General features: G+C 65.1%; 50 protein-coding genes and 1 tRNA gene (2 of these 51 running past the window's edge). 43 read left to right on the top strand and 8 right to left on the bottom strand.

Going from position 1 to position 56376, the window contains the following annotated elements; genetic code table 11:
* The 3 genes in view from hscA to tsaD are tightly spaced (at most 27 nt apart) and all read left to right on the top strand, a layout consistent with a single transcriptional unit that may run on beyond the window.
* Positions 1-1224, top strand: the 3' portion of a protein-coding gene (gene hscA, locus AC1Q6P_RS12635) for a Fe-S protein assembly chaperone HscA (protein ID WP_492664145.1). The gene continues 633 nt to the left of window position 1, outside the view; only the last 1224 of its 1857 coding nucleotides appear in the window; the start codon falls outside the window, past its left edge; it ends in the stop codon at positions 1222-1224.
* Positions 1225-1251: 27 nt separating this feature from the next.
* The gene (gene fdx / locus AC1Q6P_RS12630; protein ID WP_102770312.1) at positions 1252-1590 is read left to right on the top strand and encodes an ISC system 2Fe-2S type ferredoxin; all 339 of its coding nucleotides are present in this window, start codon (positions 1252-1254) and stop codon (positions 1588-1590) included.
* Positions 1591-1598: 8 nt separating this feature from the next.
* Entirely contained in the window at positions 1599-2630 is a 1032-nt protein-coding gene (tsaD, locus tag AC1Q6P_RS12625; protein ID WP_492664144.1) for a tRNA (adenosine(37)-N6)-threonylcarbamoyltransferase complex transferase subunit TsaD, read from the top strand.
* Between the two features lie 30 nt (positions 2631-2660).
* On the opposite strand, the gene AC1Q6P_RS12620 is transcribed toward tsaD, so the two are convergent.
* Positions 2661-3101 carry an Hsp20/alpha crystallin family protein gene (locus AC1Q6P_RS12620; RefSeq protein ID WP_492664143.1) on the bottom strand — a complete coding sequence of 147 codons (441 nt, stop codon included), beginning with the start codon at positions 3099-3101 and terminating at the stop codon, positions 2661-2663.
* Positions 3102-3620: 519 nt separating this feature from the next.
* Here AC1Q6P_RS12620 and rpsO point away from each other — a divergent pair.
* From rpsO to AC1Q6P_RS12495, 25 genes are all read left to right on the top strand, one after another.
* Positions 3621-3890, top strand: a complete 270-nt coding sequence (gene rpsO / locus AC1Q6P_RS12615; protein WP_102770315.1) for a 30S ribosomal protein S15 — start codon at positions 3621-3623, stop codon at positions 3888-3890.
* 260 nt (positions 3891-4150) lie between these two features.
* A complete protein-coding gene (gene pnp, locus AC1Q6P_RS12610; protein ID WP_492664142.1) occupies positions 4151-6283 on the top strand; it encodes a polyribonucleotide nucleotidyltransferase in 2133 nt (710 codons plus the stop codon).
* Between the two features lie 9 nt (positions 6284-6292).
* Positions 6293-7279 carry an NAD(P)H-quinone oxidoreductase gene (locus tag AC1Q6P_RS12605; protein WP_492664141.1) on the top strand — a complete coding sequence of 329 codons (987 nt, stop codon included), beginning with the start codon at positions 6293-6295 and terminating at the stop codon, positions 7277-7279.
* Positions 7280-7332: 53 nt separating this feature from the next.
* Complete coding sequence (gene tpiA / locus AC1Q6P_RS12600; protein WP_492664140.1) at positions 7333-8073, top strand: triose-phosphate isomerase; 741 nt, start codon at positions 7333-7335, stop codon at positions 8071-8073.
* Between the two features lie 79 nt (positions 8074-8152).
* A complete protein-coding gene (gene secG, locus AC1Q6P_RS12595; protein WP_492664139.1) occupies positions 8153-8533 on the top strand; it encodes a preprotein translocase subunit SecG in 381 nt (126 codons plus the stop codon).
* A gap of 279 nt (positions 8534-8812) precedes the next feature.
* Positions 8813-8897, top strand: a tRNA-Leu gene (locus tag AC1Q6P_RS12590).
* Positions 8898-9125: 228 nt separating this feature from the next.
* Entirely contained in the window at positions 9126-9485 is a 360-nt protein-coding gene (locus AC1Q6P_RS12585; RefSeq protein ID WP_102770319.1) for an NADH-quinone oxidoreductase subunit A, read from the top strand.
* Between the two features lie 152 nt (positions 9486-9637).
* On the top strand, positions 9638-10114 hold the full coding sequence (locus AC1Q6P_RS12580) for a NuoB/complex I 20 kDa subunit family protein (protein ID WP_047484384.1): 477 nt from the start codon (positions 9638-9640) through the stop codon (positions 10112-10114).
* A 14-nt stretch (positions 10115-10128) separates the two neighbouring features.
* Positions 10129-10722, top strand: a complete 594-nt coding sequence (locus AC1Q6P_RS12575; RefSeq protein ID WP_171826249.1) for an NADH-quinone oxidoreductase subunit C — start codon at positions 10129-10131, stop codon at positions 10720-10722.
* Between the two features lie 3 nt (positions 10723-10725).
* Positions 10726-11979 carry an NADH-quinone oxidoreductase subunit D gene (locus AC1Q6P_RS12570; protein WP_492664138.1) on the top strand — a complete coding sequence of 418 codons (1254 nt, stop codon included), beginning with the start codon at positions 10726-10728 and terminating at the stop codon, positions 11977-11979.
* Positions 11980-11994: 15 nt separating this feature from the next.
* Entirely contained in the window at positions 11995-12528 is a 534-nt protein-coding gene (locus AC1Q6P_RS12565) for an NADH-quinone oxidoreductase subunit NuoE family protein (RefSeq protein WP_492664137.1), read from the top strand.
* Positions 12529-12543: 15 nt separating this feature from the next.
* Entirely contained in the window at positions 12544-13896 is a 1353-nt protein-coding gene (gene nuoF, locus AC1Q6P_RS12560) for an NADH-quinone oxidoreductase subunit NuoF (protein ID WP_102770322.1), read from the top strand.
* A gap of 18 nt (positions 13897-13914) precedes the next feature.
* On the top strand, positions 13915-16260 hold the full coding sequence (nuoG, locus tag AC1Q6P_RS12555) for an NADH-quinone oxidoreductase subunit NuoG (protein WP_492664136.1): 2346 nt from the start codon (positions 13915-13917) through the stop codon (positions 16258-16260).
* A 13-nt stretch (positions 16261-16273) separates the two neighbouring features.
* Positions 16274-17332: an NADH-quinone oxidoreductase subunit NuoH gene (gene nuoH, locus AC1Q6P_RS12550; protein ID WP_492664135.1), complete on the top strand. Its 1059-nt coding sequence runs from the start codon at positions 16274-16276 to the stop codon at positions 17330-17332.
* Between the two features lie 14 nt (positions 17333-17346).
* Positions 17347-17832: an NADH-quinone oxidoreductase subunit NuoI gene (nuoI, locus tag AC1Q6P_RS12545; RefSeq protein ID WP_102770325.1), complete on the top strand. Its 486-nt coding sequence runs from the start codon at positions 17347-17349 to the stop codon at positions 17830-17832.
* Between the two features lie 156 nt (positions 17833-17988).
* Positions 17989-18639, top strand: a complete 651-nt coding sequence (locus AC1Q6P_RS12540) for an NADH-quinone oxidoreductase subunit J (protein ID WP_102770326.1) — start codon at positions 17989-17991, stop codon at positions 18637-18639.
* Positions 18639-18947, top strand: a complete 309-nt coding sequence (gene nuoK / locus AC1Q6P_RS12535) for an NADH-quinone oxidoreductase subunit NuoK (RefSeq protein WP_102770459.1) — start codon at positions 18639-18641, stop codon at positions 18945-18947. The genes AC1Q6P_RS12540 and nuoK overlap by 1 nt, the downstream gene beginning before the upstream one ends.
* Positions 18948-18953: 6 nt before the next feature.
* The gene (nuoL, locus tag AC1Q6P_RS12530; protein ID WP_492664134.1) at positions 18954-21005 is read left to right on the top strand and encodes an NADH-quinone oxidoreductase subunit L; all 2052 of its coding nucleotides are present in this window, start codon (positions 18954-18956) and stop codon (positions 21003-21005) included.
* A gap of 19 nt (positions 21006-21024) precedes the next feature.
* On the top strand, positions 21025-22503 hold the full coding sequence (locus AC1Q6P_RS12525) for an NADH-quinone oxidoreductase subunit M (RefSeq protein WP_492664133.1): 1479 nt from the start codon (positions 21025-21027) through the stop codon (positions 22501-22503).
* Between the two features lie 19 nt (positions 22504-22522).
* Positions 22523-24004, top strand: a complete 1482-nt coding sequence (gene nuoN, locus AC1Q6P_RS12520; protein ID WP_171826255.1) for an NADH-quinone oxidoreductase subunit NuoN — start codon at positions 22523-22525, stop codon at positions 24002-24004.
* A gap of 24 nt (positions 24005-24028) precedes the next feature.
* Entirely contained in the window at positions 24029-24337 is a 309-nt protein-coding gene (locus AC1Q6P_RS12515; RefSeq protein ID WP_492664132.1) for a DUF2818 family protein, read from the top strand.
* Positions 24327-24950, top strand: a complete 624-nt coding sequence (locus tag AC1Q6P_RS12510) for an NUDIX domain-containing protein (protein WP_492664131.1) — start codon at positions 24327-24329, stop codon at positions 24948-24950. Before AC1Q6P_RS12515 ends, AC1Q6P_RS12510 begins: the two co-directional genes overlap by 11 nt.
* 46 nt (positions 24951-24996) lie before the next feature.
* Positions 24997-25527 (top strand): DUF1178 family protein, encoded by a 531-nt coding sequence (locus tag AC1Q6P_RS12505; RefSeq protein ID WP_492664130.1) that lies wholly within the window; start codon positions 24997-24999, stop codon positions 25525-25527.
* 319 nt (positions 25528-25846) lie between these two features.
* On the top strand, positions 25847-27019 hold the full coding sequence (locus AC1Q6P_RS12500; protein ID WP_171826257.1) for an efflux RND transporter periplasmic adaptor subunit: 1173 nt from the start codon (positions 25847-25849) through the stop codon (positions 27017-27019).
* Positions 27020-27024: 5 nt separating this feature from the next.
* On the top strand, positions 27025-30243 hold the full coding sequence (locus AC1Q6P_RS12495; protein ID WP_492664129.1) for an efflux RND transporter permease subunit: 3219 nt from the start codon (positions 27025-27027) through the stop codon (positions 30241-30243).
* Between the two features lie 94 nt (positions 30244-30337).
* On the opposite strand, the gene AC1Q6P_RS12490 is transcribed toward AC1Q6P_RS12495, so the two are convergent.
* Together AC1Q6P_RS12490 and AC1Q6P_RS12485 are read right to left on the bottom strand one after the other, a co-directional pair.
* Positions 30338-31771 (bottom strand): FAD-binding oxidoreductase, encoded by a 1434-nt coding sequence (locus tag AC1Q6P_RS12490; RefSeq protein ID WP_492664128.1) that lies wholly within the window; start codon positions 31769-31771, stop codon positions 30338-30340.
* 60 nt (positions 31772-31831) lie between these two features.
* Positions 31832-32404 carry a DUF2069 domain-containing protein gene (locus AC1Q6P_RS12485; RefSeq protein WP_492664127.1) on the bottom strand — a complete coding sequence of 191 codons (573 nt, stop codon included), beginning with the start codon at positions 32402-32404 and terminating at the stop codon, positions 31832-31834.
* 18 nt (positions 32405-32422) lie between these two features.
* Here AC1Q6P_RS12485 and AC1Q6P_RS12480 point away from each other — a divergent pair, with 18 nt between their 5' ends.
* A complete protein-coding gene (locus tag AC1Q6P_RS12480; protein ID WP_492664126.1) occupies positions 32423-33667 on the top strand; it encodes a YihY family inner membrane protein in 1245 nt (414 codons plus the stop codon).
* Between the two features lie 6 nt (positions 33668-33673).
* Here AC1Q6P_RS12480 and AC1Q6P_RS12475 read toward each other — a convergent pair whose 3' ends face one another.
* Positions 33674-34270 (bottom strand): helix-turn-helix domain-containing protein, encoded by a 597-nt coding sequence (locus AC1Q6P_RS12475; protein ID WP_171826262.1) that lies wholly within the window; start codon positions 34268-34270, stop codon positions 33674-33676.
* Positions 34271-34411: 141 nt separating this feature from the next.
* On the opposite strand from AC1Q6P_RS12475, the gene kbl reads away from it, so the two are divergent.
* The 6 genes from kbl (at position 34412) to AC1Q6P_RS12445 (ending at position 40919) form a co-directional block, all read left to right on the top strand.
* Entirely contained in the window at positions 34412-35617 is a 1206-nt protein-coding gene (gene kbl / locus AC1Q6P_RS12470; protein ID WP_102770339.1) for a glycine C-acetyltransferase, read from the top strand.
* Between the two features lie 36 nt (positions 35618-35653).
* Complete coding sequence (locus AC1Q6P_RS12465) at positions 35654-36604, top strand: NAD-dependent epimerase/dehydratase family protein (protein ID WP_171826264.1); 951 nt, start codon at positions 35654-35656, stop codon at positions 36602-36604.
* A 223-nt stretch (positions 36605-36827) separates the two neighbouring features.
* Positions 36828-37616: a MipA/OmpV family protein gene (locus AC1Q6P_RS12460; RefSeq protein WP_165794751.1), complete on the top strand. Its 789-nt coding sequence runs from the start codon at positions 36828-36830 to the stop codon at positions 37614-37616.
* Between the two features lie 20 nt (positions 37617-37636).
* Positions 37637-38929 (top strand): efflux RND transporter periplasmic adaptor subunit, encoded by a 1293-nt coding sequence (locus AC1Q6P_RS12455; RefSeq protein ID WP_492664125.1) that lies wholly within the window; start codon positions 37637-37639, stop codon positions 38927-38929.
* 21 nt (positions 38930-38950) lie between these two features.
* Entirely contained in the window at positions 38951-40225 is a 1275-nt protein-coding gene (locus AC1Q6P_RS12450; RefSeq protein ID WP_102770343.1) for an ABC transporter permease, read from the top strand.
* 28 nt (positions 40226-40253) lie between these two features.
* Positions 40254-40919 carry an ABC transporter ATP-binding protein gene (locus tag AC1Q6P_RS12445; protein WP_102770460.1) on the top strand — a complete coding sequence of 222 codons (666 nt, stop codon included), beginning with the start codon at positions 40254-40256 and terminating at the stop codon, positions 40917-40919.
* 9 nt (positions 40920-40928) lie between these two features.
* Here the strand turns inward: AC1Q6P_RS12445 and AC1Q6P_RS12440 are convergent, their stop codons facing one another.
* Positions 40929-41747, bottom strand: coding sequence for an alpha/beta fold hydrolase (locus AC1Q6P_RS12440; RefSeq protein WP_492664124.1), 819 nt, complete (start codon positions 41745-41747; stop codon positions 40929-40931).
* A gap of 24 nt (positions 41748-41771) precedes the next feature.
* Complete coding sequence (locus AC1Q6P_RS12435) at positions 41772-43082, bottom strand: O-acetylhomoserine aminocarboxypropyltransferase (protein WP_492664123.1); 1311 nt, start codon at positions 43080-43082, stop codon at positions 41772-41774.
* Between the two features lie 140 nt (positions 43083-43222).
* Between AC1Q6P_RS12435 and AC1Q6P_RS12430 the strand changes: the two genes are divergently transcribed.
* Both AC1Q6P_RS12430 and AC1Q6P_RS12425 read left to right on the top strand, forming a co-directional pair.
* On the top strand, positions 43223-43693 hold the full coding sequence (locus AC1Q6P_RS12430; RefSeq protein WP_102770346.1) for a CBS domain-containing protein: 471 nt from the start codon (positions 43223-43225) through the stop codon (positions 43691-43693).
* Between the two features lie 166 nt (positions 43694-43859).
* On the top strand, positions 43860-44357 hold the full coding sequence (locus AC1Q6P_RS12425) for a DinB family protein (protein WP_492664122.1): 498 nt from the start codon (positions 43860-43862) through the stop codon (positions 44355-44357).
* Positions 44358-44416: 59 nt separating this feature from the next.
* Here the strand turns inward: AC1Q6P_RS12425 and AC1Q6P_RS12420 are convergent, their stop codons facing one another.
* Complete coding sequence (locus AC1Q6P_RS12420; RefSeq protein WP_492664121.1) at positions 44417-45775, bottom strand: APC family permease; 1359 nt, start codon at positions 45773-45775, stop codon at positions 44417-44419.
* Between the two features lie 38 nt (positions 45776-45813).
* Positions 45814-46728: an acetamidase/formamidase family protein gene (locus tag AC1Q6P_RS12415; protein WP_492664120.1), complete on the bottom strand. Its 915-nt coding sequence runs from the start codon at positions 46726-46728 to the stop codon at positions 45814-45816.
* A gap of 342 nt (positions 46729-47070) precedes the next feature.
* Here AC1Q6P_RS12415 and AC1Q6P_RS12410 point away from each other — a divergent pair, with 342 nt between their 5' ends.
* The 6 genes from AC1Q6P_RS12410 to AC1Q6P_RS12385 form a co-directional block, all read left to right on the top strand.
* On the top strand, positions 47071-48957 hold the full coding sequence (locus AC1Q6P_RS12410) for a PPC domain-containing protein (RefSeq protein ID WP_492664119.1): 1887 nt from the start codon (positions 47071-47073) through the stop codon (positions 48955-48957).
* A 102-nt stretch (positions 48958-49059) separates the two neighbouring features.
* Positions 49060-50187, top strand: a complete 1128-nt coding sequence (gene aroC, locus AC1Q6P_RS12405; protein WP_492664118.1) for a chorismate synthase — start codon at positions 49060-49062, stop codon at positions 50185-50187.
* The gene (locus AC1Q6P_RS12400) at positions 50184-51431 is read left to right on the top strand and encodes an MFS transporter (protein WP_492664117.1); all 1248 of its coding nucleotides are present in this window, start codon (positions 50184-50186) and stop codon (positions 51429-51431) included. Before aroC ends, AC1Q6P_RS12400 begins: the two co-directional genes overlap by 4 nt.
* Before the next feature lie 152 nt (positions 51432-51583).
* The gene (locus AC1Q6P_RS12395) at positions 51584-52735 is read left to right on the top strand and encodes an efflux RND transporter periplasmic adaptor subunit (protein ID WP_102770352.1); all 1152 of its coding nucleotides are present in this window, start codon (positions 51584-51586) and stop codon (positions 52733-52735) included.
* 15 nt (positions 52736-52750) lie between these two features.
* The gene (locus AC1Q6P_RS12390) at positions 52751-55984 is read left to right on the top strand and encodes an efflux RND transporter permease subunit (RefSeq protein WP_492664116.1); all 3234 of its coding nucleotides are present in this window, start codon (positions 52751-52753) and stop codon (positions 55982-55984) included.
* 259 nt (positions 55985-56243) lie between these two features.
* Positions 56244-56376, top strand: partial view of a substrate-binding periplasmic protein gene (locus tag AC1Q6P_RS12385; protein WP_271009403.1) — the start only. Its footprint extends 590 nt past the window's final position; the window shows 133 of its 723 coding nt (coding positions 1-133); its start codon is at positions 56244-56246; its stop codon lies off the right edge, out of view.

Below are 56376 nucleotides of genomic sequence, written 5' to 3'. Positions count from 1 at the left end.
TTCGACATCTCCTTGCTGCGCCTGAGTCGCGGTGTGTTCGAGGTGGTGGCCACCGGCGGCGATGCAGCGCTGGGTGGTGATGATTTCGACCGCGTCCTCGCCGATTGGGCGCTGGCGCAGAGCGGCCTGCAGCTGAGCTCGGCCCATGACAAGCGTGCGGTTCTGGTGGCGGCGCGTGCTGCCAAGGAGCAGCTTTCCGGTGTCGACAGCGTGCTGCTGCGGGCGTCTTTGGATGCCGGAGCGCTGGAAGTGCGCGTGTCTCGCAGCCAATTCGAAACCCTTGCCCAGCCGCTGCTGGCCCGCACACTGAGCGCCGTCAAGCGCGTGCTGCGCGATGCCAAGGTGCGGGCCGACGAGGTGCAGGGCACCGTCATGGTGGGTGGCTCCACCCGCATGCCTTGCGTGCGCGAGGCGGTGAGTGCCTTGTTCGGCCGCGAGGTGCTGACGAATCTGAACCCCGATGAGGTCGTGGCCCAGGGCGCCGCCATTCAGGCCAACCAGCTGGCTGGCAATGCGGCCGATGGCGACATCCTCTTGCTGGACGTGATCCCGCTTTCGCTGGGCCTGGAAACCATGGGTGGCCTGGTCGAGCGCATCATCGAGCGCAACGCCACCATCCCCGTCGCCCAGGCGCAGGACTTCACCACTTTCAAAGACGGCCAAACTGCCATGGCCCTGCATGTGCTGCAGGGTGAGCGCGAGCTGGTCAGCGAATGCCGTTCGCTGGCGCGCTTCGAGCTGCGCGGCATCCCGCCCATGGTGGCTGGCGCGGCGCGCATCCGCGTGACCTTCCAGGTCGATGCCGATGGCCTGCTCAGCGTCGCTGCCAAGGAACTGGGCTCGGGCGTGGAGGCCACCATCCAGGTCAAGCCCAGCTACGGCCTCAGCGACGATCAGATCGCCGGCATGCTCAAGGACGGCTTTGCCAGTGCGGAGTCCGATATGGCAGCGCGCAAGCTGCGCGAGGCGCGTGTCGAGGCCGAGCGCATGCGCCTGGCCACGCTGTCCGCCCAGGCCGCCGATGGCGATCTGCTTTCCGAAGCCGAGCAGGCCGACATTGCCGGCCTCTTGCAGGCACTGGCGCAGGCGGCCGATGGCGAGGATGCCGATGCCATCACTGCCGCCGTCGAAGCCCTGGCCAAGGGTACCGAAGCCTTTGCCGCCGCGCGCATGAACCGCGGCATTCACAAGGCCTTGACCGGCCGCAGCGTCGACCAGATCTGAGCCGGCGCGCCGCGCCAGGAGAGCCCCATGCCTGTCATCAAGATTCTTCCCCACGCCGAGTACTGCCCTGAGGGCAAGACGGTCAACGCACCGGCCGGCACCTCGATCTGCGAGGCGCTGCTGGACAACCAGATCGCCATCGAGCATGCCTGTGACATGGTCTGCGCCTGCACCACCTGCCACGTGATCGTGCGCGAAGGCATGGCCTCCCTGTCCGAGATGGAGGAGGGCGAGGAGGACATGCTGGATCGCGCCTGGGGCTTGGAGCCCGATTCGCGCCTGAGCTGCCAGGCCATCCTGGGTCAGAAGGATGTCACCATCGAGATTCCCAAGTACTCGATCAACCACGCCAAAGAAGGCCACTGAGCGCGGCCATGCTGGTTCTGGGATTCGAATCGTCCTGCGACGAGACCGGGGTGGCGCTGGTCGAGGTGCCGGCTGCCGGCGCGCCCCAGCTGCGCGCCCAGGCCCTGCACAGCCAGATCCGCATGCACCAGGCCTATGGCGGCGTGGTGCCAGAGCTGGCTTCGCGGGACCACATCCGACGCGTGCTGCCGTTGACGCGCGAGGTGCTGTCGCAGGCCCAGGTGGCTTTGAGCGACATCGATGTCATTGCCTACACCCAGGGCCCGGGCCTCGCTGGCGCCTTGCTGGTGGGCGCCGGTGTGGCCGTGGCCATGGCGGCGGCGCTGGACAAGCCCACCGTGGGCGTTCATCACCTCGAGGGGCATTTGCTCTCGCCCTTCCTGTCGGTAGATCCGCCGGAGTTTCCTTTTGTGGCCTTGCTGGTGTCCGGCGGGCACACCCAGCTGATGCGGGTGGACGATGTCGGTCGGTACCAGATGCTGGGCGAGACCATCGACGACGCCGCCGGCGAAGCCTTTGACAAGAGCGCCAAGCTGCTGGGCCTGCCCTATCCGGGCGGCCCGCATCTGGCCCAGCTGGCCGAACAGGGCGACCCGATGGCCTTTGATCTGCCGCGGCCCATGCTCAAGAGCGGCAAGCCGGATTTCAGCTTTGCCGGCCTGAAAACGGCGGTGCTGACCCAGGTGAGGCGCCTGGGCGAGGTGCCGACCGAGCAGCAGAAAGCCGATCTGGCCGCCAGCACGCAGGCGGCCATCGTCGAGCTGCTGCTGCGCAAGTCCTTGCTGGCCTTGAAAGAGACAGGGCTCAAGCGCTTGGTGGTGGCTGGCGGTGTCGGCGCCAACCGGCATCTGCGTGAGCAGCTCAATGCCGCCTGCGCCAAGCGCCAGATTCGGGTGCATTACCCGGAGCTGAGCTTGTGCACCGACAACGGCGCCATGATCGCCATGGCCGCTGCGATGCGCTTGCAGCGTGGCATGGCCAGCTTGCGCCCAGGCGCGGGCTTTGAGGTGCGGCCACGCTGGACGCTGGGTGCGGCTTGAGCGCCGCGCGCCTGCTCACCCGGCTTGGCCTCAGCTGACGATCAGCTGGGTCGGGCCGTTGGCCTGCAGCTTGCTCAGCTTCAGTGTCAGCACGCCGTTTTCCAGCTTGGCGCTGCATTCGTTCTGGTTCAGCTCCTGCGGCAGCTGCAGGCTGCGCGAGAAGCGTGTGGCGGCCCGTTCGCGGTGCAGCAGCTTTTCACCTTCGGCCAGTTCCGGGTCGCGGGTTTGTTCGGCGTCGATGCTGACGCGGCGGCCCTCGATGCTGATCTTCACAGCGTCCTTGCTCACGCCCGGCAGATCCAGTAGCACGGTGTAGCCGCTTGCGCTTTCGCTGACATCGAGCGCCGGGCTGCGCAAGGCCAGGGCCTGAGGATCCTGGGTGAACAGGCGCTCAATCTGGCCGCCGACACGGTGGCGCTCCAATTGGCGGGACAGTTCGGCGGCATGGCGGGCGACGGGAATCACAAACATGGCAGTCTCCTGAGCTTGGCTCCGAGCGGCGCTCGGCGGTATTGGGTTTCGATCCATTTCGGCGGGCCTGGCGGCGCGCCGAACTCCTTGGGGGTGGGGCGAGTCAGCCGTCTTGCGCTGGGTCTCGCATCCCCTTGCAGCTTCAATTGCGCCTGGGTTTTTGCCTTTCAAGGGGCTGAAAAAATTCTCCGCCGGCCCTCTTGCTGACCTAGGCGTTGGCGCCATATGTCGACGTTTGGCCGCAAGCTTGGAGCCGCGGGCGACTGGGGCTCTGAGGTGGCCTTGTAACTCTGGGCTATAATCCGAGAGTTTTGTCTCTTCCGGCTTTGAATCTGGGTGGGGCAAAGCCGCTGGAGTGGCGCAACAAGACCGTGGCAACACGGGCTTGCAGGCCGCAGCAGCGAAGCACGGCCCGGGTCGGTTTCACCCGGGACCGCAAGTGAAACCATGGAAACCGTCTGTGTCTGGCTCAAGCCTGTTCTTGAGTCGCCGGCGGCTTCCGACAACAGGAACGCGCACATGTCAGTCGCCGATATCAACAAAGCAGAAATCGTTCAATCGAACGCCCGCAGCGCCAACGACACCGGCTCGCCGGAAGTCCAAGTGGCCCTGCTCACAGCCCGTATCAACGCGCTGACCCCCCACTTCAAGGCCAATATGAAGGACCACCACGGTCGTCGCGGCCTGCTGAAGATGGTCAACACCCGCAAGAGCCTGCTGGCCTACCTGAAGGCCAAGGACGCAACGCGCTACACCGCGCTGATCCAGAAGCTGGGCCTGCGCAAGTAATTTGCCGCTGAGATCAAAGAGCCTGTCTGGGTTGTTCGTCCAGTACAGGCTCTTTGTCTTTTGGTATTGCATGGAGTTGAGCTGAAGTGGCGCTGCTGTGTCATTCCAAGGCCTCTGCCGACAGTCGTGTCGATCTTGCAGATTCTCTGGAATGGCATCCCGCCAAACCCAGTCTCACTCTCGGTTCTGAAGTGGCACCGCAAGCCGCTATGACTGCGTTGTCGGGCCGTGTGGCCTGAGCGCATACAAGGAGAGAGACCATGAGTTTGTTCAATAAAGTCACCAAGACCTTCCAGTGGGGCAACCACACCGTCGTGATGGAAACCGGCGAGATTGCCCGCCAATCCACCGGCGCCGTGCTGGTCAATATCGAAGGCACCGTGGTGCTGGCCACCGTGGTGGCCAAGACCGAAGCCAAGGCCGGCCAGGACTTCTTCCCGCTGACTGTGGACTACATCGAGAAGACCTATGCCGCCGGCAAGATCCCGGGCAGCTTCTTCAAGCGTGAAGGCCGCCCCAGCGAGCTGGAGACCCTGACCAGCCGCCTGATCGATCGCCCGATTCGCCCGCTGTTCCCGGAAGGCTTCTACAACGAAGTCCAGGTTGTCGTGCATGTGCTGTCGCTGAACCCCGAAGTTCAGGCCGACATCGCCGCTTTGATCGCGTCCAGTGCTGCGCTGGCCGTGTCCGGCATTCCGTTCAATGGCCCGATCGGCGCTGCGCGCGTGGGCTATGTCAACGGTGAGTACATCCTGAACCCGGGCAAGACCGAGCTGATCAACAGCAAGATGGACCTGGTCGTTGCCGGCACGCAAGCTGCCGTGCTGATGGTGGAGTCGGAAGCCGACGGCCTGAGCGAAGAGATCATGCTGGGCGCCGTGGTCTACGGTCACGAGCAAGGCAATATCGCCATCGCCGCCATCGACGAGCTGGTGCGTGACGCCGGCAAGCCGGCCTGGGACTGGAAGGCTCCGGCCAAGAATGAGCCGCTGATCGCCAAGGTTGGCGCCCTGGCCGACGAAGCCCTGGCTGCCGCTTACCAGATCCGCAACAAGCAAGCCCGCACCCAGGCTTGCCGTGCAGTGACGGCGAACGTGTTCAAGGCGCTGACCGACGAAGGCGTGGCGTTCGACAAGGTCGAGGTGGAAAGCCTGCTGTTTGAGATCGAAGCCCGCATCGTGCGTGGTCAGATCCTGGCGGGTGAGCCCCGCATCGATGGTCGCGACACCCGCACCGTGCGCCCGATCGAGATCAGCAACAGCATCCTGCCGCGCACCCACGGTTCGGCCCTGTTCACCCGCGGTGAAACGCAGGCACTGGTGGTGGCAACGCTCGGTACCGATCGTGACGCCCAGCGCATCGACGCCTTGGCCGGCGAGTTCGAAGACCGCTTCATGCTGCACTACAACATGCCTCCGTTCGCCACCGGCGAAACTGGCCGCGTGGGCAGCCCGAAGCGCCGCGAAATCGGCCACGGCCGCCTGGCCAAGCGCGCGCTGATCGCCGCTTTGCCGAGCAAGGAAGACTTCCCCTACACCATGCGTGTGGTGTCGGAAATCACGGAAAGCAATGGCTCCTCGTCGATGGCTTCGGTCTGCGGCGGTTGCCTGGCCCTGATGGACGCAGGCGTGCCGATGAAGGCCCATGTGGCCGGCATCGCCATGGGTCTGATCAAGGACGGCAACCGCTTCGCCGTGCTGACCGACATCCTGGGTGACGAAGATCACCTGGGTGACATGGACTTCAAGGTGGCTGGCACCACCGGTGGCATCACCGCCCTGCAGATGGACATCAAGATCCAGGGCATCACCAAGGAAATCATGCAGGTCGCCCTGGCGCAAGCCAAGGAAGCCCGCCTGCACATCCTGGGCAAGATGGTCGAAGCCATGGGCACGGCCAACACCGAGGTGTCGCAGTTCGCGCCGCGCCTGTACACCATGAAGATCAACCCGGAAAAGATCCGTGACGTGATCGGCAAGGGCGGCGCCACCATCCGTGCGCTGACCGAAGAAACCGGCACCACCATCGACATCGGCGAAGACGGCACCATCACCATCGCCTCGACCGACGCCGAGAAGGCCGAATACGCCAAGAAGCGCATCGAGGAGATCACGGCTGAAGTTGAAATCGGCAAGGTCTACGAAGGCCCGATCACCAAGATCCTGGACTTCGGTGCCCTGGTGAACTTGCTGCCTGGCAAAGATGGTCTGCTGCACATCAGCCAGATCGCCCACCAGCGCGTCGAGAAGGTGACCGACTTCCTCAAGGAAGGTCAGATCGTCAAGGTCAAGGTCATGGAAACCGACGAAAAGGGTCGCATCAAGCTGTCCATGAAGGCCCTGATCGAGCGCGACGCCGCGCCCGCTCAAGCGCCGGCTGAAGCCGCTGAGTAAGACCTGTCCATGAAGGCGATCGCCATCACCCGCCCCGGCGGGCCCGAGGTGTTGCAGTTGATTGAGCGCCCTGATCCCGTCGCCGGGATCGGGGAGTGCTTGATCGCGGTGGAGGCCTATGGCATCAACCGTCCCGATGTTCTGCAGCGCAAGGGCGCCTATCCACCTCCGGCGGGTGCCAGCGATCTGCCGGGCCTGGAGGTGGCGGGTCGCATCGTCGCCGGTGATGCCGAGGCCCTGGCGGCCTCGGGTTTCAAGCTGGGTGATGCGGTCTGTGCCTTGGTGGCGGGCGGTGGCTATGCCGAGTTGTGCGTGGCGCCGATTGGCCAGTGCCTGCCAATGCCTGTCGGCTGGAGCATGGCGGAGGCGGCCAGTCTGCCGGAAACCTGCTTCACGGTCTGGTCCAACGTGTTCGCGCGTGCCGCTCTGCAGCCGGGTGAGAGCCTGCTGGTGCATGGCGGCAGCAGCGGCATCGGTGTCACCGCCATCCAGATGGCCAAGGCGCTGGGTTCGCGTGTGCTGGTGACGGTGGGCTCGGCAGCCAAAGCCGAGGCCTGCTTGAATCTGGGTGCCGATGTCGCCATCAACTACCGCGAACAGGATTTCGTTGCGGAAGTGAAGGCGGCGACGGCAGGGCGGGGCGTCGACGTCATTCTGGACATGGTGGCTGGTTCCTATGTCGAGCGTGGCGTGCAATGCCTGGCCGATGATGGTCGCATGGTCATCATTGCGGTGCAGGGTGGTGTTGAGGCTCGCTTTGATGCGGGCGCGGTCTTGCGTCGTCGTCTGACGATCAGTGGCTCGACCCTGCGGCCGCGTTCGCTGGCCTTCAAGGCGGGTGTTGCGGAGACCCTGCGTGAGCGTGTGTGGCCTTTGCTGGCCGCGCGAGAGATTTCGCCAGTGCTGTACCGTCAGATGCCTGCGGCTCAGGCGGCCGAAGCGCATGCGCTGATGGAATCGGGCGAGCACATCGGCAAGATTGTTTTGACTTGGTGAGCGGCAGTCCTCAGTGGGCCTCGATTGGGCTTGCTGGGAGTTTGGAGAACGAGATGCGCAAGAAATTGGTCGTTGGCAACTGGAAGATGCATGGCAGCCGTGCGGCCAACGCGGCCCTGTTGTCGGGCCTGAAGGAGCTGGGGCCCTGGTCGGCCGATGTGGCGGTCTGTGTGCCATTCCCCTACCTGGCCGAAACGGCTTTGGCCTTGACGGGGCAGGCTGTCGGTCTGGGTGCGCAAGATTGCTCTGCTTTCGAGCAAGGCGCCTACACCGGCGAGGTCTCTTCGGCCATGCTGGCCGATTTGGGTTGTCGTTATGTGATCGTTGGTCACTCCGAGCGTCGTGCCTATCATCACGAAAGTGATCAGATGGTGGCCGACAAAGCCAAGGCGGCACTGGCGCACGGCGTGACGCCCATCGTCTGCGTGGGTGAGACCCTGGCAGAACGCGAGGCTGGCCAGACCGAAGTGGTCGTCAAGCGTCAGCTGGCTGCGGTCATCCACACCCTGACCCATTGCATCGGTGAAATCGTGCTGGCCTATGAGCCGGTGTGGGCCATCGGTACGGGTTTGACTGCCACGCCGGAGCAGGCGCAAGCGGTGCACGCGGTCCTGCGCAAGCAGTTGCATGCGGCCACGCAAAAGTCGGATGCCATGCGAATCCTGTACGGCGGCAGCGTCAAGCCCGACAACGCGCTGCAGTTGTTTGCACAGCCCGATATCGATGGTGGCTTGATTGGTGGCGCGGCCTTGAAGGCCGCGGACTTCGCGGCCATCTGCCGTGCAGCGCACTGAAAGTTGGCTTGAAATCCTGGGTGGATTGCCTGATCGGCAATCGGCCCTTTGAAAAGAACGATTGACTGGAGAGTTAGAGATGCAGGTCTTGATGAATTTGGTTCTGGTGGTGCAGTTGCTGAGCGCGCTGGCCATGATTGGCTTGGTGCTGGTGCAGCAAGGCAAGGGTGCCGATATGGGTGCCAGCTTCGGCAGTGGTGCTTCGGGCAGCTTGTTCGGCGCCACCGGCAGCGCCAACTTCCTGTCGCGCAGCACGGCTGTGTGCGCGACCTTGTTCTTTGCCTGCACTTTGGCTCTGGCCTATCTGTCCAATCACCGCAGCGGTGGTGCTGCCGCTGAAACGGTTCTGGATCGCGCGGCTCCGGCAGCCGTCGCTGCGTCGGGTGCTGCAGCCATTCCAGGTGCTGCGCCCGCGGTGGCACCCGTGGTGGCTCCGACCGCCTCTGCTGCTTCGAACTGATCGCTTGATGCGAAAGCCTGCGCACGCGCTGTGGTTCCGGCGGGCGTGCGCAGCGCCAGGCGCTTGAGTCACTTGCGATCGCGGCTGCTTGCAGCCCGCTTGCAGGCTTGGTGCTTGGGGTGGACGATGTTCGGATGAGCTCGCCGCAGATATTTTGAGTGCTTCGATCTGAAATGATCAAAAGTGCGAAATTTTCGGTATAGAATTCAAGGCTGTCTGGGAAGCAATCCCTCTCGCTGATGAAGATCGGCGCCAGACAGAGTTGAGAAGTGAAATTCAGCCGTCGTGGTGAAATTGGTAGACACGCTATCTTGAGGGGGTAGTGGCGAAAGCTGTGCGAGTTCGAGTCTCGCCGACGGCACCAAATGTTCGGTTAATATCCAAAGGTTGGAGCCTGCGGAATATTGGTCGTAGCGCCTCTGTTGCAAGGGTGTGAGCAAACGAAGTTTGTCGCATTTTTGCGGGGGACATGGCGGGCGCAGTCCGTGAGCGATACATTCGCTGGCGGCGCGCCCGTTGCTTTTGTTAAATCACTGCATAAAACTCGGCCGGGGCCTGGAGGCGTACGGCGGTTTTTCAAAGAGCGTCACCTATGAACTTGGATCAGTACCTCCCCGTCATCCTCTTCATCCTGGTCGGCGCAGGCGTCGGTGTGGCGCCCCAAGTGCTCGGCTTTCTGCTGGGCCCCAATCGGCCGGATCAGGCCAAAAACTCCCCCTACGAATGCGGCTTCGAGGCCTTTGAAGACGCGCGCATGAAATTCGATGTGCGCTATTACCTCGTGGCCATTTTGTTTATCTTGTTTGACCTGGAAATTGCTTTCCTGTTTCCCTGGGCGGTTTCGCTCCGTGAGATTGGTGCGGCTGGTTTCTGGTCGATGATGATTTTCCTGGGCATTCTGGTCGTTGGTTTCGCCTACGAATGGAAAAAGGGCGCCCTGGACTGGGAGTGATTGTTAGCCCCTCGCCCGGCGCGCTGCGCTGGTCGGTCCCCCGAGGGGACGCCCATCCGTCGATGGATGGGCATGGCGGGCTCGCTCGGCAGCAATGCTGGGTCAGGGCTCGGCGCTCGGCTCGCAAGGGCCTGAACGAATGAAAGCTTGCAATGGGTATTGAAGGCGTATTGAAAGAAGGCTTTGTCACCACTTCGGTCGACACGCTGATCAACTGGTCCAAGACCGGTTCCCTCTGGCCCATGACCTTCGGTCTGGCCTGCTGTGCGGTGGAAATGATGCACGCGGGCGCGGCCCGTTATGACATCGACCGTTTCGGCATGTTGTTCCGCCCCAGTCCGCGCCAGAGCGATCTGATGATCGTGGCCGGCACGCTGTGCAACAAGATGGCGCCGGCCCTGCGCAAGGTCTACGACCAGATGGCCGAGCCACGCTGGGTGCTCTCCATGGGTTCCTGTGCCAACGGTGGCGGCTACTACCACTACAGCTACTCCGTCGTGCGCGGCTGCGATCGCATCGTGCCGGTTGATGTGTATGTGCCGGGCTGTCCGCCGACGGCCGAGGCCTTGCTGTACGGCATCCTGCAATTGCAGGCCAAGATTCGCCGTGAAAACACGATCGCGCGCTGAAGGATCAAGCACCGATGAGCAAACTTGACACCCTCAAGACCGCGCTGGAGGCTGCCCTCGGCGAGCGCATCCAGAGTCTGAAGACCGAATTTGGCGAAGTCACCCTGCAAGTGCGTGCGGCCGACTACCTCGGCGTCGCCAAGACCCTGCGCGATCACTCCGAGCTGCGCTTCGAGCAGCTGATTGACCTCTGCGGCATCGACTACAGCAGCTACAAGGACGGTGCCTACGACGGCCCGCGTTACGCTGTGGCATCGCATCTGCTGTCGGTCAACAAGAACTGGCGTCTGCGCCTCAAGGTGTACTGCCCGGATGACGATTTCCCGTCGGTGGCAGCCATCACTCCGATCTGGAACTCGGCCAACTGGTTCGAGCGCGAAGCTTTCGATCTCTACGGCATCATTTTTGATGGCCACGAAGACCTGCGTCGCATCCTGACCGATTACGGCTTCATCGGCCACCCGATGCGCAAGGACTTCCCGACCTCGGGTCATGTGGAAATGCGCTACGACGCCGAGCAAAAGCGCGTGGTCTACCAACCGGTGACCATCGAGCCGCGTGAAATCACGCCGCGCATCATTCGCGAAGACAATTACGGTGGACTTTGATTCATGGCTGAAATCAAGAACTACACCCTGAATTTCGGTCCCCAGCATCCCGCCGCTCACGGCGTGTTGCGCCTGGTGCTGGAGCTGGATGGCGAAGTCATCCAGCGCGCCGATCCGCACATCGGCCTGCTGCACCGCGCCACCGAAAAGCTGGCTGAGAGCAAGACCTATATCCAGTCGCTGCCCTATATGGACCGTCTGGACTATGTGTCCATGATGGCCAACGAGCAGGCTTACTGCCTGGCGATCGAAAAGATGCTGGGCATCGAAGTGCCCGAGCGTGCGCAGTACATCCGCGTGATGTTTGCCGAAATCACCCGCCTGCTGAACCACCTGATGTGGTTGGGTGCGCACGGTCTCGATTGCGGCGCGATGAACGTGCTGATCTACGCCTTCCGCGAGCGCGAAGACCTGTTTGACATGTACGAGGCCGTGTCGGGCGCTCGCATGCACGCGGCCTATTTCCGCCCGGGCGGTGTCTACCGCGATCTGCCGGACACCATGCCGCAGTACCGCGTGTCCAAGATCAAGAACGCCAAGACCCTGGCCAAGATGAATGAGAATCGCAGCGGCTCGCTGCTGGACTTCATTGAGGACTTCTGCAATCGCTTCCCCAAGAACGTCGACGACTACGAAACCCTGTTGACCGACAACCGGATCTGGAAGCAGCGCACCGTGGGCATTGGCGTGGTGTCGCCTGAACGCGCACTGAACATGGGCTTCACCGGCCCGATGCTGCGTGGTTGTGGCATCCCCTGGGACCTGCGCAAGACCCAGCCTTACGACGCCTACGCCAAGCTGGACTTCGACATCCCGGTCGGCACCAACGGCGACACCTACGATCGCTACGTCGTTCGCGTCGAGGAAATGCGTCAGTCCAATCGCATCATTCAGCAATGCGTGAACTGGTTGCGTGCCAACCCGGGCCCTGTCATTACCGACAATCACAAGGTGGCGCCGCCTTCGCGTGTGGACATGAAGTCGAACATGGAGGAGTTGATCCACCATTTCAAGCTGTTCACCGAAGGTTTCCGCGTGCCGGAAGGCGAGGCCTACGCGGCCGTCGAACATCCCAAGGGTGAGTTCGGCATCTACATCGTCAGCGATGGCGCCAACAAGCCTTACCGTTTGAAGATCCGTGCCCCGGGCTTTGCCCACTTGGCTGCGCTGGATGAGATGGCCCGTGGCCACATGCTGGCCGACGCGGTGGCCATCATCGGCACGATGGACATCGTGTTCGGCGAAATCGATCGTTGAGTGATGAGCAGAACGATGACAACGAACAACGAAACCTATGTGCTGAGCGAGGCCACGGCAGCCCGCTTTGCGCGTGAAGTGGCCAAGTACCCGGTGGATCAGAAGCAATCGGCCGTGATGGCCTGCCTGTCCATCGTGCAGCAGGAAATCGGTTATGTGTCGCGCGCCAGCGAAGACGCGATCGCCGCTTACCTGGGCATGCCGCCGATCGCCGTCTACGAAGTGACGACCTTCTACAACATGTACAACCAGCGCAAGCTGGGTCAGTTCAAGTTGAATGTCTGCACCAATCTGCCCTGCCAGCTGCGCGACGGCCAGAAGGCGCTGAACCACCTCTGCGAAAAGCTGGGCGTGGAGGAGGGCGGTACCACGGCCGATGGCCTGTTCACCGTGCAAAAGAGCGAGTGCCTGGGTGCTTGCGCGGACTCGCCGGTCATGCTGGTCAACGACCGCCAGATGTGCAGTTTCATGAGCAACCAGCGCCTCGATGAGCTGGTGGACGTGCTCAAGGCCCATGCTGCGGCCGAAGCCGCTGCGGCCAAGAACTGAGGAACGGGAAGAAGCATGCTGGATCTATCCAAGTTTCAGAGTCAGGGCGTCGAGACCTGTTTCCATGACCGCCACATTGGCGCGCAGATTTACGCCGGTCTGGACGGCAAGAACTGGGGCCTGAAGGACTATGTGGCACGTGGCGGTTATGCCGCGCTGCGCAAGATCCTGAAAGGCGAGGGCGCTCCGGAAGGCACGCCGCTGACCCAGGATCAGGTCATCGCCGAGGTCAAGGCTTCGGGTCTGCGTGGCCGTGGCGGCGCCGGCTTCCCCACCGGCCTGAAGTGGAGCTTCATGCCGCGCCAGTTCCCGGGCGCCAAGTACCTGGTCTGCAATTCGGACGAGGGCGAGCCGGGCACCTGCAAGGACCGCGACATCCTGATGTTCAACCCGCACATCGTGATCGAAGGCATGGCCATCGCTGCTTTCGCCATGGGCATCAAGACGGGCTACAACTACATCCACGGCGAGATTTTCGAGGTCTACGAGCGCTTCGAAGCGGCCCTGGAAGAAGCCCGTGCAGCCGGTTTCCTGGGTGACAACATCCTCGGCTCCGACTTCAGCTTCCAGCTGCATGCTTTCCACGGTTTCGGCGCCTACATCTGCGGCGAAGAAACTGCGCTGCTCGAGTCGCTGGAAGGCAAAAAGGGTCAGCCGCGTTTCAAGCCGCCGTTCCCGGCCAGCTTCGGCCTCTACGGCCGCCCGACCACCATCAACAACACCGAGACCTTTGCGGCCGTCCCCTGGATCATCCGCAACGGCGGCCAGCCCTATCTGGAAATCGGCAAGCCCAACAACGGCGGCACCAAGATCTTCTCGGTCTCGGGTGACGTGGAGCGCCCGGGCAATTACGAGATCCCGCTGGGCACGCCGTTCTCCAAACTGCTGGAACTGGCCGGTGGCGTGCGCAAGGGTCGCACGCTCAAGGCCGTGATTCCTGGCGGCTCGTCCTCGCCGGTGCTGACCGCCGAGGTCATGATGAACTGCACCATGGACTATGACTCCATCGCCAAGGCCGGCTCCATGCTGGGCTCGGGTGCGGTCATCGTCATGGACGACAGCCGTTGCATGGTCAAGAGCCTGCTGCGCCTGTCCTACTTCTATGCCCACGAGTCTTGCGGCCAGTGCACGCCTTGCCGCGAAGGCACGGGCTGGATGCACCGGGTGGTCGAGCGCATCGCCAACGGCCAGGGCAAGCCTGAAGACATCGATCTGCTGAACTCGGTGGCCGACAACATCCAGGGTCGCACGATCTGCGCGCTCGGCGATGCCGCGGCCATGCCGGTGCGCGCCATGATCAAGAACTTCAAACACGAGTTCGTTCATCTGATCGAACACAAAACGGCTCTGGTGCCGGCCTCGGTTTGAGGCAGGACAGGACACGACATGATTGAAATCGAACTCGACGGCCAGAAGGTAGAGGTCCAGGAAGGCAGCATGGTCATGCATGCTGCCGAAAAGGCCGGCACCTACATCCCGCATTTCTGCTATCACAAGAAGCTCTCCATCGCCGCCAACTGCCGCATGTGCCTGGTGGATGTGGAAAAGGCGCCCAAGCCCATGCCGGCCTGCGCCACGCCCGTGACCCAGGGCATGATCGTTCGCACCAAGAGCGAGAAGGCCGTGAAGGCGCAGCAGGGTGTGATGGAGTTCCTGCTGATCAACCACCCGCTGGATTGCCCGATCTGCGACCAGGGTGGCGAGTGCCAGCTGCAAGACCTGGCCGTGGGCTACGGTGGCAGCAAATCGCGCTACACCGAAGAAAAGCGCGTGGTCTTCCACAAGAACGTCGGCCCGCTGATTTCCATGCAGGAAATGAGCCGTTGCATCCATTGCACCCGCTGCGTGCGCTTCGGCCAAGAGATCGCCGGCGTGATGGAGTTGGGCATGGCTCACCGTGGTGAGCATGCTGAGATCCAGACCTTTGTCGGCCGCTCGGTGGACTCCGAGTTGTCGGGCAATATGATCGACATCTGCCCGGTCGGCGCCCTGACCAGCAAGCCCTTCCGCTACAGCGCCCGCACCTGGGAGTTGTCGCGCCGCAAGAGCGTCAGCCCGCATGATTCGACCGGCGCCAATCTGATCGTCCAGGTCAAGAACAACCAGGTGATGCGCGTCGTTCCGCTCGAGAACGAAGCCGTCAACGAATGCTGGATCGCTGACCGTGATCGCTTCTCCTACGAAGCGCTGAACAGCGACCAGCGCATCAGCCAGCCCATGATCAAGCAAGGCGGCGCCTGGAAGACCGTCGACTGGACCACGGCGCTGGAATACGTGGCCAACGGCCTCAAGCTGGTCAAGGCCGAACACGGCCCGGCGGCCATCGGTGCCCTGGGCTCGGCCCACAGCACGGTGGAAGAGCTGCATCTGCTGGCCAAGTTGGTGCGCGGTCTTGGCAGCCAGAACGTCGACCACCGCCTGCGCCACGCCGATTTCAGCAACACCGCCGAAGCCGGCAAGGCCCACTGGCTGGGTGGCTCGATCGCCGCGCTGAGCGAACTGGATCGTGCCCTGGTCGTGGGCAGCTTCCTGCGCAAGGATCATCCGCTGTTTGCGCAGCGCCTGCGTCAGGCCGCCCGTCACGGCGCCCAGATCAGCGTGATCCACGGCAGCGAAGACGACTGGCTCCTGCCCATCGCTGCACGCATCACCGCGGCGCCGAGCGCCTGGCTGCAGTCGCTGGCCGCTGTTGCACAAGTCGTGGCCCAGGCCAAGGGCGTGAGCGCACCGGTGAGCGCTGAAGTGACCCCGGCTGCGAACGCCATCGCCGAATCGCTGCTGAGCGGCGAGCGCAAGGCGGTCCTGCTGGGCAATGCCGCTGCACAACATCCGCAAGCCGCGGCCTTGCTGAGCCTGGCCAACTGGATCGCTGCCCAGGTGGGCGCTCAAGTCGGCTACCTGACCGAAGCCGCCAACACTGTAGGCGCGCAACTGGTCGGCGCTGTGCCGCAAGGCAATGGTTTGAATGCCGCCCAGATGCTGGGTGCGCAAGCCGGCGGCGCGTCGCTCAAGGCTGTGATCCTGCTGAACACCGACCCGGTGCTGGAGAGCGCCAACGCGGCCGCCGCTGCGAAGAGCCTGGCCGCGGCCGAAATGGTCGTGGTGCTGAGCCCCTTCAAGACCGGCATCGAGTACGCGGATGTGATCCTGCCGACCTCGCCCTTTACCGAGACTTCGGGCTCTTTCGTGAACGCGGAAGGTCGCCTGCAGAGCTTTGTGGGCGTGGCCAAGGCCCTGGGCGAAACGCGCCCGGGCTGGAAGATCCTGCGCGTGCTGGGCAATCTGTTGGCTCTGGATGGTTTCGGCCAAGACAGCTCCGAGCAGGTGCGCAACGAAGCGCTGGGTGTGGATGCTGATTTGAGCAGCCGCCTGAGCAATGCCAGCCAGGCGCCGGTGCAGCTGCAAGCGGCAGCGGGCGGTCTGGAGCGCCTGGCCGAAGTGCCGATCTATGCCACCGACGCCCTGGTTCGTCACTCGACCTCGCTGCAGCTGACCACCGACGCCCGCCAGGCGGCCGTGGCCCGTCTGCCGCAGGCGCTGTGGGATCAGCTGGGCTTGGCCGAGGTGCAGGGCGCTTCGGTGCGCATCAGCCAGGAAGGCGCCGGCACCGTGCAACTGCCGGCCCAACTCGATGCCAAGCTGCCCGCGAATGTGGTGCGCGTGCCCGTCGGGCTCCCGGAAACTGCGGCCCTGGGCGCGGCCTTCGGTTCGCTGAACGTGTCCAAGGTGTGAGGCGAGAACAGCAATGATTGACACCCTCTACCAATCTGGCGCCAGCCTGCTGGGCGGTGCCTGGCCCGTGGTCTGGAACCTGATCAAGATCATCGTGCTGGTGGCCCCGCTGATGATTTGCGTGGCCTACCTGACCTTGTGGGAGCGCAAGGCCATCGGCTGGACCCAGATCCGTCCGGGCCCGAACCGTGTCGGCCCCTACGGTCTGCTGACCCCCATCGCTGATGCGGTCAAGCTGATCTTCAAGGAAATCATCGTCCCGACGGCGGCCAACAAGGGCCTGTTCTTCCTCGGCCCCATCATGACCATCATGCCGGCCCTGGCCGCCTGGGTCGTGATCCCCTTCGGCCCGGAAGTCGCGCTGTCCAATATCAACGCCGGCCTGCTGTTCCTGATGGCCATCACCTCGCTCGAGGTTTACGGCGTGATCATTGCCGGGTGGGCCTCGAACTCCAAGTACGCTTTTCTGGGTGCGCTGCGCGCGTCCGCTCAGATGGTCAGCTACGAAATCCCCCTGGGCTTTGCCCTGGTGATCGTGCTGATGGTCAGCGGCAGCTTGAACATGAGCGACATCGTCATGAGCCAGTCGCGCGGTCAGTTCGCCGACATGGGCCTGAACCTGCTGTCCTGGAACTGGCTGCCTCTGCTGCCGATCTTTGGCGTGTACTTCATCTCCGGCCTGGCTGAAACCAACCGTCACCCCTTCGACGTGGTGGAAGGTGAGTCGGAAATCGTGGCCGGCCACATGGTCGAGTACTCGGGCATGTCCTTCGCCATGTTCTTCCTGGCTGAGTACGCCAATATGTGGCTGGTCTCGATCCTGACCGTGCTGTTCTTCCTGGGCGGCTGGCTGGCCCCTGTGGCTGCGCTGGACTTCATCCCGGGCTGGATCTGGCTGGGCCTCAAGACCTTCTGCGTGGTCACCGTGTTCCTCTGGGTTCGCGCCAGCTTCCCGCGCTTCCGCTATGACCAGATCATGCGTCTGGGCTGGAAGATCTTCATTCCCGTGACCCTGGTCTGGTTGGTCGTCGTCGGCCTCTGGATTCAGTCGCCGTACAACATCTGGAAGTGAGCTGAGGTCCTCCCATGTCTGCAGTGAGCTTCGTCAAGAGCTTCATGCTCATCGAGCTGTTCAAGGGCCTGGCCCTGACCGGCCGCCATTTCCTGTCGCGCACGATCACCGTGCAGTTTCCGGAAGAAAAAACCCCGCTGTCGCCGCGTTTCCGCGGTCTGCACGCGCTGCGCCGTTACGACAACGGCGAAGAGCGCTGCATTGCCTGCAAGCTGTGCGAAGCAGTCTGCCCGGCGATGGCCATCACCATCGAGTCCGATGTGCGCGATGACGGCTCCCGCCGAACCACGCGTTATGACATCGATCTGACCAAGTGCATCTTCTGCGGTTTCTGCGAAGAGAGCTGCCCGGTCGACTCGATCGTGGAAACCAATATCTTCGAGTACCACGGCGAAAAACGCGGCGACCTCTACTTCACCAAGGACATGCTCCTGGCTGTGGGTGACCGCTATGAACCCGAGATCGCAGCCCAAAAGGAGGCCGACGCAAAGTACCGTTGACCCCTCGTCCGAGAGTACTCGGCCGGTCCCCCGAGGGGACGCAGAGGTTCGCCGGCCAAGGCCGCCGTACACCTCGGCTCGAGTCGCCCTGAACTTGTTTCAAGGCGGCCCGGCGGGCGACTCGATCGGACAAGAGTTAAGTACTGCTGGAACGCTATGGAAATCACCACTGCTCTGTTCTACATCTTCTCGGCCGTGTTGCTGGGCGCCTCGTTCCGTGTGATCACGGCGCGCAGCACTGTGCACTCGGCCCTGTTCCTGATCCTGGCCTTCTTCAATGCCTCGTGCATCTGGATGCTGCTGAAGGCGGAATTCCTGGCCATCACCTTGGTGCTGGTGTATATCGGCGCCGTTATGGTGCTGTTCCTGTTTGTGGTGATGATGCTGGACATCAATTCAGACCACGTGCGGGAGGGTTTCTGGAAGCACATGCCGATGGCTGGCCTGGTTGGCGCCTTGATCGCGCTGGAAATGGCCGCCATCCTGATGGGTGGCTTCCGCCTGGCTGACGCGCCGGAGCTGTCGCCCGCAGCCATGCAGCTGGGCAACACCAAGCTGCTCGGCATCGCCATCTACACCCAGTACCTCTATCCCTTGCAGATTGCGGCCGTGCTGCTGCTGGTGGCCATCATTGCCGCCATCGCGCTGACCCTGCGCCGCCGCAAGGATTCACGCAGCCAAGACGCCTCCGAGCAGGTCAAGGTCAAGAAGGCCGACCGCCTGCGCATCGTCAAGATGGCGCCCACGGTGGAACTGCCCGCCGCGCCTGCAGCTGATGCTGCTGCTGACACAGGAGCCAAAGCATGATGAGCTTGACCTTGGGCCATTTCCTGACCTTGGGGGCGATCCTGTTCGCCATCTCGGTGGTGGGCATCTTTTTGAATCGCAAGAACCTGATCGTGCTGCTGATGGCGATTGAGCTGATGTTGCTCGCGGTGAACCTGAACTTCGTGGCCTTCTCGCACTACCTGGGCGATATGGCGGGCCAGGTGTTCGTGTTCTTCATCCTGACCGTGGCGGCCGCCGAGTCGGCCATCGGCCTGGCCATTCTGGTCGTGCTGTTCCGCAACCGGGCGTCCATCAATGTCGAAGAGCTCGACGCGCTGAAGGGCTGAAGAACAATGTCTGCACAACTCTCTCAGAACCTCCTGCTGGCGGTGCCGCTGGCCCCGCTGGTCGGCGCCGTCGTGGCCGGCCTGTTTGGCAAGCAAGTGGGCCGCAAGGGTGCTCACACGGTCACCATCCTCGGCGTGCTTGTGGCCTTTATCTTGTCGGCCATGACGCTGGAATCCGTCATCAACGACGGTGCCCGTTTCAACCAGACCATTTATGAGTGGATGGTGGTGGGCGGCCTGAAGATGGAAGTCGGCTTTCTGGTCGATGGCCTGACCGCGATGATGATGTGCGTGGTGACCTTTGTGTCGCTGATGGTGCACATCTACACCATCGGCTACATGGAAGAAGATCCGGGCTACCAGCGCTTCTTCAGCTACATCTCCCTGTTCACCTTCTCGATGTTGATGCTCGTGATGAGCAACAACATGCTTCAACTGTTCTTCGGTTGGGAAGCGGTGGGCCTGGTGTCCTACCTGCTGATCGGCTTCTGGTACACCAAGCCGACCGCCATCTTCGCGAACATGAAGGCCTTTCTGGTCAACCGCGTCGGTGACTTCGGCTTCATCCTCGGCATCGGCCTGCTGGTGGCCTACGGTGGTTCGCTGAACTACACCGAGACTTTCGCCAAGGCCGGTGACCTGGCTCAGATCAAGTTCACCGCACCGCTGTGGGGCAGTGACTGGATGATGCTGAGCGTGGCCTGCATCTGCCTGTTCATCGGTGCCATGGGCAAATCGGCCCAGTTCCCCCTGCATGTGTGGCTGCCGGACTCGATGGAAGGCCCGACTCCGATCTCCGCGCTGATTCACGCCGCCACCATGGTGACGGCCGGCATCTTCATGGTCGCCCGCATGAGCCCGCTGTTCGAACTCTCGGACACCGCGCTGAACTTCATCCTGGTGATCGGCTCCATCACGGCGTTGTTCATGGGCTTTCTGGGCATCATCCAGAACGACATCAAGCGCGTGGTCGCCTACTCGACCCTGTCGCAGCTCGGTTACATGACCGTGGCCCTGGGTGCCTCAGCCTACTCGGTGGCCGTGTTCCACCTGATGACCCACGCCTTCTTCAAGGCCCTGCTTTTCCTCGGCGCGGGCTCGGTCATCATCGGCATGCACCATGACCAGGACATCCGCAATATGGGTGGTCTGTGGAAGTACATGAAGGTGACCTGGATCACCTCGCTGCTGGGTTCGCTGGCCCTGATCGGTACGCCCTTCTTCTCGGGTTTCTACTCCAAGGATTCGATCATTGAAGCGGTGCACGCCAGCCATCTGCCGGCGGCGCAATGGGCTTACTACGCCGTCATCATCGGCGTGTTCGTCACCGCCTTCTATTCCTTCCGGATGTACTTCCTGGTCTTCCATGGCAAGGAGAACTTCCGTCACAAGCCCTTCCCGGGCGAGCATGACCATCATGACGACCACGGTCACCATGAGCCTCATGTGCCGCACGAGTCGCCTTGGGTTGTGACCCTGCCGCTGGCTTTGCTGGCGGTGCCTTCGGTGCTGATCGGTTACTTCACCATCGCCCCGATGCTGCATGGCGATTTCTTCAAAGATGCCATCTTCATCAACCACCAGGTCCACCACGCCATGACTGAGCTGGGCCATGAGTTCCACGGCGCTGCGGCCATGGCTGTGCATGGCCTGCAGACGCTGCCGTTCTGGCTGGCTCTGGGCGGGGTGGTGACGGCTTACCTGTTCTACATGGTCTGGCCGGCCGTGCCGGCGACCTTGGCTCGTGTGCTGCGTCCGCTGATCGTGGTCCTGGAGAACAAGTACTTCATGGACTGGATCAACGAGAACATCCTGGCCAAGGCCGCGCGAGGCTTGGGCCTCGTGTTCTGGAAGGCCGGTGACGGCGCCGTGATCGACGGTGTGCTGATCAACGGCTCTGCGCATGCGGTTGGCGGCATCGCCGGCCTGGTGCGTCGCGTTCAAACCGGCCACCTGTACTGGTATGCGCTGGTGATGATCCTGGGCGTGATCGGCCTGATGACCTGGCAGCTGTGGCCCTATATGTGGCCCCAACTCAAGACCCTGACCGGTCTGTGATTGAGGGCGGAGAACAACAATGTTGCTAAGTCTTGCCATTTTCCTGCCCATCGCCTGCGGCGCCGTGCTGCTGGCCCTGGGTCGTGACGACCAGGCCAAAACCGTGCGCTGGCTGGCCTTGCTGGCCGCGCTGGCCAGCTTTGCCGTGACGCTGCCGCTGATCAGCGGTTTCGACAACAGCACGGCTGCCATGCAGTTCGTCGAAAACCAGCCCTGGATCGAGCGTTTCAACATCCGCTACCACCTGGGCCTGGACGGCATCTCCATGTGGTTCGTGCCGCTGACGGCCTTCATCACCGTCATCGTCGTGCTGGCCGCCTGGGAAGTGATCGAGTCGCGCGTCAACCAGTACATGGGCGCTTTCCTGATCCTGTCGGGCCTGATGATCGGCGTGTTCTCGGCCCTCGACGGCATGCTGTTCTACGTGTTCTTCGAGGCCACGCTGATCCCGATGTACATCATCATCGGCGTCTGGGGCGGCCCGCGTCGCGTGTACGCGGCCTTCAAGTTCTTCCTCTACACCCTGGCCGGTTCGCTCTTGATGCTGATCGCGCTGCTCTACCTGTACTTCCAGTCCGGTGGCAGCTTCGACATCCTGACCTGGCACAAGCTGCCCCTTGCCGGTGGCACGCAGACCTTGCTGTTCTTTGCCTTCCTGGCCGCCTTCTCGGTGAAGGTGCCGATGTGGCCGGTGCACACCTGGCTGCCCGATGCCCACGTGGAAGCGCCCACCGGCGGTTCGGTGGTGCTGGCCGCCATCATGTTGAAGCTGGGTTGCTATGGCTTCCTGCGTTTCTCCCTGCCCATCGTGCCGGACGCAGCCCATCAGTGGTCCTGGCTGATCATCGCCATGTCCTTGATCGGCGTGGTCTACATCGGCCTGGTGGCCCTGGTGCAGCAGGACATGAAGAAGCTGGTGGCCTACTCGTCCATCGCCCACATGGGTTTCGTGACCCTGGGCTTCTTCATCTTCAACGACCTGGGTGTGCAGGGCGGTCTGGTGCAGATGATCTCGCACGGCTTTGTGTCGGGCGCGATGTTCCTGTCCATCGGCGTGCTCTACGACCGCGTCCACTCGCGTGAGATCGCCAGCTACGGCGGCGTGGTCAACACCATGCCCAAGTTCGCGGCCTTCGCCCTGTTCTTCGCCATGGCCAATTGCGGCCTGCCTGCCACCGCCGGTTTCGTGGGCGAGTGGATGGTGATCCTGGGCACCGTGCGCTACGACTTCTGGCTTGGCGCCATTGCCGCCACGGCCCTGATCTTCGGCGCGGCCTACACCTTGTGGATGTACAAGCGCGTCTATTTCGGTGCCGTCACCAACGACGATGTGCGCAAGCTCAAGGACATCAACGCCCGTGAGTTCCTGATGCTGGCAGTGCTGGCCATTGCCGTGCTGTGGATGGGCGTGTACCCCAAGCCCTTCACCGATGTGATGCAGGTTTCGGTGGCTGAGTTGCTCAAGCATGTGGCAACGTCCAAGCTGATCCCCGGTTGATTCTTAGGGCCAACAAGACATGAACAATATGAACTGGCTCGCGGTTTATCCCGAAATCATTTTGCTGGCCATGGCCTGCGTGGTGGCCTTGGCGGACCTGTTCGTCAAGGACCCGGCGCGCCGCCCGACCTACTGGCTGACCCAGCTGACCCTGGTGGCCGTGGCCACCGTGCATTTCAGCGCCTTCAGCGAGGGCCAGACCCTGTACGCCATGCAGGGCATGGTGGTGTCCGACCCCATGGGCCATCTGCTGGGCTTCTTCGCCAGCATCGCCACCATCGTCGTGCTGGTCTACGCGCGACCCTACGCCGCTTCGCGCGAGATGCTCAAGGGTGAGCTCTTCACGCTGAGCCTGTTCTCGCTGCTGGGCGTGTTCGTGATGCTCTCGGCCAACAACTTCCTGGTCATCTATCTCGGCCTGGAATTGATGAGCCTGTCGCTCTATGCCCTGGTGGCCCTGCGCCGTGACCATGCGGTGTCGACCGAAGCGGCGATGAAGTACTTTGTGCTCGGCGCCCTGGCCAGCGGTTTCCTGCTCTATGGCTTGTCCATGATGTACGGCGCCACCGGTTCGCTGAGCATTCCGCGTGTCTTCGAGGTCATCTCCACCGGCGTGCCGAACAAGTCGGTGCTCGTTTTCGGCGTGGTCTTCGTGACCGCTGGTCTGGCCTTTAAGCTCGGCGCTGCCCCCTTCCATATGTGGGTGCCGGACGTCTACCAAGGTTCGCCCACGGCCGTGACCCTGCTGATCGGCTCGGCGCCCAAGCTGGCAGCCTTTGCCATCACCGTGCGTCTGCTGGTGGAAGGCATGATCGGCCTGGCCGTGGACTGGCAGCAGATGTTGATCGTGCTGGCGGTGATGTCGCTGCTGGTCGGCAACCTGGCCGCGATCGCGCAGACCAATCTCAAGCGCATGCTGGCCTACTCGACCATCGCGCAGATGGGCTTCATGCTGCTGGGCCTGGCTTCGGGCGTGGTGAACAACAACACCTTGTCGGCCGCCAATGCCTACAGCTCGGCCATGTTCTATGCCGTGACCTATGTGCTGACGACGCTGGGCAGCTTCGGCATGATCCTGCTGCTCTCGCGCGCCGGTCATGAGGCCGAGGAACTCAAGGACCTGGCCGGTCTGGCCAAGCGCAGCCCCTGGTTCGCCGTGGTGATGGCGGTGTTCATGTTCTCGCTGGCTGGCGTGCCGCCGACTGCGGGCTTCTACGCCAAGCTGTCGGTGCTGCAGGCCTTGGTCTCGACCAATGTGCCGTTCTATCTGGGCCTGGCCATTGCCGCCGTGGTGGTGTCGCTGATCGGCGCCTTCTACTACCTGCGTGTCGTCAAGGTCATGTTCTTTGACGAACCCACGGACCGTGCGCCCCTGGCAGCGCCTGCCGATGTGCGTCTGGTGCTGTCGCTGAACGGTGCTGCCGTGCTGGTCTTCGGTGTGCTGCCCGGTGGCCTGATGGCCTGGTGCGCGTCCGCCATCGTCAAGACGCTGGCGACCTGATCCTTCGGGTTTCCGTTCGAATCCATGGATCAAACCGCAGCCGTCTGGCTGGTCTTGTTGGCGGCTGTGCTGGCCGCCAACCTGCCTTATCTCAGCAATCGGGTCTTGCTTGTGGGGCCGCGCCGCAGCCCCAAGGCGGTCGGCTGGCGCCTGCTGGAGTTGGTCTTGCTCGCGCTCCTGACCCTGGGCTTGGGCTTCCTGCTTGAGTCCAAGCTGGGTCAACGCCAGCCTCAGGGCTGGGAGTTTTACGCGGCCGGCTTCTGCCTCTTTGTGACCCTGGGCTTCCCGGGCTTTGTCTGGTGCTATCTGCGCCGCCATCGCCATGACGCCTGAGGGCGGCGCCGCTGCGCAGCCGGGCTCCACAAGTTCGGACGCCCACTTGCGCGAAGACAGCGTCTCCTCCGAGCGCGTCTTCAGCGGCAACTTCCTCCATGTGCAGCGCGACATTGTTCGCCTGCCCGATGGCGCCCAGGCCAGCCGGGAGTACATCCTGCACCCCGGCGCGGTCATGATCGTGCCGCTGCTGGACGATTGCCGTCTGCTGCTGGAACGTCAGTTCCGCTTCCCCATGGGCCGGGTGATGCTGGAGTTTCCCGCCGGCAAGCTCGATGCCGGCGAAGCCCCGCTGCGCTGTGCCCAGCGCGAGCTGATCGAGGAAACCGGCTACCACGCGGCCGAGTGGGCCCATGCCGGCGTGCTGCACAACGCCATTGCCTACTCGGACGAAGGCATCGAGATCTTTTTTGCCCGCGGCCTCACGCCAGGGCGTCAGTCGCTCGATGACGGGGAGTTCATCGAGCTGCAGGCCTTCACGGTCGCCGAGGTCGACGCCATGTGCCAGGACGGCCGCATCACCGATGCCAAGACGCTGATCGGCCTGCTCTGGCTGCAGCGCTGGCAGGCGGGGGCCTGGGCCCTCAAATGGGTGGCTGCTGCGCAAGAATGAGTGGCGGTGGCCTGAAAGGCCTGCCGCCAGCGCTTACCATCGTTCCATGCTGGTTCTGAATCTTTGCTGTTCCCTCGATCATGGTTTCGAAGGTTGGTTCGCCTCTGCGGCCGACTTTGAGAGCCAGCAGGCGCGCGACCTGGTGTCCTGCCCCATGTGCGGCAGCAATGAGGTCCGACGTTTGCCCAGTGCGCCGCGACTCAATGTCTCGCACCTGCGCCGTGGTGCGTCTGGGGCTGAGCGTGCCGATACCGCCTCGCCTGCAGCGATCGCGGCACGTTCTGAGCCCTCGTCAATCAGCAGCGCTTCCGAGGTCGACTCAAGCGCCTCGTCTGCTGCCGAGTCTTTGGCGCGCGTGCAAGCGCAGATGATGCAGGCTTTGCGTGCCATGGTCTCGCAAAGCGAAAACGTCGGCTCGCGTTTCGCCGAAGAAGCACGTCGGATTCACTATGGCGAGGCCGAGCCGCGCAGCATCCGTGGCCAAGCCAGCCGGGCTGACACCGAGGCTCTGGTGGAGGAAGGCATTGCCGTCTTGCCCTTGCCCAATCTGCCCGGGCTCAAGGAGCCTTTGCAGTAGGCGCCACGCCTCGTTGAACCTCGGGCTTTCTTGCCGAGCCATGGCCTGACGGGCGCTGGGTGTAGCTAGGGTAAATCCGAGGCTCAAATCTGCTCCATGACCTATGGCCCACCCCTTGGGCTCACTTAAGCTGCGGGGCTTTTGTTCGGCTTTCAAAGACTCGCTTGAGGGTTGCTGCCGGCCACGCTGACCGGGTGGCTGCCGGCCTTGAGCGCGGGGTGGGCGTCATGCGGTTTTTGGGTGACCTCTGCTCACACACCAAGCCCGAACTTCCTTTTGTTTCCAGCTTGTTCAAACTCATCCAAACGGAGTTGATCCGATGACGCGTTCGTCCCGCCTTGCCCGTTCTGTTTCCCCGACCTTGCTGCTGTGCGCTGCACTGGCGCTCAGTGCTTGCGGCAAGCGCGAAGGGGCGGGCGCTGCGGATGCGCCCGGCAAGGCGGCCAGTGCCGCCGCCGCCTCGCTCTTGGTGGCCCCGGAAGATTTGCGCACCCTGAGTCTGTCCAGCTATGCCTTCGGCCCCGTCATCACCGGCTCCATCCAGCCCGAGAAGCGCGCCGATCTGCGCGCCGAAGTGTCGGCCGTGGTGCTGCAGGTGCTCAAGGAAAACGGCGAGAACGTGCGCCGCGGCGACCTGCTGGTGCGTCTGGATGACACCTCCATCCGCGACTCGCTGGCGTCGGCCGAGGAGGGCGCCCGCGTGTCCGCCCAGTCTTTCGAGCAGGCCGAGCGCCAGATGCAGCGCCTCAAGACCCTGCAGGCCCAGGGCATGAGCTCGCTGCAAGCGCTGGAAGACGCCGAGCTGCGCCGCAACAACGCCCAGAACGATCTGGTCGCCGCCAAGGCCCGCCTCGTGCAGGCGCGCCAGCAGTTGCAACGCACCGAGGTGCGCGCGCCTTTTGACGGTGTGGTCAGCGAGCGCAAGGTTTCGGCCGGCGACACCGCGCAGGTGGGCAAGGAGCTGGTCAAGGTGATCGACCCGCGCAGCATGCGCTTCGAGGGCCTGGTCTCGGCTGACCGCATGCACGAGATCAAGGCGGGCCAAACCGTCAACTTCCGCGTCAACGGCTTTGGTGAAGGCAACTTCAGCGGCAAGGTCCGCCGCATCGATGCCGCCGCCAATGCCACCACCCGCCAGCTCGAAGTGCTGGTGGATTTCGCGCCCGGCAAGGCGCCGACGGTGGCCGGCCTCTATGCCGAAGGTCGGGTGGAATCCGGCAGTGTCAGCACTCTGATGCTGCCCGAGGTCTCGCTGCAGCGCTCGGGCGACGCGGCCCATGCCTGGCGCGTCAAGAACGGCGTGCTCAACAAGGTGGCGGTGGAACTGGGCGAGCGCGACGCGCGCCGCGGTGAGTTCGTCATTCGCAGCGGCCTGGCCGTGGGTGACCAGGTGCTGCGCAGCCCCGGTTCCAACCTCAAGGATGGTCAGAAAGTCCAAATCGCCGCTGCGGCCGTGGCCTCGGCTTCGGCGCCGGCCAGCACAGGGAAGTAATTGCCATGTTTCTTTCCGATTTCAGCATCAAGAAGCCGATCGCCACGATCGTCATCATCATTGCGCTGATGTGCATGGGCCTGCTGGCCCTGAAGAAGCTGCGCGTCAACCAGATCCCCGATGTGCAGGAGCCGGTTCTGGTGGTGTCCATCGCCTACCCCGGCGCCTCGCCCGAGACGGTGGAGCGCGAGGTGGTGAACCGCATCGAGAAGTCGCTGCAAAGCATCTCGGGCGTGCAGCGCGTGCGGGCCACAGCGGCCGAGGGCTTCGCCCAGATCGTGCTGATCTTCAACTTCAACAAGAACATGATCGAGGCCTCGGATGAGGTCCGCAACGCCATCGGCACGGTGCGCTACAAGCTGCCGACCGAGATCCGCGAACCGGTGCTGGAGCGGGAAGACCCCGCCGCCGAGCCCATCATGCAGCTGGCCCTGTCTAGCAGCAAACACAGCCATGCCGAGATCTCGCGCATTGCCGAGGATCAGCTGGCCGACAAGTTCCGCGCCGTGCCCGGCGTGGCCGTGGTTTTCGTCAACGGCGCGCTCAAGCGCGAGCTCAGTGTGCTGCTGCATGCCGAGAAGCTGCGCGAGAACAATGTCTCCGTGACCGAGGTGGTGGCGGCGCTGCGCAACCAGAACGGCACGGCTCCCGTGGGCAAGGTGCGCGGCACGCTGGAAGATCAGAGCATCCGTCTGCTCGGCCGTCTGGAGTCACCCGCCGAGTTCCAGCAGATCGTCGTCAAACGCCGTGGCACCGAGCTGGTGCGCCTGTCCCAGGTGGCCAGCATCGAAGACGGCTACGGCGAGCTGACCCGCCAGAGCCTGCGCAATGGCAACCCCAATGTGGGTCTGGCCATCACGCGCTCGCGCGACGCCTCCACCGTCACCACGGCCAACAAGATCCGCAGCTTGGTCGACGAGATCAACAAGACCTTGCCCGAAGGCGCCAAGCTGGAAGTGACCCAGGACGGCGGCAAGGACGCGCAGAACAGCCTGAACAACGTCATCGAGTCCTTGGTGCTGGGTGCCGGCCTGACCATTTTTGTGGTCTATGTCTTCCTGAACTCCTGGCGTTCGACCCTGATCACGGCGCTGTCGCTGCCGACCTCGGTGATCGCGGCCTTCATCGCCGTCTGGCTGTGCGGTTTCACGCTCAATTTCATGAGCTTGCTGGGACTGTCTCTGGCCATCGGTGTGCTGATCGACGATGCCATCGTGGTGCGAGAGAACATCGTGCGCCACCTCGAGCGCGGCTCCGACCGGCGCACCGCGGCGCTGCAAGGCACGGCCGAGATCGGCCTGGCCGTGGCGGCCACCACCTTTGCCATCGTGGCTGTGTTTGTGCCCGTGGCCTTCATGCCGGGTGTGTCGGGTGAGTGGTTCCGGCCCTTCGCGCTGACCGTGGTGGCTTCAGTGATGGTGAGCTTGTTCATCTCCTTCACCCTCGATCCGATGCTGTCGGCCTTCTGGGGTGACCCACCGAATCATCACCAACTGCCCAAGAACGCCTTGGGTCGAGCCCTGGTTCGCTTCAACGACTGGTTTGACCATCAGACCGAGCGTTATGGTCTTGTCATCGCCTGGGCCCTGCACCATCGCAAATGGATGGCTGCCTTCGCCCTCGCCAGCTTGGTCGGCGCCGTGATGTTGCACGCCAAGTTCGGCGGCTCCAGCTTCCTGCCGGTGACCGACAACGGCATGGTTGCGGTGGAAGTGCGCACCCCCGCCAGTAGCAGCCTGGAGTACTCCAGGCTCAAGCTCGAAGCGGCCGCCAAGCTGGCGCGCGAGATGCCCGAGACCGTGGCCACCAACAGCAATGTCAACGTCAACGGTGGCCGAATCTATGTGGACATCGGCAAGGCCAAGGACCGCAAGCGTTCCGCCAATGAGGTGGCGAATGAGCTGCGCGAGAAACTCTCGCGTCTGGTCGGTGCCGAGTACGCCGTCTCCGACAACCTCAACGGCGGCGGCCGCAAGCCGGTGCAGATCCGCTTCACCGGCGTCGATTCGCGCAAGCTGCTCGACATCACCAACGAGTTCATGGCCAAGCTGCGCAATGTCAAGGGCGCGGTCGATGTGGGCCTGTCCGAGCAAGACCCGCAGGACGAGTTGCAGATCGAGCTGAACCGCGGCCTGGCCAACTCCTTGGGCATCTCGGTCAATGATGCCGCGCAAGCCTTGCGTGTCGCTTTTGCCGGCGTGGAAGTGGGTGACTGGGTCGACCCCTCGGGCGAGACCCGCGATGTGGCCGTACGCCTGCATCCGAGTGACCGTGTCGATGCCAGCAATATCGAACGCCTGCCCATTGCCGTCAGCGGCAGCAATGTGATGGTGCCGCTGGAGCAGATCGCCACCGTGACCATGGGTAAGGGCCCGTCCAAGATCAGCCATGCCGATGGCAAGCGCACCATCGCCGTGGCCGCCAACGTCCAGGGCCGTTCGCCCGGCGAGGTCACGGCCGACGCGCTCAAACTGGCCAAGTCCATCAATTTCCCGCCCGGCTACAGCCTGGAACTGGAAGGGGACTCGCGCGAGCAGAACGAGGTCTTCAGCGAGATGGGCATTGCGCTGCTCTCCGGCATCGGCCTGATGTATCTGGTGCTGGTGATGCAGTTCGGTTCCTTCACCGCGCCGCTGCCGGTGATGATGTCGCTGCCGCTGTCCCTGATCGGTGTGGTGCTGGCCCTCTTGATGAGCAACAGCACGCTCAACCTCATGAGTTTCATCGGCGTCATCATGCTGATGGGCCTGGTGGCCAAGAATGCCATCCTGCTGCTGGACGCCGCGCGTCAGCTGGAGCGTGAGGGCTTGGGCCGCGAAGACGCATTGATGGCCGCCGGCCGCAAGCGCCTGCGCCCCATCCTGATGACCACCCTGGCACTGATCGCCGGCATGCTGCCGGTGGCCATCGGCCTGGGCGAGGGCAGCGAGTTCTACCGTCCCATGGCCGTGGCCATCATCGGTGGCACCATCACCTCGACCTTGCTGACCCTGCTGGTCATCCCGACCTTCTACGACAGCATCGAGATCGCCCGCGACCGCATGATCGCTAAGTTCCGTCGTCGCATGGATCGCTGGAACGGCCTCTTGGCTTTCGTGACGACTTTTGTTGAGGCCCTGCTGACCTTGATCCTGCTGCGCTTTGTCTTCCGCATGCTGCTCAAGGCATTCGACCTGCTGACCCGTCGCCGCAGCGGACCTGCGGCGCCGCAAGGCGCGGATTGAGCGGGCTCGGCTGATTCGGGCTCAGCCCATGCAAAAGGCCTCCTGAGCGGAGGCCTTTTTTTGTCGGCGCGAAAGCGCTCGGTTCAAGCCGGGCTCAGAGCACCCGGCCCGGGTTCAGGAGGCCCTGCGGATCCAGCGCCTGCTTGATGGCGCGCATCAAGCCGATGGCCACCGGGCTCTTGCGCGCCACCAGTTCCTCGCGCTTGAGCTGGCCGATGCCATGCTCGGCCGAGATGGAGCCACCATGGGCGACGACCGCGTCGTAGACGATGGCGTTGATGGCCTTCTCGTGCTGGCTCAAGAACTCGCCAGCAGCCTGCCCCTCGGGCGCTTGCACGTTGTAGTGCAGATTGCCGTCGCCCAGATGGCCAAAGTCCACCATGCGGATGCCGGGAAAGGCTTGCGCCAGGGCCGCATCGGTGCCGCTGACAAAGGCCGGGATGGCCGAGACGGGCAGGGCGATGTCGTGCTTGATGTTCAGGCCTTCCTCGGCCTGAGCCAGCGGGATGGACTCGCGCAGATGCCAGAGCGCGTGCGATTGCGGCAGGCTTTCCGCCACGGCCGCGTCGCTGATCAGCTCGGCCTCCAGTGCCGCCTCCAGCAGGCCTTCAAACAGGGCGCGCGCATGGGCTTCGCTCTCTGCGTCCGAGATCTCCAGCAGCACCATCCAGGCGCTGGCCGCCAGCGGCTGTTGCAGCTGGGGAAAATGCTTGCGCACCAGGCCCAGCGAGAACTCGTTCATCACCTCGAAGCCGGTCAGGCCCGAGCCGGCGCGGGCGCGCGCCAGGCTCAGCAGTTGCACCGCCTGGTCCAGGCTGTCGCAGGCGGCCAGCGCGGTCATCTTGGCCACGGGCTTGGGGAAGAGCTTGAGCGTGGCCGCGGTGATGATGCCCAGCGTGCCCTCGCTGCCGATGAAGAGATCGCGCAGGTCGTAGCCGGTGTTGTCCTTGCGCAGGCCGGAGAGGCCGTCCCAGATCTCGCCGGCGGCCGTCACCACCTCCAGTCCCAGGCAGAGCTCGCGTGCGTTGCCATAACGCAGCACCTGCGTGCCACCGGCATTGCTGGCCAGATTGCCGCCGATGGTGCAGCTGCCCTCGGCCGCCAGGCTCAGCGGGAACAGCAGGTCTTGCGCCGCGGCCGTGGCCTGCACGGTCTGCAGAATGGCGCCGGCTTCCACCGTCAGTGTGAGGTTGGCGGCGTCCAGGGCGCGCACGCGGTTCATGCGGCTGAGGCTGAGCACGATCTGCGTGCCGCTGGCATCGGGCGTGGAGCCGCCGACCAGGCCGGTGTTGCCGCCCTGCGGCACCAGGCTCACGCCATGGGCGGCGCAGAGCTTGACGACGCCGGCCACCTGCTCGGTGTTGGCCGGCCGGGCCACGGCCAGGGCGCGGCCGGCATAGCGGCGGCGCCAGTCGAGCTCATACGCGCTCAGGTCGGCATCACCGGCCTTGGCGCCGCCGATCAGCAAGCCGGCTTCGCCGAGCAGGGATGTCAAGGCCTCGATCAGGGCCGCGTGTTCTTGTCTCATGGTTCTGGTTGTTATGGGGGTGTTGCAGAAAATCGATGCGGGCCGGGCGGCGCCTGGGGCTCAGGCCTCGCTGCGTTCGGCCTTGGCTGCCGCCAGGCGCTGGCGCACCTGCAGGGCGCAGGCCACAAAGATCAGCACGCTGAGCAGCACCTCCGCCGTGGCCAGCCACATGGCCAGGCCGCTTTCGCTGGTGGCGCGCACGGCGCCCTCGGCGAAATACAGCCACACCATCAGGCTCAGCCAGCGGAAGGTGTAGAGGCGATAGCGCCACAGGCCGGCCATGGGCAGCAGCAAGGGCAGGGCCTTGATGGCCAGCGAGCGGCTGCCTGTGGGCGCCAGCCATAGCTCCCAGGCCAGGCACAGCACAAACAAGGCCATCAAGGCGCCCAAGGCCAGATTGCGGCTCAGCGCCTCCTGTGGGCTGGCTTGGGTGCGCCCGGTGGGCGGTGGCGGCGGGGCTTCGCGCGCAGCCGCACGGGCCGCGGCTTTGGCGGCGCGGGCGGCGGCCTTGGCTGCACGCTCGGCGCGGCGCTGTTCGGTGGGGCTCAGCGGGATGGGCGTGGCTGGAAGCTCGATGGGATAGGGTGCATTCGCGCTCTGGGGCGCGTTCGATGGCTGGGGCGGCTGAGACATGCTGGCATCATAGCCAGCATGCGAAAACCGAGTTCCGACCCCCTGATCCAAAGGCCGACGCTGGATCAGTTTCTTGTCTCCCTGCAAAACTGGCCCTGGCGCCTGACCGTTCACAGCCTGCGCGAGCGCTTTCGGGAAGGGCGCCTGGGCCTGACCGCCGGCAGCCTGACCTTCACCACGCTGATCTCCCTGGTGCCGCTGCTCACCGTGATGCTGGCCTTGTTCACGGCCTTCCCGATGTTTGCATCCTTCCAGGTGGCGCTGGAAAAGTACTTCCTGAAGAGCCTGATCCCCGACACCATCGCCCGGCCGGTGCTGGGCGCGCTGACCCAGTTCGCGTCCAAGGCCAGCCGCCTCGGCACCGTGGGTCTGGTGGCCCTGGGCCTCTCGGCCCTGGCCTTGATGCTGACCATCGACCGCACCTTGAACCAGATCTGGCGCGTCAAGCGCCCGCGGCCGATTGCCCAGCGGGTGCTGGTGTACTGGGCGGCCGTCACCCTGGGCCCCATCCTGCTGGGCGGCAGCCTGGCCCTGACCAGCTATGCCATCACCACCGGCCATGAGCTGGTCAGCACCCTGCCGGTGTCTCTGTCCCTGCTGTTCAGCACGGCGCAATTCTTGTTTCTGTCCTTCGGCGTGGCGTCCTTGTTCCACTATGTGCCCAACACCGATGTGCGCTGGCGCCATGCGCTGCTGGGCGGCGTCTTCGTCACCGTGGGTTTCAATCTGGCCAAGGCTGGCCTCGCTTGGTACGTGAAACAGGTGCCGACCTTCTCTACGCTTTACGGCGCGTTCGCCACCGTGCCCATTTTTCTGGTCTGGCTCTATCTCGGTTGGGTGATCGTGCTGCTGGGCGCCTTGCTGGCGGCCAATGCGCCCAGCCTCAGCAGCGGCATGCTGCGCCGGCCCGAGACGCCGGGCCTGAGCCTGGAGCTCTCGCTGGGCGTCTTGCGTGAGTTGCGCGACAGCCAGGCGCGCGGCGAGGGCGGGCTGACCAGCCTGATGCTGGCCCGCCGCCTGCGGGTGGACCCGCTGCAACTGGAGCCGGTGCTCGATCAGCTGCTGGACCTGGACTGGCTGGGCCGGCTGGAAGAGGAGGGAGCGCAGCGCCTGGTGCTTCTGTGTTTGCCGCAGGAAACCCCGGCCCAGGCCTTGCTGCAAGCCACGCTGGCCGAACGCACGCCGGGGCTGGCGCCGCTGTGGGCGCGCAGCGGCTGGGAGCGTGTCAGCCTGGCCGAACTGCTGGACGCACAGCCGGCCTGATCGCCATCAGGGGTGCAGCACCACGAGCAGGGCCACGGCCGGCTCGGCCTGCGCATCGCCCAGCGCTGCAAGGTGGCGGATGGCATGCGGGCCATCCACGGCATAACGCGCGGTTTCGCCGGCGCTCAAGGTCCGGCTGCTGCCACCGGCTTCCACGCGCAAGCTGCCGCTGAGCACGCTCAGGTGCTCGCGCGAACCAGGCTCGTGCGCGGCCGATTCCAAAGCGCCGCCGGGCTGAACCGTCAGCTGATACCACTCGAACTGCCCGGCCAGGTCGATGGGGCCGAGGATGCGCAGCTGGCACAGGCCATCAGGGCTGCTCATGCCCGGCGTGGCATGGGCGGCCACGGTTTCGATCGCCGGGGCTGCCGCGCGCTCGCCGCCGAGCAGCTCGGACAGCTCCACCCGCAGCGCATTGGCCAGGCGCCAGACCACGGCCACAGTCGGGTTGGCCTGGTTGCGCTCGATCTGGGACAGCATGGATTTGCTCACCCCGGCGCGGCGCGACAGCTCGTCCAGCGACAAGCCCTGGCTTTGCCTCAGGGCTTGCAGGGTGGCGCCGACCTTGGGCGGCTCCAGATGATCCAAACTCGGCACGGACATGGTGCTTGACCCCAAAAAGGAAATCCCAGATACTGCACGACAGTTCGATATATCGAACTATGTTCAATTTAGCGGATTGTGCACCAAGCCCAGAGGGGTGAGCCGCCGCGCGCAACGTCAAGCCACACCCAGGAGACCCCCATGGCCAGCAGCGAAGACTTTTACGCCCATATTCGCAATGAACTGGCGGGCATCCGCGAGGCCGGTCTCTACAAGAATGAGCGCGTCATCACCGGCCCGCAAGGCTCGCTGGTGCACACCAACGATGGCCGCGAAGTCATCAACCTCTGCGCCAACAACTACCTGGGTCTGTCCTCGCACCCCGCCGTGATCGAAGCCGCGCATGAAGCCCTGCGCAGCCATGGCTACGGCCTCTCGTCGGTGCGTTTCATCTGCGGCACGCAAGACCTGCACAAGACCCTGGAACAGCGCCTGGCCAAGTTCCTGGGCACCGAGGACACCATCCTCTACGCAGCAGCGTTTGACGCCAACGGCGGCCTGTTCGAGCCCCTGCTCGGCGAACAAGACGCCATCATCAGCGACGAGCTGAACCACGCCTCCATCATCGACGGCATCCGCCTGTGCAAGGCCAAGCGCTTCCGCTACAAGCACAACGATCTGGCCGATCTGCAAGCCCAGCTGGAGGCCGCCAAGGCTGCCGGCGCCCGCCACACCCTGGTCTTCACCGACGGCGTGTTCTCCATGGACGGCACCATCGCCCAGCTGGACAAGATCCGCGCGCTGTGCGATCAGTACGGTGCGCTGCTGGGCATCGACGAATGCCATGCCAGCGGCTTCCTGGGCCAGACCGGCCGCGGCACGCATGAGTACCGCGGTGTGTTCGGCAAGATCGACATCATCACCGGCACCCTGGGCAAGGCCCTGGGTGGCGCCTCGGGCGGCTTCACCTCGGGCCGCAAGGAAGTGATCGAGCTGCTGCGCCAGCGCTCGCGCCCCTATCTGTTCTCCAACACCGTGGCGCCCAGCATCGTCGGCGCGTCCATCGCCGTGCTCGATCTGCTGGAGGGCTCCACCGCCCTGCGCGACAAGCTGGAGGCCAACACCACCTACTTCCGCGAGGCCATCCAGGCCGCCGGCTTCGAGATCAAGCCCGGCACCCACCCCATCGTGCCCATCATGGTCTACGACGCGGTGATGGCGCAAAAGCTCAGTGCCCGCATCCTCGAGCTGGGCGTTTATGCCGTCGGTTTCTTCTTCCCCGTGGTGCCCAAGGGCCAGGCGCGCATCCGCGTTCAGGTCTCGGCCGGTCATGAGCGCGAGCAGCTGGAGCGCGCCGTCGCCGCCTTCGCCCAGGCCGGTCGCGAGCTGGGCCTGATCAAGGCCTGATTTTCTGAAGCCCCTCCCCGAACTGCACTCAGACCCATGAGCACCCCCAAGATACTCATCATCGGCGCCAACGGCCAGATCGGCACCGAGCTGGCCCAGGCCTTGGCCCTGCGCCACGGCAACGACAAGGTCATCACCAGCGACCTGGCGCCTGAAGGCCGCGTGCCGGCCCTGACGCACGAGATGCTGGACGCCACCGACGCAGCGGCCATCGCCGCCGTCGTCAAGCGCCACAGCATCACCCAGATCTATCTGCTGGCGGCCGCGTTGTCCGCCACCGGCGAGAAGCACCCGATGTGGGCTTGGGACCTGAACATGAAGGGCCTGCTCAATGTGCTGGAGCTGGCCCGCACCCAGAAGCTGGACCGCATTTTCTGGCCCAGCTCGATCGCAGCCTTTGGCCCCAACACCCCGGCCCTGGACACGCCCCAAACCACGGTCATGGACCCGACCACGGTCTACGGCATCTCCAAGCTGGCCGGCGAGCGCTGGTGCCAGTGGTACTTCGAGAAGCATGGCGTCGACGTGCGCAGCCTGCGCTATCCCGGCCTGATCAGCTACAAGACGCCCCCGGGCGGTGGTACCACCGATTACGCTGTGGACATCTTCCACTCGGCGCTCAAGACCGGCCGCTACACCTGCTTCCTGGAAGAGGGTCAGGCCTTGCCCATGATGTACATGCCCGACGCCCTGCGCGCCACCATCGAGCTGATGGAAGCGCCGGCCGAAGCCATCAAGCAGCGAGGCAGCTACAACCTGGCCGGCGTCAGCTTCACCCCGGCCGAGATCGCCGCCGAGATCGCCCGCCAGGTGCCGGGCTTCCAGATCGACTACGCGCCGGACTTCCGCCAGGCCATCGCCGCCAGCTGGCCGCAGCGCATCGACGACAGCGCCGCCGTGGCGGACTGGGGCTGGAAACTCGAGTACGACCTGAAGGCCATGGCCACCGATATGCTGACCCAGCTGCGTCCCATGCTGGGCCTCTGACTCGCGTGCTGGGTCTGGCGCCGGACTGGATCTGAGTCGGCGGCATCGCAGCGCGCCGACAAATGAAGCGCAGCGCTGCTAAGCTGTGCTGATGCTGCTGAATTCCGCCTCCCTCCGCCCCTCACTCCTGCCGCGGCTTGTGCTGCGATGCTTTCGCTCAGGTTCCGCGTCGAATTCCGCCTTGCCCGCCCGGCCACGGGTCGCTGCGCTGCTGTTTGTGGCAATGGCTGTGCCTGGCTTGTGCCAGGCGCAGGCCGTGCGCGAGGGTGATGCCGCGGGCGATATGCGTTACCTGCTCGGTATGTCCTACCGCTACGGACCGGAGTATTTTGGCGCCCGGCAGAACGGTGGGGATATCAAACCGCTCTGGGCTTTGCGTTGGGGGCGCTGGCGCATTGCCACCTCGGGCTCTTCGGGATTGATGGGTTTCGGCCGGGAAACCGTGGACGGCGGGGCTGGTGCCAGCCGCGAGCTGTTCCGCAACGAGAACTTCAGCCTCGGATTTGGTCTGCGTATCGACAGCGGCCGAGACAGCCGCGACAGTGAGAGCACCCAGGGGCTGCCCGATGTGAAGCGCACCCTGCGTGGACGGGTCTACGTCAGCTACAACCTGGCCCCCGGCTGGCAGCTCGGCGGCAGCTTGAGCCAGGACCTGGCGGGGCGTGATGGCGGCCTTGTCTGGAGTACCGATTTGCGCAAGCAACTCTACCGTTCGGCCGGTGGCGAGCTCAGTGTTGGCATCGGCGTGTCGGGCGGCAATGGCCGCTATATGCAAAGCTACTTCGGTGTTCCTGAAGGGCCGGCGGCGGAGCGCCTGGGTCGCAGCTATAGCCCGGGCTCGGGCTTGCGCGACGCTGGCCTGGGCCTCAGTTACACGCGTTCGATCAGCAAGCATTGGGTCTGCTTCAGCAGCCTGGGCACCGGCCGCCTGCTGGGGACGGCCGCCGACAGCCCTCTCAACCAGAAGTCGGGCTCCTTCAACTGGAGTCTGGGCCTGGCCTACCGCAACTGAGTTCCCCACTCGCTCCCATCATGGATACACCTGTCGCCGCTGCCAAGGCCGGACGCCATTTCCTGCCGCGCTGGGCCCTCTGGGTCTTGGGCTTGTTGCTGATTGCGGTGGCTCTGGGTCTTTGGCAAAGCCAAGGGGGCAAGGCCCTGCCGGCGGAGCAGCTGCAGCGGCGCGATTTTGTGCAGACCGTGGTGGCCAGTGCCCGGGTGGAGGCACCGCACCGGGTGGACCTGGCGGCGCAGATCACCGGCACGGTCAGCGAGGTGCCGGTGGCGCAAGGGCAGACGGTGGCGCAGGGCCAGCTGCTGGTGGCCCTGGAGGCCAGTGAACTCAGTGCCGCGCAGCGCCAGGCCGAGGCGGCCTTGCAGCAGGCGCAGCTGAACCTGCGTCGCCTGGGCGAGGTGCAGCTGCCGGTCAGCGAGCAGCAGCTGCGCCAGGCGCAAGCCACGCTCGATCTGGCGCGTGCCCAGCTGCAGCGCAGCGAGCAGCTTCATCAACAAGGTTTCATCGGTGCGGCCGCCCTCGATGAAGCCCGCAAGAGCCTGAGCCTGGCCGAAGCCCAGGCGCGTGTCAGTCAGGCCCAGACCCGCAGCCTGCAGCCGGCTGGCAGCGAGCAGGCCCTGGCCCGCGCGGCCCTGAGCCAGGCCGAGGCCGCCGCCGACCTGGCCCGGGCGCGGGCCCGCTACACCCGCATCCAGGCGCCGGTGGCCGGCACCCTGATCGCCCGCAATGTCGAGGTCGGTGATGTGGTGCAGGCCGGGCGTTTGCTGATGACGCTCTCGCCCCAGGGCCGGACCGAGCTGGTCATGTCCATCGACGAGAAGAACCTGCGCCTGCTGCAACTGGGCCAGTCGGCCCTGGCCTCGGCCGACGCCTACCCGGAGCAGCGCTTTGCCGCGCGCGTGGCTTATATCAACCCGGGCATCAATGCCCAGACCGGCGCGGTCGAGGTGCGCCTGGCGGTCGATGCGCCACCGGCCTATCTGCGCCAGGACATGACGGTCTCGGCCGACATCGAGGTCGGCCGGCGCCAAGGGGCGCTGCTGCTGGGCCTGGCGCAGCTGCATGAGGCGTCGGGCCAGAAACCCTGGGTCTGGCGCGTCGATGCCCAGCAGGGGCTGCAGCGGCGCGAGATTGAGCTGGGCCTGCGCAGCGGCGGCTGGGTCGAGGTGCTGGGTGGTTTGGCTGAAGGTGACGTGGTGCTGCAGGCTGCGGCTGCCGATGCTGCGGGTCTGAAAGCGGGCGACCCTGTGCGGCCAGTGTTCGCCAAGCCGACAGCAGCCGCACCAAGGTCCTTGCCCGCCAGTCGCTGAAACAGGCGCTGATACCTGACCATGCTCAAGTCCTGGCAGCCCTTTGAGTGGATCGTGGCCCTGCGCTTTCTGCGCGAAGGGCGGCTGCAGACCCTCTTCATCATGACCGGCGTGGCCATCGGTGTGGGCGTGATTGTCTTCATGTCGGCCTTGCTGGCCGGTTTGCAGGGCAACTTCATCCGCCGCGTGCTCTCGGCCCAGGCCCACATCCAACTGCTGCCGCCGCAGCAGCACACGCGCGAGCTGCGCGGCGAGCGTGAGCTGGGGCCTGAGGGCCAGCCCGGCGCCGTGGTCGGTGCCATCGTCCAGCCGCCGCTGCAGCGGCTCAAGTCCATCGACCAGTGGCAGGCCGTGGCCCGGCAGGTGCAGGCCATGCCGGGCGTGCGGGTGGTCAGCCCCCAGGTCAGCGGCTCGGCCCTGGTGCTGCGCGGCAGTGCCAGCCGCGCGGTGTCGCTCACCGGCATCGAGCCAGCGCTGTATTACCGCATCGTCGATCTTGGCGACAAGCTCCTGCGCGGCAGCGCCCAGCTGGGCAGCGGTGACATCCTGATTGGCAGCGAGCTGGCCGCCGACCTGGGCCTCGATGTCGGCGACAAGTTGCGCCTGAGCACCAGCAATGCGGCCAATCCCGGCGCCGCACCCAGCCTCAGCACCTTCAAGATCGCCGGCATCTTTGACCTCGGCAACAAGGGGGCCAATGAACGCAGCACCTATGTGCCGCTGCGCACGGCGCAAAGCTTGCTGGGCCTGCCCGGCGGCGTCAGCAGCCTCGATGTGACGGTCGAAGATGTCTATGCCGCCGAGCGCATGGCTCAGCGCATTGCTGCGGAAACCGGCGTGCAGGCGGACAGCTGGATCAAGGCCAGCGCTCAGTTCTTCTCGGCCATCAGTGCTCAGTCGACGGCCAATACAGCGATTCGGTTTTTCGTCGGCCTCTCGGTCGCCTTCGGCATTGCTAGCGTGCTGGTGGTCGTGGTGGTGCAAAAGTCGCGTGAGATCGGCATCTTGCGCGCCATGGGCATTTCGCGCGGGCAGATTCTGCGGGTCTTTTTGTTGCAAGGTGGTTTGCTGGGCTTGGGCGGCGCGCTGATCGGCTGCGCCATCGGCGCGGCGGCCTTGCTGGCCTGGCAGCGCTTTGCGCGCAATGCCGACGGCACGCCGCTGTTCGCGCTCAGCCTGGACCCGCAGCTGTTTGCCCTGGCCTTGCTTTTGGCCAGCATCACCGGTTTGCTGTCTGCGTTTGCGCCGGCCCTGCGTGCGGCACGGCTTGATCCCGTGGTGGCCATCCGTGGCTGAGGGCGCCGATCGCAGCGCTGTGGTGACCATGCGCAGCGTGCGCAAGGTCTTCAATCCGGGCACGCCATTCGCCAGCGAGGTCTTGCACGGCATTGATCTGGACTTGAGCCGCGGCGAGTTCTGCGCCGTCATGGGCCCCAGCGGCTCGGGCAAGAGCACGCTGCTCAATATCGTCGGCCTGCTGGACCGGCCCAGCAGCGGCGAGCTGAGCATCTGCGGCGAGAACACCGTGGGCCTGGACGACCATGCGCTGACCCGGCTGCGCGGCCACAACATCGGCTTTGTCTTCCAGTACCACCACCTGATCAGCGCCTTCACCGCGCTGGAGAACGTGATGCTGCCCCTGCTCGGTGCCAAGGGCCGGCCCGATGCCGCCATGGCGGCGCGGGCGGCCGAGTTGATCGATCAGGTGGGGCTCACGCCCTGGCGCGACAACCTGGCCAACAAGCTCAGCGGCGGCCAGCAGCAGCGCGTGGCCGTGGCCCGAGCCCTGGCCATGAAGCCGGCCCTGCTGCTGGCCGACGAGCCCACCGGCAACCTCGACACCAAGAGTGCCGATGCGGTGTTCGAGCTGCTGCGCCGGGTCAACCGTGAGCAGGGCACGGCCGTGCTCTTTGTGACCCACAACCCCGAACTGGCCCAGCGCTGCGACCGCACCATCCTGGTGGTGGACGGCATGATCCAGCGCGGTTGAGCCGCGGCTTCAGCGCAGCGCCTGGCGCAGGGCTGCCAGCATCGCGTCGGGCGCCTCGGCCATCATCGAATGGCCGGCGGGCAGTGTGTGCACGGCCGTGGGCACCTGGGCTTTCAGCGCCTCGATCAGGGCTTGCGCCTGCTTGGGTGCCGTCATCTGGTCCTGTTCGCCGAGGATGAAGTGCGCCGGGCAGCGCACCCGGGCCGCAGCCTCCAAGCCGCCGGCATAGCTGTCGCAGACGCGGAAATCGTGCTCGAAGAGATTGAGCGCGGTCTGCCCGTTCTGGATGCGGCTCTTGAGCGCCAGCTCGGCCCCTTGCAGCCAGCTGCCGGGGCCGGGGTAGCCAGGTTTGCTGGCCCAGCTGGCGAAAGAGAAGGTGTTGACCATGGCAATCGCCTGCTCGGGCGCCGTGCGGGCGGTTTCCAGCAGGGCGGGCGAGACCTTCATCGGGTAGGCCGTGCCTACCAGCACCAGGCGGCTGACCTGCTCGGGCGCGCGCGCGGCGGCTTCCAGCGCGATCAGCGAGCCCATGCTGTGGCCGACCAGGGCGGCGGGCTGGCTCAAGCCCGCGGCCTGCATCAGGGCCAGCAACCAATCGGCCATGGCCGGCACATCGGCCAGCGGTGCTTGCCCGCGGTTGCGGCCATGGCCGGGCAGGTCGACGGCCAGCACCGCATGGCCGTGGTGGGCGCACCAGCGCGCCAGCAGGGTCCAGACGCTGTGGTCGTTGAGGGCACCGTGGATGAAGACCACGCAGGGCAGGGTGGGGTCGAAGGGCTTGCCGCCGGTGTAGGCGTAGCTGGGCTGTTCGTGGACGTTGAAGAGCATGGTGGGGGTCTCAGTGGCTTCGCTTCAGCGGGCGGCGATCTTGAGCGCGCGCTTCAAGTCGGCGATCAGGTCCTCGGCGTCTTCCAGGCCGATGGACAGGCGGATGGTGCCGGGCGTGATGCCGGCCTGGGCCAAGGCCGCATCGTCCATGCGGAAATGGGTGGTGCTGGCCGGGTGGATCACCAGCGAGCGGCAGTCGCCGACATTGGCCAGGTGGGAGAAGATCTTGAGCGCCTCGATGAAGCGCCGGCCTTGCTCGCGGCTGCCCTGCAGATCGAAGCTGAAGACCGAACCGCAGCCGCGCGGCAGCAGCTCCTGGGCCCGGCCATGGTCGACGTGGCTGACCAGGCCGGGGTAGCCGACACGGCTGACCTGGGGCTGGGCGGCCAGAAACTCCGCCACGCGGCCGGCGTTCCGCACATGGCGCTCCATGCGCAGGGACAGGGTCTCGATGCCTTGCAGGATCAGCCAGGCGGTGTGCGGGCTCATGCAGGCACCGAAGTCGCGCAGGCCCTCGCGGCGCGCGCGCAGCAGGAAGGCGCTGGTGCTGCTCTCCTCGCTGAACACCATGCCGTGGAATCCGGCATAGGGCTCGCAGAGCTCCGCAAAGCGGCGGCCGCCGCTGCGCTCGAACGCGGCCTGCCAGTCGAAGCGGCCGCTGTCGACCAGCACGCCGCCGACCACCGTGCCATGGCCGGACAAAAACTTGGTGGCCGAGTGCATGACCAGATCGGCGCCCTGGGCGATGGGCCGCTGCAGATAGGGCGTGCTGAGGGTGGCGTCCACCAGCAGGGGCAGGCCGGCCTCGTGGGCGATGGCCGCGACGGCCGGGATGTCCAGCACGTCCATGCCCGGGTTGCCCAGGGTTTCGCCGAACAGCAGGCGGGTCTCGGGCCGGATGGCGGCACGCCATCCTTCCAGATCGCCCGGCTTCACAAAAGTGGTGCTGATGCCGAAGCGGGCCAGGGTGTAGTGCAGCAGATTGTGCGAGCCGCCGTAGAGCGCGCTGGAGGCGACGATGTGCGAGCCGGCCGCGGCGATGGTGGCGATGGCCAGGTGCAAGGCCGCTTGCCCGCTGGCCGTGGCGATGGCGCCGACTCCGCCTTCCAGCGCGGCCATGCGTTCCTCGAACACGGCCGTGGTCGGGTTGGAGATGCGGCTGTAGACATGGCCGGCGCGCTCCATATTGAAGAGCGAGGCGGCATGCTCGCTGTTCTCGAACACAAAGGAGGTGCTCAGATGCAGGGGCGTGACGCGCGCGCCGGTGGCGGGATCGGGGGCGGCGCCGGCATGCAAGGCCAGGGTGTCAAAGCCAGGGTCGCTGTAACCGGACATATGGACTTTCGTGGTGTTGAATGCGCGGATTGTGTGCTATGTTCCCAAGCATCCTGCGGCGCAAGGTGCCGGGTCTTGCCGGCAGTGCAGCAGCTTGTGTTAGGCAGTGGCAGGCAGTGAAAACGAGGAGAAAGCTGATCATGAAAGTCGTCGACATTTTGCGCGTCAAGGGCGGCACGCTGTTCACCGTCACGCCCGACGAATTGCTGGCCGTGGCCGTGACCGCCATGGCCGAACGCGACATCGGCTCCCTGGTGGTGATGGAGCATGGCGATCTGGTCGGCATGCTGACCTTCCGCGAGGTGATCGCGGCCATCGTGCGCAATGGCGGCACGGTCGGCACCTCCCTGGTTCGCAGCGTCATGGACGACCATCCGCTGACCTGCACGCCCGAGACCGAAATCGACGAAGTCCGCCGCATGATGCTGGGCCGCCACGCCCGCTACATGCCGGTGCTCAACGGTCGCACGCTGATGGGCGTGATCTCCTTCTACGACGTGGCCAAGGCTGTGGTCGATGGCCAGGATTTCGAAAACCGCATGCTCAAGGCCTACATCCGCGACTGGCCGCTGGAAGACAACCCGGCGGCGGCGGATGAATCCAAGCTCTGAGCGGCAGGGCGCCTGAACGCCAGCTGCGCCTTCGGCTGCCTGAGCTGGCCTGAATTTCACTCCTGCTTTCACACCCACAGAGAAGCGCGGCTCGGCCGCCTTCTCTGTTTTGTTTTTCCAGCCTCGGCCGACCGGTGCCAGGCGATGTGCCGAAGGACGTTCCGCCATGACCAGCCTGCAGCAACTCTTTGCCCAGAAGTCCTGGGCCAACCAGGAACTGTTTGCCGTGCTGGCGGACGTGGATGCCAGCCAGCACGCCGAGGCGCTGCATGCCGCACTGCGCATGCTCAACCACATCTACGTGGTGGACCGTATCTTTCACGCGCATCTCTGCCAGCAGGCGCATGGCTACACCCGCAGCAACACCGATGACACGCCGAGCCTGGAGGCCCTGCAGTTCGAACAGGCGGAGCTGGATGCGTGGTTCGAGCGTTATGTCGCCGAGCTCTCGCCCGAGCAGGCGGCCGAGCGCCTGCACTTCCAGTTCACCGATGGCGACGCCGGCTGCATGAGCCGGGAGGAAATGCTTCTTCACTTGATCACCCACGGCGCTTATCACCGCGGCAATGTGGGCCAGATGCTCAAGGCCATCTCGGTCGCGCCGCCGCGCGATCTGCTGACCCGTTTCCTGCACCTGAGCGAGCCACAGCGCCGCCAGGCCTGAGCAGGCAGGCAGGCAGGCAGGCAGGCAGGCAGGCGCGCGCGGGTGCCGGCCGACCGGGGTCAGCCCGCCAGCTTCAGCGTGCCGTGCCGGCCACGGCCGAGTGTGGCCCACCAGAGCAGCCCCAGGCCCAACCAGGCCAGGCCCAGCTTCATGGCCGCACGGTCCTGCCCGTAGAGGATGAAGAGCAGCACGGCCAGGCCCAGGGCCGGCACCAGCCCATGGCGCAGCCAGCGGCCGCTGCGCTGGCGCAGCAGGAAGTGCCAGATCACGGCCAGGTGCAGCAGCACAAAGGCACTGAGCGCGCCAAAGGTGACGAGGTTGGTCAGGGCGGCAGCGTCCTCGAGGAACAGCAGGGCCACGGCCAGGGACACGGCGGCCACCAGCCAGGTGCTGGTCTGTGGCGTCTGGCGCTCGGGGTGCACGCGGGCCAGCCAGCGTGAGCCGGGCAGTTGGCCGTCCCGCGCCATGGCGTAGAGCACGCGAGACACCGCTGCCTGCGCGCTCAAGGCATTGGCCACGCCCCAGGCCAGGGCGGTGGCCACGGCGCAGCTGATGAAGAGGCTGCGTCCGCCGGCCAGTGCGGCGATGTCGTAGAAGGCGCTGTCGGCGCTGGCCGGCTTGAAGTCCGGCCCGGCTGCCAGGGCCAGTTCGCTCGCCAGCCAGGTTTGGGCGATGAAGCAGCTGCCCATCAGAAACAGCACCCAGAGCGTGGCTCGGCCGACCGGGTTGTCGCGCGGGCGCGCGGGGTCGGATCTGACCTCCTCGCTGAGTGTGGAAATGGCATCAAAGCCCAGAAAGGACAGGGCGGCGATGGCGGCGGCACCGGCCACCCAGTTCCAGTTCAGCTGCGGGCCCTGGATGGGGCGCAGGCTCAGGCCCGTGCCGCCCGGCCCGAGCAGGGTCCACAAGGCCAGCGCCATGAAGACCGCCAGCACCAGCAGCTGCAAAGCAAGAAAGACCCGGTTGGCACGGGCGGTCAACTCGACACCTCGCAGATTGATGGCCGTGCACAGGGCGATGAAGGCCAGCACCCAGCTACCGGCGGGCAGGGCGGGCCAGAGGGCTTGCAGCGAATTTGCACTGACCACAAAGAGCAGGGCCGGCACCAGGATGTAGTCGAGCAGGAGCAGCCAGCCGGCCAGAAAACCGGCCAGCGGGTGCAGGCCGCGCTGGGTGTAGGTGTAGGCCGACCCGGCAACGGGAAACTCCTGCGACATGGCCGCATAGCACAGCGCGGTGAAGACCATGGCCAGCAGCCCAAGGCCATAGGCCAGGGGCACCAGGCCTTGCGAGGCGTCGGCCACAAAGCCGTACACGCCGAAGGGCGCGATCGGCACCATGGCCACCATGCCGTAGCGCAGCAGGTCCTTGAAGCCCAGGGCCCGCTTGAGTTCCTGCCGGTAGCCGAAGTCGGCCAAGTCTGGCGATGCCGTGAGGCCTGGCGGGCTCGAGCGGCTCACAGCGCAATCCCCAACTGCTGCAGCAGCGCTTGCGGCATCTCGAAGCGGCAGGTCTTCTTGGGGTCGACGATCTGGCAGATCTGCAAATTGCCGGCGATGCTCATCAGGTTCACCGCATCGACCTCGCTCATGCGGCCGTGCTGGGTCAACAAGTCCACCATCTGGCGGCTGGCCAGCAGGGCGGCCTCATCGAGCTGCACGGCGGAGCCCAGGGTGTAGGCATGGCTGGGCGTGCTCAGCAAGGGCAGGGGCCAGGGCTTGCCGGCCTCGGGCTTGATCACGCGCAGGCGCACGCGCACCTCGCCGGCCACCTCCAAGCCGCAGACCGACACCTCGCCATCGCCCATGGCCGCATGCAGATCGCCCAGGGCCAGCAGGGCGCCTGGCACCTGCACCGGCAGGTAGAGCGAGTGGCCGGCGCAGATCAGCTTGCAATCCATATTGCCGCCATGGGCGTCGGGCGTTCCGCAGGACACGGGCTCGCCGGCCGGCACCGTGCCGATGACGCCGATCATGGGCCGCAAGGGCAGGCGGATGCCACCGGGCATCAAGACCTGACCCCCTTCGATGGCCATGCTGCGGATGTTGGCCTCGCTGAAGCGGTCACCGAGGATGCCCAGGCCCGGTGCCGTCACCATCACGGCACGCTCGCCCACCTCGATGTGTTCGATGTCCACGGCCAGCACATCGCCGGGTTCGGCGCCGCGCACGAAGACCGGGCCGGTGGCCGGGTTGATGCGGGCCCAGTCCACGCCTTCAAACGGCGTGTCTTCACTGACGATCTGGTCCTGGAAGCAGTCGCAGGTTTCGAACAGCAGCCGCTCGCCGCTGTCGACCGTGAGCACGGGCGGGTTGTCGCGCGACATGGCGTAGATCACCTGCTCGCGCGAGATTCGATGGACGCTGCTCATGGGCTTCTCCTCCTTCCAGTGTGTTGGGCTTGTGGCCTGCGCCTGGACTCTACGAAGCGGGGCGGAAGCTGGCCATCGGGGGCGACCCTTTGCATGCCAGCGGCATCGGTCCCGCAGCGCTCGATCCGCGAACGTCAAGCGCAGGTGTATCCGTGGAAGATCGAAAGTAGCTCCGCGATCGGACTTTCACTTTCTGCCTGCCGAGCCAACAGGCTCTGTCTCAATCTGGCCCACAGGCCCCGACCCTCTGTCAGATGTTTCTATGTTCAAGCGCGGCTGCGCTGAGGACACTGCGCAGCCTCGGCTCCGGCCGACGGTCCACATCTACCTCTGGAGACCCCCATGCCTGCCCACAAGACCCCATTCAAACTCGCTCTGCTTCCGGCTGCGGCCTTGATCCTGAGTGCACTGTCCAGCATGAGCCTGCCTGCGGCTGCTCAAGACGGCGCTGTCGAGAGCACGGCCGTGCTCAATCTCGGCAGCGGCGAGCAGTTGATCGAGGCGCTGCGCCAGCAACACCGCGGCAGCAGCAGCCCCTTCTTCCGCACCTTCGGCAACGAGTCGCTCGCAGTGCAGATCCAGGATTTCTTCGACAAGAATGGTCTGGTGTCCATCTCCGGCCATGCCCTGGGCAACAGCAACTCGGTGTTCTTCCTCAAGGGCAGTGCCAAGAGCCTGGGTGGCTATCTGGCGCTGCATGACAAGCGCAAGGCCTTTGAGTTCAGCAGCGGCAGCGCCGATGGCGCCAAAGGTCAGGTGCTGGTGCGCGAAGTGCCCTATACCGTGGTCTTTCCCGATTTCGACGAGAAGTTCCAGCACGACTATGAGCGCGCCCAGAACGTCACCACATTGGCCGTGGCCGCGCCGGTCTACAGCCCTATGGCTCTGCGCCAGGCACCGCATATCGGGCCCTATGCCAATCAGGACGTCACCCAGCTGGAGAGCAAGCCCGGAAGCCCCTGGGTGTTCTATCTCAACACCACCGCTGTCATGAACGGCAGCACGCCGCTCAATGGGGTGACGAAAGAACAGATGTACCGGGCCTGGCAATCGGTGGCCGACCAGTACTCGATGTTGAACATGAACGTCACGACCAAGCGCTCGGTCTACGACGCGGCGCGCACGGCCAACACCTTGCGCACCGGCATCATCAACTTCATCAACCAGGATGGTCGCTCCTTTGCGCCGCTGCGCTCTTTCGGCACCACCTCGGCCGGCACGCTTTACCGCAACCCCTCGGCCGGCTTCGACTACGGCTATGGCATCGGCATGACCGGTGCGCACGAGGTGGGTCACCAGATGGGCATGTCGCATGACGGCGGCGGCAGCGGTGGTGAGTACTTCGAAGGCATCCCGGCTTACCAGTGGGGCCCCATCATGGGCAACTACTGGATGGGTGGCTCCTGGGCCAACCAGCTGTTCACCTGGAGCCGCGGCGAGTACAGCACCGCCAACAACCAGGAAGACGATTTCCGCATCATGACGGTCAATGAGTCGGTGCCCTATGTGGCCGACGACAACGTCAACGGCAAGCCCTTGCAGCTGCGCGCCGGGGGGGAGATCAACCCGCTGGACAACTGGGGCCAGATCGAGCGCAACACCGACAACGATCTGTTCACCTTCACCGTGGCCAATGCCGCAACCCTGAACCTGCGGGTGGACCCGATTGAGTACCTGCGCATGCTTGATGTCGAGGCGCAGATCCTGAACAGCAGCGGCCAGCAGGTGGCGCGCAGCAATCTGGCGGTGAATCGCTCGGCCGAGTTCAGCAATCTGCAACTGCCCGCCGGCAGCTACTCGATCAAGATCCAGGGCGGCGCCGAGGGCACGCCGCAGAACGGCTTCTCCAATTACAGCTCGGTCGGCTATTACGCGCTCAAGGGCACGCTCAGCGGCGGTGTGCCCGACACGCCGCCCACCCCGCTGAGCAATGGCGTGCCCCTGGCCAACCAGAGCGGCGCCACCGGCAGCTGGAACTACTACGCAATCACCTTGCCCAGCGCAGCCTCCAAGCTGACGGTCACGCTCAAGGGCAGCAACGGCGATGCCGACCTCTTTGTGCAGAAGACGAGCAAGCCCAGCACCAGCAGCTATGCTTGCAAGAGCGATGGCTCGACCAGCAACGAGAGCTGCGCCATCACCGCGCCGACGGCGGCCACCTACATCGTCGGTGTGCAAGCCTATGCGGCCTACAGCGGCGTGACGGTCACGGCCACGGTCACGCCGTGATGGTGCTGTGATCGCGGCATGAGCGCGGCATGAGCGCGGGGCAGGCTGGGCTTCACCCGGCCTGCCCGTAGAATCCTGCGCTTCAGGCAGCACAGGATTCCCATGTCAGGCAGCACTTTCGGCGAATTGTTCCGCGTCACGAATTTCGGCGAGAGCCATGGCCCGGCCATTGGGTGTGTGATCGACGGCTGCCCCCCGGGCCTGGCCTTGAGCGAGGCCGACATCCAGCCCGAGCTGGACCGCCGCCGCCCCGGTACCAGCCGCCATGTGACCCAGCGCAACGAGCCCGATGCCGTCGAGATCCTCTCCGGCGTTTTTGAGGGCTTCACCACCGGCACGCCCATCTGCCTGCTGATCAAGAACACCGACCAGCGCAGCAAGGACTACGGCAACATCCTGGATACCTTCCGTCCGGGCCATGCCGACTACAGCTACTACCGCAAATACGGCCTGCGCGATCCGCGCGGCGGCGGCCGCTCCTCGGCGCGCCTGACCGCACCCATGGTCGGCGCCGGCGCCGTGGCGCGCAAATGGCTGAAAGAGAAATTCGGCACCGAGTTCCGCGGCTGCATGACCCAGCTCGGCGAGATCGAGATCCCCTTCGAGGGCTGGCAGCATGTGGGCGACAACCCCTTCTTCGCCGCCAACTCCAGCAAGATCGCCGAGCTGGAGGCGTATATGGATGCGCTGCGCAAATCCGGCGACTCGGTCGGCGCGCGCATCCGCGTGGAGGCCACCGGCGTGCCTGTGGGTCTGGGCGAGCCCTTGTTTGACAAGCTCGATGCCGACATCGCCTACGCCCTGATGGGCATCAACGCGGTCAAGGGTGTGGAGATCGGCGCCGGCTTCGGCGTCGTGGCCCAGCGCGGCAGCGAGCATGGCGACGAGCTGACCCCGCTCGGCTTTGCCAGCAACAACGCCGGTGGGATGCTGGGTGGCATCTCGACCGGGCAGGACATCGTGGCCTCCATCGCCATCAAGCCCACCAGCTCGATCCGCAACCCCAAGGCCTCGATCAACCGCGCCGGTGAGCCGGCCGTGGTCGAGACCTTCGGCCGCCACGATCCCTGCGTGGGCATCCGCGCCACGCCGATCGCCGAGGCCATGCTGGCCCTGGTGCTGATGGACCATGTGCTGCGCCACCGCGCGCAGTGCGGCGATGTGGCCCTGCCGCTGGCGCCAATTCCGGGCGCCCGCCCCGCCGCAGGCGCGGACGGATCGGCTGAATGACCGAGCCCCCGAGCGGCTCCGGCAGCTTCGGCCTGCCACGCGGCGGCGCCTCGGCCCGCACCCTGGCCGCCAGCGCGGCCCTGTCCTGCGCCTACTTCGCCGCCATCGGCGGCTTCAACCCCTATGCCCCGCTTTGGTACAAGGAGCTGGGCCTGCCGGTGTTTGCCATCGGCTTGCTGGTGTCCTTGTCCAGCTGGACGCGCCTGTTCGCGCCCTACGCCTGGGGCGCGCTGGCCGACCGCACGGGCCAGCGGGTGCAGATCATCCGCTGGACGGCCCTGGCCAGCTGCATCGCCGGCGCCGGTTTTTTGCTGCCGCCTCAGCTGGCGACCCTGGTGATCGCCACCTTTTTGATGTTCAGCTTCAATGCGGCCATCGTGCCCTTGACCGAAACCGTGGTGGCCAGCCACCTGAGCACGGCCGACGGTGGCATGGACACGCGCCGTTATGGCCGCGTGCGCGTGTGGGGCTCGATCGGTTTCCTGGCCACCGTGGTGCTGGCCGGCTGGTGGTACGAGCATTTCGGCATGCGCTGGTTTGCGCTGACCACCTTTGCCTTGCTGGCCCTGGTGGTTTTGATGGCTTGGCGCATGCCGCTGCAGGCGCGGCCCAGCCCGGCGGCACGCAGCGCGGCAGCCGTGGCGGAGGGCAGCGATTCGGTGCTGGCCGTGTTTGCCCGGGCCGAGGTGCGCTGGTTCTTCCTCGGTGTGTTCCTGACCGTGCTGGCGCATTCGGCGCTGTACGCCTTTTTCAGCCTGTTTCTTGATGCCCTGGGCTACAGCAAGCCGGTGATTGGCGGGCTGTGGGCGATCTCGGTGGTGGTGGAGATTTTCTGGTTCGCCTTCTCGGGCCGCCTGCTGGAGCGGGCCACCTTGCACCACTGGCTGGTGGCGGCGTCCTTGCTGGCGGCCCTGCGCTTTGCCATGACGGCGGCCTTCGGTGCCAACCTCGGTCTGCTGCTGCTGGCCCAATGCGGCCATGCCATCACCTTCGCGGCCCAGCACACGGCTTGCATCGCGCTGATCACGCGTTACTTCCCGGGCCGCCTGCGCGGCCGGGGGCAGGCCTTGTACTCGGTGCTGGGCTATGGCTTGTCGGGCGTGCTGGGCAGCTTGGGCGGGGCCTGGCTGGTCGGCCATCTGGGCTATGCGGCGGTGTTCTGGGCCGCTTCGCTCTGCGCCCTGGCCGGAGCCTTCTGTGGCTGGCGCAGCCTGGTCTGCGAGGCACAGCAGACCAAGTCCTGAGCCTCAAACCCGCCCCGGCCTTCACGGGCGGTCGTGGCCAAAAGCAGATCGGTGCTGGCTTTTGGCGTTTCGTCGCATCCCGCCCGCGCTCCATGAGGCGCCTTCCTACACTGCGGCCACTTTGTGGTTTTGACAGATGAATGGGGGACTCCATGCGCAAACAATGGCTTGTTGGTGGAATTGCAGCGGTGCTGCTGGCCGGGGGCGCGGGCGTGACGGTATGGGCCAGCAAGGGCGGCGACACGCCCAAGAAAGAGGCCGAGGCCGGGCCGGCCAAGGTGACGCTGGAGTTTGTGCCGCATGAGGTGGTCAAACCGACCCTGACCCGCATGCCAGCCCAGATCGAGTTTTCGGGCCCGCTGGTGGCGCCCAACACCGCCATCGTGCGGGCCAAATCCAGCGGCACCTTGCTGAGCCTGGCCGTGGCCGAGGGCAGCCGTGTGCGTGCCGGTCAGGCTTTGGGGCAGATCGATCTGGAAGAGTTGCGCTTTCGCATCGCCGAGCGCAATGCCAGCGTCGAATCGGCCCGTGCCCAGTTGGAGCAGGCCGAACGTCAGTTCAAGGCCAACCAGGGCCTGGCCGACCAGAAGTTCATCGCCAGCACCGCGCTGGACACCTCGCGTGCGGCCCTGGAAGCCGCGCGTGCCCAACTCTCCAGCGCCCGTGCGCAGCTCGACACGGCCCAGGTGACCCTGCGCCAGGCGGCCCTGGTGGCGCCGATCAGCGGCGTGGTGTCCAAGCGCCATGCGGTGGCTGGCGAGAAGCTGGCGCCCGAGCAACAGGTGCTCAGCATCGTCGACCTGAGCCGGCTGGAGCTGGCCGGCCTGGTGGGCACGCACGAGGTCAGTCGCCTCAAGCCCGGCCTGACAGTGCAGATCAAGGTGGAAGGCCATGAGGCGCCCGTCCAGGCCCGCATCAGCCGTATCGCTCCGGCCGCCGAACCGGGCACGCGTTCCATCGGCGTGACTCTCGAGCTGGCAAATGCCAAGGAAGAGTTCCGTGCCGGCCAGTACGCCGTGGCTCGCGTCGAGCTGGCCGATGAGGCCCAGCGCCTGACCGTGCCGGAAACCGCGCTGAGCAGCAATGGCGGCCAGGAGCAGGTCTGGCTGATCGAGAACGGCGCCCTGGTGCGCCGCATCGTCACCACCGGCCGCCGGGACGCGAGGGAAGGGCGGGTCGAGGTGCTGCAAGGCCTGACACCGGCGGCCCAGGTGCTGTCGGCACGCTTCGACAATCTGCGCGAGGGCGCCAAGGCGACCGTCGTGGCGGCCAAGACCAAGGTGGCTGCGGCCACCGCACCCTGAGCGAGGACCGGCATCATGTGGATGACTCGCGTCTCGATTCAAAACCCGGTCTTCGCCACCATGGTGATGGTGGCTTTGTGTGTGCTGGGTCTGTTCTCCTACGCCAAGCTGGGCGTGGAGAACATGCCGGACATCTCCATCCCCGTCGCGTCCGTCGATGTGCGCTATCCCGGCGCCTCGCCCGAGGCGGTGGAGCGTGAGATCGCTAAGCCCCTCGAAGAATCGCTGAACACCATCGCCGGCGTCGAACGCGTGGTGTCGCGCAGCTTCGAGGGCCGGGTGCAGGCCCAGGTCGAGTTCGGCCTGAACACCGATATGGGCCGCGCCATGCAGGAGGTGCGTGACCGCGTCTCGCTGGCGCAATCGGCCTTCCCCAAGGAAGCAAAAACGCCGACCGTGGCGCGCGCCCAGATGGAAGACAACCAGCCCGTGGTGCTGGCTGCGCTGATGAGCAAGACACGGCCGGCGCGCGAGCTGTCGATGATGAGTGAGCTCATCATCGCCAAGCGCTTGGGCCGCGTGGACGGCGTGGCCCGCGTGGACGTGGGCGGCCTGGTCTCGCGCGAGGTGCGCATCGATCTGGACCCGATGCGCTTGCGTGCCTACAACGTGACACCGGCCGAGATTGCCCAGGCCTTGCGCGAGGCCAATGTCGACCAGCCGGTAGGCCTGATCTCGGACAAGAGTGCCGATGCCATCTTGCGCGTGGAAGGTCGGGTCAAGGACCCCAAGGCCTTTGCCAAGGTGGTGGTGGCGCGGCGCGGCAATCTGGTGCTGACCCTGGGCGATCTGGGCCAGCTGGTGGAGCGTGAGCGCGAACCGGACAGCCTGGCCCGCATCAATGGTGCGGCCGCCGTGACCTTCAATGTCTTCAAGCAGCAAGATGCCAACATCGTCAACACCGGCGAGGGCGTCAAGGAGGCCATGGCCGAGCTGCGCAAGACCTTGCCCAAGGACGTGGAGCTGAACCTGATCTACGCCTCCAGCGACAACGTCAAGGACTCGCTCAACGGCCTCAAGCACACCCTGGTCGAGGGCGCGCTGCTGACGGTGGCCATCGTCTTCCTGTTCCTGCACAGCTGGCGTTCGACCATCATCACCGGCCTGACCCTGCCGATCGCCGTGATCTCCAGCTTCATCGCCGTTCATGCCTTCGGCTTCACGCTGAACTTCATGACCATGATGGCCCTGTCGCTGTGCATTGGCTTGTTGATCGACGATGCCATCGTCGTGCGCGAGAACATCGTGCGCCATGTCGGCATGGGCAAGAGCCACCAGCAGGCGGCGTTTGACGGCACCAACGAGATCGGCCTGGCGGTGATGGCCACCACCTTTGCCATCTGCGCGGTGTTTGTGCCGGTGGCCTTCATGGGCGGCATCATCGGCAAGTTCTTCTACCCCTTTGGCATCACCGTGGCGGTGGCGGTGATGGTGAGCTTGTTCGTCAGCTTCACGCTCGACCCCATGCTGAGCTCGGTCTGGAAGGACCCGCCAAGCCATTACGTCAAGAAGCTGCCGGTGATCGGCCACCTGATCCGCGCCACCGATCACGGCATGGATGTGCTGCACCGGGTTTACGAGCGCCTGATTCGCTGGGCTTTCTCGGGCCGCCGCTATCGCCTGTTTGCACTGCCGATTCCGGTCTGGGGCCGCCCATTCGACGCCGCAGGCCAGCGCGATCGCAGCGCCCCGCGCCGCCTGCGCCTGGCCACCATCACACCGCGTGGCCTGGTCATGATGGCGGGCGGCGGAAGCTTTGTGCTGGCCCTGGTGCTGGCCGGCTTTGTCGGCACCGAGTTTGCACCCAAGACCGATGACAGCTTCACCCAGGTGAACCTGCGCCTGCCCGTGGCCTCCAGCCTGGAGCGCAGCAATGCCAAGGTGCTGCAGGTCGAGGAGTTGCTGGGCAAGTTCCCCGAGATCAAGACCGTGTCCACCGTGGTCGGCGGCACGGGTGAGGGCATGGCCACCGGCCGCAACCAGGCCTCGCTGAACATCTCGCTGGTGGACCGCAAGGACCGCAAGCGCAGCCAGAAGCAGGTGGAAGATGCCATCCGCGCCGAGATCGCCAAGATTCCCGGCGTCGATGCCAGCGTGGGCGGCGACCGCTCGATCTGGATCACCTTGCTGGGCAATGACCCCGAGGCGCTGACCCAGGTCGCTAACGATCTGGTGGCCAAGATCAAGAAGGTCAAGGGCGCCGTCGATGTGGAGACTACGGTCAAGCCCGGCCTGCCGGCCTTTGCCGTCAAGCTCAAGGACTCGGCGATTCGCGAGCTGGGTCTGACCGCACCGCAGGTGGCCGCATCGCTGCGCGCCTATGTCAACGGCGAGGTGGCTACCTACTGGACCACGCCCGATGGCAACCAAGTCGAGGTGCTGCTGCGCCTGCCGGTCGAGCAACGCCAGCGCATCGATCAGATGCTCAAGCTGCCCGTGGCCTTCGCCAAGGATGGCTCGCCGATCTCGCTCGATCAGGTGGCCACCATTGAATCGGTGTTCAACCCCGAGGTGATCCGCCGCCAGAACCTGCAGCGCCGCGAGGCCGTGTTTGCCGGCACCGAGGGCCGCCCCTCGGGTGATGTCAATGCCGATGTGCAGAAGATCGTCAAGTCCATGGAGCTGCCGCCCGGCGTCAGCTTCAATGTCGATGGCGCCGGCAAGCAGCAGAAGGAAGCATTCAACGGCTTGCTGGCGGCCATGGGCCTGGCGGTGATCTTCATCTACATCGTGCTGGCCAGCCAGTTCGGAAGCTTTGTGCAGCCGATCGCCATCATGGCCTCGCTGCCCCTGTCGCTGATTGGCGTGATGCTGGCCCTGCTGTTCACCGGCACCACGCTCAATGTGTTCTCCATGATCGGCCTGGTCATGCTGATGGGCCTGGTGACCAAGAACGCGATCCTGCTGATCGACTTTGCCAACCACGCCCGCAAGGGCGGGGCGAGCATTCCCGAGGCGCTGCTGGAGGCCGGCCTGGTGCGCATGCGCCCCATCATCATGACCACGGCGGCCATGGTCTTTGGCATGCTGCCCATGGCGATTGCCTTCAACCAGGGCGGTGAGGTGCAAGCCCCCATGGGCCGGGCCATCATCGGCGGCGTCATCACCTCGACCCTGCTGACCCTGGTGGTGGTGCCGGTGCTGTATTCCTACCTGGTGCGGGAGCGCAAACCCAAGCCGGCCGCTCAGCAGGAGGCGATGCTGGCCGAGCTGCCAGCGCTTGGCGCCGGCGCCAGCGCCAGCGCTTGATGCCGCAGGCAGCCCCAGGTCTTTGACTCACGGCGGCGCCCTTCGGGGCGCCGTTTCTTTTTCTTGAGGGGCGTGTTCTCCTGTACGACAGGATCGCTCGCGTGAGTTCGGAACGATTTGCCCGTGCGCGCGGCGGGGCCGGCCGCAGCAAGGGGCTCAGGCTTGGCTATGCTGCGCAGCCATGTTCCCTCGTTTTGGTTTCTGGCGGCAGGCCTGCCGCCACACGGCGCGCCCTTGCCGATGGCTGCTCTGCCTGCTCATGGTAGCAATCGGCCCGACGCTGCCAGCGCAAGCCCAACAACGCCTGCTCAGCGAAGAGTTCGCTCCCATCAACTTCAGCGAGAACGGCGAGGCCAAGGGCTTGGCGGTCGAGGTGGTGCAGGAGATCCAGC

It is taken from the genome of Roseateles sp. GW835-FHT13E02, assembly GCF_058794035.1.
Note: the sequence above shows the minus strand (reverse complement) of the source record. Positions and strands in the feature narration are given on the sequence as shown.

What these genes read in the sequence shown, in the direction of transcription:
- fdx (WP_102770312.1), top strand. Translation starts at nt 1,252, where the DNA reads ATGCCTGTCATCAAGATTCTTCCCCACGCCGAGTACTGCCCTGAGGGC.
- tsaD (WP_492664144.1), top strand. Translation starts at nt 1,599, where the DNA reads ATGCTGGTTCTGGGATTCGAATCGTCCTGCGACGAGACCGGGGTGGCG.
- AC1Q6P_RS12620 (WP_492664143.1), bottom strand. Translation starts at nt 3,101, where the DNA reads ATGTTTGTGATTCCCGTCGCCCGCCATGCCGCCGAACTGTCCCGCCAA.
- rpsO (WP_102770315.1), top strand. Translation starts at nt 3,621, where the DNA reads ATGTCAGTCGCCGATATCAACAAAGCAGAAATCGTTCAATCGAACGCC.
- pnp (WP_492664142.1), top strand. Translation starts at nt 4,151, where the DNA reads ATGAGTTTGTTCAATAAAGTCACCAAGACCTTCCAGTGGGGCAACCAC.
- AC1Q6P_RS12605 (WP_492664141.1), top strand. Translation starts at nt 6,293, where the DNA reads ATGAAGGCGATCGCCATCACCCGCCCCGGCGGGCCCGAGGTGTTGCAG.
- tpiA (WP_492664140.1), top strand. Translation starts at nt 7,333, where the DNA reads ATGCGCAAGAAATTGGTCGTTGGCAACTGGAAGATGCATGGCAGCCGT.
- secG (WP_492664139.1), top strand. Translation starts at nt 8,153, where the DNA reads ATGCAGGTCTTGATGAATTTGGTTCTGGTGGTGCAGTTGCTGAGCGCG.
- AC1Q6P_RS12585 (WP_102770319.1), top strand. Translation starts at nt 9,126, where the DNA reads ATGAACTTGGATCAGTACCTCCCCGTCATCCTCTTCATCCTGGTCGGC.
- AC1Q6P_RS12580 (WP_047484384.1), top strand. Translation starts at nt 9,638, where the DNA reads ATGGGTATTGAAGGCGTATTGAAAGAAGGCTTTGTCACCACTTCGGTC.
- AC1Q6P_RS12575 (WP_171826249.1), top strand. Translation starts at nt 10,129, where the DNA reads ATGAGCAAACTTGACACCCTCAAGACCGCGCTGGAGGCTGCCCTCGGC.
- AC1Q6P_RS12570 (WP_492664138.1), top strand. Translation starts at nt 10,726, where the DNA reads ATGGCTGAAATCAAGAACTACACCCTGAATTTCGGTCCCCAGCATCCC.
- AC1Q6P_RS12565 (WP_492664137.1), top strand. Translation starts at nt 11,995, where the DNA reads ATGACAACGAACAACGAAACCTATGTGCTGAGCGAGGCCACGGCAGCC.
- nuoF (WP_102770322.1), top strand. Translation starts at nt 12,544, where the DNA reads ATGCTGGATCTATCCAAGTTTCAGAGTCAGGGCGTCGAGACCTGTTTC.
- nuoG (WP_492664136.1), top strand. Translation starts at nt 13,915, where the DNA reads ATGATTGAAATCGAACTCGACGGCCAGAAGGTAGAGGTCCAGGAAGGC.
- nuoH (WP_492664135.1), top strand. Translation starts at nt 16,274, where the DNA reads ATGATTGACACCCTCTACCAATCTGGCGCCAGCCTGCTGGGCGGTGCC.
- nuoI (WP_102770325.1), top strand. Translation starts at nt 17,347, where the DNA reads ATGTCTGCAGTGAGCTTCGTCAAGAGCTTCATGCTCATCGAGCTGTTC.
- AC1Q6P_RS12540 (WP_102770326.1), top strand. Translation starts at nt 17,989, where the DNA reads ATGGAAATCACCACTGCTCTGTTCTACATCTTCTCGGCCGTGTTGCTG.
- nuoK (WP_102770459.1), top strand. Translation starts at nt 18,639, where the DNA reads ATGAGCTTGACCTTGGGCCATTTCCTGACCTTGGGGGCGATCCTGTTC.
- nuoL (WP_492664134.1), top strand. Translation starts at nt 18,954, where the DNA reads ATGTCTGCACAACTCTCTCAGAACCTCCTGCTGGCGGTGCCGCTGGCC.
- AC1Q6P_RS12525 (WP_492664133.1), top strand. Translation starts at nt 21,025, where the DNA reads ATGTTGCTAAGTCTTGCCATTTTCCTGCCCATCGCCTGCGGCGCCGTG.
- nuoN (WP_171826255.1), top strand. Translation starts at nt 22,523, where the DNA reads ATGAACAATATGAACTGGCTCGCGGTTTATCCCGAAATCATTTTGCTG.
- AC1Q6P_RS12515 (WP_492664132.1), top strand. Translation starts at nt 24,029, where the DNA reads ATGGATCAAACCGCAGCCGTCTGGCTGGTCTTGTTGGCGGCTGTGCTG.
- AC1Q6P_RS12510 (WP_492664131.1), top strand. Translation starts at nt 24,327, where the DNA reads ATGACGCCTGAGGGCGGCGCCGCTGCGCAGCCGGGCTCCACAAGTTCG.
- AC1Q6P_RS12505 (WP_492664130.1), top strand. Translation starts at nt 24,997, where the DNA reads ATGCTGGTTCTGAATCTTTGCTGTTCCCTCGATCATGGTTTCGAAGGT.
- AC1Q6P_RS12500 (WP_171826257.1), top strand. Translation starts at nt 25,847, where the DNA reads ATGACGCGTTCGTCCCGCCTTGCCCGTTCTGTTTCCCCGACCTTGCTG.
- AC1Q6P_RS12495 (WP_492664129.1), top strand. Translation starts at nt 27,025, where the DNA reads ATGTTTCTTTCCGATTTCAGCATCAAGAAGCCGATCGCCACGATCGTC.
- AC1Q6P_RS12490 (WP_492664128.1), bottom strand. Translation starts at nt 31,771, where the DNA reads ATGAGACAAGAACACGCGGCCCTGATCGAGGCCTTGACATCCCTGCTC.
- AC1Q6P_RS12485 (WP_492664127.1), bottom strand. Translation starts at nt 32,404, where the DNA reads ATGTCTCAGCCGCCCCAGCCATCGAACGCGCCCCAGAGCGCGAATGCA.
- AC1Q6P_RS12480 (WP_492664126.1), top strand. Translation starts at nt 32,423, where the DNA reads ATGCGAAAACCGAGTTCCGACCCCCTGATCCAAAGGCCGACGCTGGAT.
- AC1Q6P_RS12475 (WP_171826262.1), bottom strand. Translation starts at nt 34,270, where the DNA reads ATGTCCGTGCCGAGTTTGGATCATCTGGAGCCGCCCAAGGTCGGCGCC.
- kbl (WP_102770339.1), top strand. Translation starts at nt 34,412, where the DNA reads ATGGCCAGCAGCGAAGACTTTTACGCCCATATTCGCAATGAACTGGCG.
- AC1Q6P_RS12465 (WP_171826264.1), top strand. Translation starts at nt 35,654, where the DNA reads ATGAGCACCCCCAAGATACTCATCATCGGCGCCAACGGCCAGATCGGC.
- AC1Q6P_RS12460 (WP_165794751.1), top strand. Translation starts at nt 36,828, where the DNA reads ATGGCTGTGCCTGGCTTGTGCCAGGCGCAGGCCGTGCGCGAGGGTGAT.
- AC1Q6P_RS12455 (WP_492664125.1), top strand. Translation starts at nt 37,637, where the DNA reads ATGGATACACCTGTCGCCGCTGCCAAGGCCGGACGCCATTTCCTGCCG.
- AC1Q6P_RS12450 (WP_102770343.1), top strand. Translation starts at nt 38,951, where the DNA reads ATGCTCAAGTCCTGGCAGCCCTTTGAGTGGATCGTGGCCCTGCGCTTT.
- AC1Q6P_RS12445 (WP_102770460.1), top strand. Translation starts at nt 40,254, where the DNA reads ATGCGCAGCGTGCGCAAGGTCTTCAATCCGGGCACGCCATTCGCCAGC.
- AC1Q6P_RS12440 (WP_492664124.1), bottom strand. Translation starts at nt 41,747, where the DNA reads ATGCTCTTCAACGTCCACGAACAGCCCAGCTACGCCTACACCGGCGGC.
- AC1Q6P_RS12435 (WP_492664123.1), bottom strand. Translation starts at nt 43,082, where the DNA reads ATGTCCGGTTACAGCGACCCTGGCTTTGACACCCTGGCCTTGCATGCC.
- AC1Q6P_RS12430 (WP_102770346.1), top strand. Translation starts at nt 43,223, where the DNA reads ATGAAAGTCGTCGACATTTTGCGCGTCAAGGGCGGCACGCTGTTCACC.
- AC1Q6P_RS12425 (WP_492664122.1), top strand. Translation starts at nt 43,860, where the DNA reads ATGACCAGCCTGCAGCAACTCTTTGCCCAGAAGTCCTGGGCCAACCAG.
- AC1Q6P_RS12415 (WP_492664120.1), bottom strand. Translation starts at nt 46,728, where the DNA reads ATGAGCAGCGTCCATCGAATCTCGCGCGAGCAGGTGATCTACGCCATG.
- AC1Q6P_RS12410 (WP_492664119.1), top strand. Translation starts at nt 47,071, where the DNA reads ATGCCTGCCCACAAGACCCCATTCAAACTCGCTCTGCTTCCGGCTGCG.
- aroC (WP_492664118.1), top strand. Translation starts at nt 49,060, where the DNA reads ATGTCAGGCAGCACTTTCGGCGAATTGTTCCGCGTCACGAATTTCGGC.
- AC1Q6P_RS12400 (WP_492664117.1), top strand. Translation starts at nt 50,184, where the DNA reads ATGACCGAGCCCCCGAGCGGCTCCGGCAGCTTCGGCCTGCCACGCGGC.
- AC1Q6P_RS12395 (WP_102770352.1), top strand. Translation starts at nt 51,584, where the DNA reads ATGCGCAAACAATGGCTTGTTGGTGGAATTGCAGCGGTGCTGCTGGCC.
- AC1Q6P_RS12390 (WP_492664116.1), top strand. Translation starts at nt 52,751, where the DNA reads ATGTGGATGACTCGCGTCTCGATTCAAAACCCGGTCTTCGCCACCATG.